This is a genomic window from Nonomuraea sp. NPDC005650 (assembly GCF_040605375.1).
Lineage (GTDB): Bacteria > Actinomycetota > Actinomycetes > Streptosporangiales > Streptosporangiaceae > Nonomuraea.
The window spans coordinates 1-57232 of sequence record NZ_JBEXCR010000041.1; the positions used below are offsets into that span (position 1 = coordinate 1).

General features: G+C 69.0%; 49 protein-coding genes and 3 pseudogenes (1 of these 52 cut by a window edge). 22 read left to right on the forward strand and 30 right to left on the reverse strand.

What is annotated here, in order from left to right; genetic code table 11:
* The coding region (locus ABZS69_RS49605) for a cytochrome P450 (protein WP_355386645.1) at window positions 1–624 on the forward strand (624 nt) is incomplete at its 5' end.
* Window positions 625–761: 137 nt separating this feature from the next.
* Window positions 762–1724 carry a DUF6461 domain-containing protein gene (locus tag ABZS69_RS49610; RefSeq protein WP_355386648.1) on the forward strand — a complete coding sequence of 321 codons (963 nt, stop codon included), beginning with the start codon at window positions 762–764 and terminating at the stop codon, window positions 1722–1724.
* Between the two features lie 12 nt (window positions 1725–1736).
* On the opposite strand, the gene ABZS69_RS49615 is transcribed toward ABZS69_RS49610, so the two are convergent.
* The 12 genes from ABZS69_RS49615 to ABZS69_RS49670 all read right to left on the reverse strand — a co-directional run bounded on the left by ABZS69_RS49615 (window position 1737) and on the right by ABZS69_RS49670 (window position 17406).
* Window positions 1737–2438, reverse strand: a complete 702-nt coding sequence (locus ABZS69_RS49615; RefSeq protein WP_355386651.1) for a polyprenol monophosphomannose synthase — start codon at window positions 2436–2438, stop codon at window positions 1737–1739.
* A gap of 9 nt (window positions 2439–2447) precedes the next feature.
* Window positions 2448–3926 carry a glycosyltransferase family 39 protein gene (locus ABZS69_RS49620; RefSeq protein WP_355386654.1) on the reverse strand — a complete coding sequence of 493 codons (1479 nt, stop codon included), beginning with the start codon at window positions 3924–3926 and terminating at the stop codon, window positions 2448–2450.
* 58 nt (window positions 3927–3984) lie between these two features.
* The gene (locus ABZS69_RS49625; protein WP_355386657.1) at window positions 3985–4662 is read right to left on the reverse strand and encodes a response regulator transcription factor; all 678 of its coding nucleotides are present in this window, start codon (window positions 4660–4662) and stop codon (window positions 3985–3987) included.
* Window positions 4659–5759 (reverse strand): histidine kinase, encoded by a 1101-nt coding sequence (locus ABZS69_RS49630; protein WP_355386660.1) that lies wholly within the window; start codon window positions 5757–5759, stop codon window positions 4659–4661. Before ABZS69_RS49630 ends, ABZS69_RS49625 begins: the two co-directional genes overlap by 4 nt.
* Window positions 5760–5843: 84 nt before the next feature.
* On the reverse strand, window positions 5844–6668 hold the full coding sequence (locus ABZS69_RS49635; RefSeq protein WP_355386663.1) for a carbohydrate ABC transporter permease: 825 nt from the start codon (window positions 6666–6668) through the stop codon (window positions 5844–5846).
* Between the two features lies 1 nt (window position 6669).
* On the reverse strand, window positions 6670–7626 hold the full coding sequence (locus ABZS69_RS49640) for a sugar ABC transporter permease (protein WP_355386666.1): 957 nt from the start codon (window positions 7624–7626) through the stop codon (window positions 6670–6672).
* A 75-nt stretch (window positions 7627–7701) separates the two neighbouring features.
* Window positions 7702–9006: an extracellular solute-binding protein gene (locus ABZS69_RS49645; RefSeq protein WP_355386669.1), complete on the reverse strand. Its 1305-nt coding sequence runs from the start codon at window positions 9004–9006 to the stop codon at window positions 7702–7704.
* Between the two features lie 145 nt (window positions 9007–9151).
* A complete protein-coding gene (locus ABZS69_RS49650; RefSeq protein WP_355386672.1) occupies window positions 9152–10846 on the reverse strand; it encodes a hypothetical protein in 1695 nt (564 codons plus the stop codon).
* Window positions 10847–10857: 11 nt separating this feature from the next.
* Window positions 10858–11622 carry a GntR family transcriptional regulator gene (locus tag ABZS69_RS49655; RefSeq protein WP_355386675.1) on the reverse strand — a complete coding sequence of 255 codons (765 nt, stop codon included), beginning with the start codon at window positions 11620–11622 and terminating at the stop codon, window positions 10858–10860.
* A 159-nt stretch (window positions 11623–11781) separates the two neighbouring features.
* Entirely contained in the window at window positions 11782–16065 is a 4284-nt protein-coding gene (locus ABZS69_RS49660; protein ID WP_355386678.1) for an NEW3 domain-containing protein, read from the reverse strand.
* Between the two features lie 502 nt (window positions 16066–16567).
* Window positions 16568–17017 carry a cupin domain-containing protein gene (locus tag ABZS69_RS49665; protein WP_355386681.1) on the reverse strand — a complete coding sequence of 150 codons (450 nt, stop codon included), beginning with the start codon at window positions 17015–17017 and terminating at the stop codon, window positions 16568–16570.
* Complete coding sequence (locus tag ABZS69_RS49670; protein WP_355386684.1) at window positions 17014–17406, reverse strand: VOC family protein; 393 nt, start codon at window positions 17404–17406, stop codon at window positions 17014–17016. Before ABZS69_RS49670 ends, ABZS69_RS49665 begins: the two co-directional genes overlap by 4 nt.
* A 57-nt stretch (window positions 17407–17463) precedes the next feature.
* Here ABZS69_RS49670 and ABZS69_RS49675 point away from each other — a divergent pair, with 57 nt between their 5' ends.
* From ABZS69_RS49675 to ABZS69_RS49710, 8 genes and pseudogenes are all read left to right on the forward strand, one after another.
* Complete coding sequence (locus tag ABZS69_RS49675; protein WP_355386687.1) at window positions 17464–18087, forward strand: TetR/AcrR family transcriptional regulator; 624 nt, start codon at window positions 17464–17466, stop codon at window positions 18085–18087.
* Window positions 18088–18378: 291 nt separating this feature from the next.
* Complete coding sequence (locus ABZS69_RS49680; RefSeq protein ID WP_355386690.1) at window positions 18379–18948, forward strand: hypothetical protein; 570 nt, start codon at window positions 18379–18381, stop codon at window positions 18946–18948.
* Between the two features lie 364 nt (window positions 18949–19312).
* Window positions 19313–20785, forward strand: a complete 1473-nt coding sequence (locus ABZS69_RS49685; RefSeq protein ID WP_355386693.1) for a serine/threonine-protein kinase — start codon at window positions 19313–19315, stop codon at window positions 20783–20785.
* 426 nt (window positions 20786–21211) lie between these two features.
* Entirely contained in the window at window positions 21212–22387 is a 1176-nt protein-coding gene (locus ABZS69_RS49690) for a hypothetical protein (RefSeq protein ID WP_355386696.1), read from the forward strand.
* A 63-nt stretch (window positions 22388–22450) separates the two neighbouring features.
* Window positions 22451–23299, forward strand: coding sequence for an SGNH/GDSL hydrolase family protein (locus ABZS69_RS49695; protein ID WP_355386699.1), 849 nt, complete (start codon window positions 22451–22453; stop codon window positions 23297–23299).
* A 683-nt stretch (window positions 23300–23982) separates the two neighbouring features.
* Window positions 23983–24354 carry a hypothetical protein gene (locus ABZS69_RS49700; RefSeq protein WP_355386702.1) on the forward strand — a complete coding sequence of 124 codons (372 nt, stop codon included), beginning with the start codon at window positions 23983–23985 and terminating at the stop codon, window positions 24352–24354.
* Between the two features lie 979 nt (window positions 24355–25333).
* Window positions 25334–25738, forward strand: coding sequence for an RNA-binding S4 domain-containing protein (locus ABZS69_RS49705; RefSeq protein ID WP_355386705.1), 405 nt, complete (start codon window positions 25334–25336; stop codon window positions 25736–25738).
* Between the two features lie 147 nt (window positions 25739–25885).
* Window positions 25886–26077, forward strand: a pseudogene (locus tag ABZS69_RS49710) (IS256 family transposase); the annotation flags it as partial.
* A gap of 211 nt (window positions 26078–26288) precedes the next feature.
* On the opposite strand, the gene ABZS69_RS49715 reads toward ABZS69_RS49710, so the two are convergent.
* Together ABZS69_RS49715 and ABZS69_RS49720 are read right to left on the reverse strand one after the other, a co-directional pair.
* Window positions 26289–26516, reverse strand: a complete 228-nt coding sequence (locus ABZS69_RS49715) for a hypothetical protein (protein WP_355386708.1) — start codon at window positions 26514–26516, stop codon at window positions 26289–26291.
* Window positions 26517–26765: 249 nt separating this feature from the next.
* Window positions 26766–27014, reverse strand: a pseudogene (locus ABZS69_RS49720) (DUF6192 family protein); the annotation flags it as partial.
* A gap of 131 nt (window positions 27015–27145) precedes the next feature.
* Here ABZS69_RS49720 and ABZS69_RS49725 point away from each other — a divergent pair.
* The 3 genes from ABZS69_RS49725 to ABZS69_RS49735 all read left to right on the forward strand — a co-directional run bounded on the left by ABZS69_RS49725 (window position 27146) and on the right by ABZS69_RS49735 (window position 29654).
* Window positions 27146–28231: a MerR family transcriptional regulator gene (locus ABZS69_RS49725; RefSeq protein WP_355386711.1), complete on the forward strand. Its 1086-nt coding sequence runs from the start codon at window positions 27146–27148 to the stop codon at window positions 28229–28231.
* A 267-nt stretch (window positions 28232–28498) separates the two neighbouring features.
* Window positions 28499–28906 carry a hypothetical protein gene (locus ABZS69_RS49730; protein WP_355386714.1) on the forward strand — a complete coding sequence of 136 codons (408 nt, stop codon included), beginning with the start codon at window positions 28499–28501 and terminating at the stop codon, window positions 28904–28906.
* A 241-nt stretch (window positions 28907–29147) separates the two neighbouring features.
* Window positions 29148–29654: a transposase gene (locus ABZS69_RS49735; RefSeq protein ID WP_355386717.1), complete on the forward strand. Its 507-nt coding sequence runs from the start codon at window positions 29148–29150 to the stop codon at window positions 29652–29654.
* 97 nt (window positions 29655–29751) lie between these two features.
* Here the strand turns inward: ABZS69_RS49735 and ABZS69_RS49740 are convergent.
* From ABZS69_RS49740 to ABZS69_RS49770, 7 genes and pseudogenes are all read right to left on the reverse strand, one after another.
* A pseudogene (locus ABZS69_RS49740) lies at window positions 29752–29919 on the reverse strand (IS5/IS1182 family transposase); the annotation flags it as partial.
* Window positions 29920–30115: 196 nt separating this feature from the next.
* Complete coding sequence (locus ABZS69_RS49745; protein WP_355386720.1) at window positions 30116–30262, reverse strand: pentapeptide repeat-containing protein; 147 nt, start codon at window positions 30260–30262, stop codon at window positions 30116–30118.
* Window positions 30263–30366: 104 nt separating this feature from the next.
* Window positions 30367–30945 (reverse strand): hypothetical protein, encoded by a 579-nt coding sequence (locus ABZS69_RS49750; RefSeq protein ID WP_355386723.1) that lies wholly within the window; start codon window positions 30943–30945, stop codon window positions 30367–30369.
* An 823-nt stretch (window positions 30946–31768) separates the two neighbouring features.
* A complete protein-coding gene (locus tag ABZS69_RS49755; RefSeq protein ID WP_355386726.1) occupies window positions 31769–32446 on the reverse strand; it encodes a DUF6461 domain-containing protein in 678 nt (225 codons plus the stop codon).
* 338 nt (window positions 32447–32784) lie between these two features.
* Window positions 32785–33696, reverse strand: coding sequence for a hypothetical protein (locus ABZS69_RS49760; protein WP_355386729.1), 912 nt, complete (start codon window positions 33694–33696; stop codon window positions 32785–32787).
* Window positions 33693–34004, reverse strand: a complete 312-nt coding sequence (locus tag ABZS69_RS49765; protein WP_355386907.1) for a PadR family transcriptional regulator — start codon at window positions 34002–34004, stop codon at window positions 33693–33695. The genes ABZS69_RS49760 and ABZS69_RS49765 overlap by 4 nt, the downstream gene beginning before the upstream one ends.
* A gap of 265 nt (window positions 34005–34269) precedes the next feature.
* Window positions 34270–34536, reverse strand: a complete 267-nt coding sequence (locus ABZS69_RS49770; RefSeq protein ID WP_355386732.1) for a hypothetical protein — start codon at window positions 34534–34536, stop codon at window positions 34270–34272.
* 14 nt (window positions 34537–34550) lie between these two features.
* Here ABZS69_RS49770 and ABZS69_RS49775 point away from each other — a divergent pair, with 14 nt between their 5' ends.
* Window positions 34551–34835: a hypothetical protein gene (locus ABZS69_RS49775; protein ID WP_355386735.1), complete on the forward strand. Its 285-nt coding sequence runs from the start codon at window positions 34551–34553 to the stop codon at window positions 34833–34835.
* Window positions 34836–34992: 157 nt separating this feature from the next.
* Here the strand turns inward: ABZS69_RS49775 and ABZS69_RS49780 are convergent, their stop codons facing one another.
* On the reverse strand, window positions 34993–35625 hold the full coding sequence (locus tag ABZS69_RS49780) for a TetR/AcrR family transcriptional regulator C-terminal domain-containing protein (protein WP_355386738.1): 633 nt from the start codon (window positions 35623–35625) through the stop codon (window positions 34993–34995).
* A gap of 80 nt (window positions 35626–35705) precedes the next feature.
* Between ABZS69_RS49780 and ABZS69_RS49785 the strand changes: the two genes are divergently transcribed.
* From ABZS69_RS49785 to ABZS69_RS49815, 7 genes are all read left to right on the forward strand, one after another.
* Complete coding sequence (locus tag ABZS69_RS49785; RefSeq protein ID WP_355386741.1) at window positions 35706–35948, forward strand: hypothetical protein; 243 nt, start codon at window positions 35706–35708, stop codon at window positions 35946–35948.
* On the forward strand, window positions 35945–36904 hold the full coding sequence (locus ABZS69_RS49790) for a zinc-binding alcohol dehydrogenase family protein (RefSeq protein WP_355386744.1): 960 nt from the start codon (window positions 35945–35947) through the stop codon (window positions 36902–36904). The genes ABZS69_RS49785 and ABZS69_RS49790 overlap by 4 nt, the downstream gene beginning before the upstream one ends.
* Before the next feature lie 204 nt (window positions 36905–37108).
* A complete protein-coding gene (locus tag ABZS69_RS49795; protein WP_355386747.1) occupies window positions 37109–37813 on the forward strand; it encodes a cytidylate kinase family protein in 705 nt (234 codons plus the stop codon).
* Window positions 37814–37992: 179 nt separating this feature from the next.
* Window positions 37993–39321, forward strand: coding sequence for an SWIM zinc finger family protein (locus tag ABZS69_RS49800; RefSeq protein ID WP_355386750.1), 1329 nt, complete (start codon window positions 37993–37995; stop codon window positions 39319–39321).
* The gene (locus ABZS69_RS49805) at window positions 39318–42476 is read left to right on the forward strand and encodes a DUF6493 family protein (RefSeq protein ID WP_355386753.1); all 3159 of its coding nucleotides are present in this window, start codon (window positions 39318–39320) and stop codon (window positions 42474–42476) included. Before ABZS69_RS49800 ends, ABZS69_RS49805 begins: the two co-directional genes overlap by 4 nt.
* Window positions 42473–45286, forward strand: a complete 2814-nt coding sequence (locus tag ABZS69_RS49810; protein ID WP_355386756.1) for a hypothetical protein — start codon at window positions 42473–42475, stop codon at window positions 45284–45286. The genes ABZS69_RS49805 and ABZS69_RS49810 overlap by 4 nt, the downstream gene beginning before the upstream one ends.
* Window positions 45287–45687: 401 nt before the next feature.
* The gene (locus ABZS69_RS49815) at window positions 45688–46896 is read left to right on the forward strand and encodes a cytochrome P450 (RefSeq protein ID WP_355386759.1); all 1209 of its coding nucleotides are present in this window, start codon (window positions 45688–45690) and stop codon (window positions 46894–46896) included.
* A gap of 6 nt (window positions 46897–46902) precedes the next feature.
* Here ABZS69_RS49815 and ABZS69_RS49820 read toward each other — a convergent pair whose 3' ends face one another.
* The 6 genes from ABZS69_RS49820 to ABZS69_RS49845 form a co-directional block, all read right to left on the reverse strand.
* A complete protein-coding gene (locus ABZS69_RS49820) occupies window positions 46903–47910 on the reverse strand; it encodes an NAD-dependent epimerase/dehydratase family protein (protein ID WP_355386762.1) in 1008 nt (335 codons plus the stop codon).
* A 123-nt stretch (window positions 47911–48033) separates the two neighbouring features.
* Window positions 48034–50070 (reverse strand): right-handed parallel beta-helix repeat-containing protein, encoded by a 2037-nt coding sequence (locus tag ABZS69_RS49825; RefSeq protein ID WP_355386765.1) that lies wholly within the window; start codon window positions 50068–50070, stop codon window positions 48034–48036.
* 131 nt (window positions 50071–50201) lie between these two features.
* On the reverse strand, window positions 50202–51023 hold the full coding sequence (locus tag ABZS69_RS49830) for a hypothetical protein (protein ID WP_355386768.1): 822 nt from the start codon (window positions 51021–51023) through the stop codon (window positions 50202–50204).
* 121 nt (window positions 51024–51144) lie between these two features.
* Window positions 51145–51927 (reverse strand): hypothetical protein, encoded by a 783-nt coding sequence (locus tag ABZS69_RS49835; protein ID WP_355386771.1) that lies wholly within the window; start codon window positions 51925–51927, stop codon window positions 51145–51147.
* Window positions 51928–52116: 189 nt separating this feature from the next.
* Window positions 52117–52485 (reverse strand): peptidase inhibitor family I36 protein, encoded by a 369-nt coding sequence (locus ABZS69_RS49840; protein WP_355386774.1) that lies wholly within the window; start codon window positions 52483–52485, stop codon window positions 52117–52119.
* A gap of 704 nt (window positions 52486–53189) precedes the next feature.
* A complete protein-coding gene (locus ABZS69_RS49845; RefSeq protein WP_355386777.1) occupies window positions 53190–54674 on the reverse strand; it encodes an MFS transporter in 1485 nt (494 codons plus the stop codon).
* Between the two features lie 35 nt (window positions 54675–54709).
* Here ABZS69_RS49845 and ABZS69_RS49850 point away from each other — a divergent pair, with 35 nt between their 5' ends.
* On the forward strand, window positions 54710–55684 hold the full coding sequence (locus tag ABZS69_RS49850; RefSeq protein WP_355386780.1) for a WYL domain-containing protein: 975 nt from the start codon (window positions 54710–54712) through the stop codon (window positions 55682–55684).
* Between the two features lie 121 nt (window positions 55685–55805).
* On the opposite strand, the gene ABZS69_RS49855 is transcribed toward ABZS69_RS49850, so the two are convergent.
* Window positions 55806–56804: a LacI family DNA-binding transcriptional regulator gene (locus ABZS69_RS49855; RefSeq protein WP_355386783.1), complete on the reverse strand. Its 999-nt coding sequence runs from the start codon at window positions 56802–56804 to the stop codon at window positions 55806–55808.
* A gap of 92 nt (window positions 56805–56896) precedes the next feature.
* On the reverse strand, window positions 56897–57232 hold the 3' portion of the coding sequence (locus ABZS69_RS49860; protein ID WP_355386786.1) for a glycoside hydrolase family 3 C-terminal domain-containing protein. The gene runs 2118 nt beyond the window's last position; the window shows 336 of its 2454 coding nt (coding positions 2119–2454); its start codon lies beyond the right edge, outside the window — the gene reads right to left on this strand; the stop codon is at window positions 56897–56899.

A 57232-nucleotide genomic window follows, 5' to 3' on the forward strand; every position in this document is an offset into this window, starting at 1 on the left:
CAGCAGTACCTCGCGGAGCTGGTGGCCGCCAAGCGCGCCAACCCCACCGACGACGTGCTCAGCGACCTGCTCGACAGCGACCTGACCGACGAGGAGCTGAAGGGGATGGCGCTGATCCTGCTGTCGGCCGGGTTCGACACCACCGCGAACATGCTGGCCCTGGGCACCTTCGCCCTGCTGCAGAACCCGGAGCAGCTGGCGGCGCTGCGCGCCGAGCCCGAGCTCGCCGAGGGCGCCGTGGAGGAGCTGCTGCGGTATCTGACCGTCGCCAAGCAGTTCACGAGGGTCGCGCTGGAGGACGTCGAGCTGGGCGGCCACACCATCAAGGCCGGCTCGACGCTCATCCTGTCGTACGCCACCGCCAACCGCGACCCCGAGCGCTTCACCGACCCCCACGCGCTCGACCTGCGCAGGCAGGAGGGCGGGCACCTGGCCTTCAGCCACGGCATCCACCAGTGCCTGGGCCAGCAGCTGGCCCGCGTCGAGCTGCGCGTCGCGCTCCCCGCGCTGCTCGACCGCTTCCCCACGCTGCGCCTGGCCGTGCCGGCCGACGAGGTCGCCCTGCGCCCGGAGACCGCGGACATCTACGGCGTCAAGAGCCTCCCGGTCACCTGGGACGCCTGACCACGAGCCCATGACGCGGCCGCGGCATACAGGTGCCGTAGCCCTGCCAGGCCCGATGTCCGGCACCCCGAAATTGTCCTTGCCCTCCGTCATGATGGCCCCTGCTCGTGTCCACGCGTGATCCCGAAGGAGCCGTCATGACTGACAACAACGCTGCCGGATGGTCCGATTTCGGGTGGGATTCCTGGACGGACCTCACTCTTGTCCGCGCCAGGCTCGACGCGGGCGCCGACCCGAACCATGGGGTCTACTCCTTCGAGCCGCCGCTGCACGCCGCGGCGGACCGCGGCTCGCCGGAGGTGGTCGCCGAGCTGGCCGGCCGGGTCGACGGCGTCGACGCGGAGTGCGAGGGCCGCACCGCGCTCTGGGAGGCGGTCTTCAACGACCGGCCCGAGAACGCCCGCGCCCTGGTGGCCGCCGGCGCCGACCCGTGGCGGCCGATGATGGGCGGCTGGTCTCCTGGCCGGCTGAGCCTGGCGGGCCCCTGGCCTGGCCTGTTCTTCCCGTTCCCGCCGGGTCACGCCGGCCTGACCGAGGCCGAGACCGCCGCCGTGGCGGAGGCCGAACGCCTGGCCGGCGCGCTGGGAGGCATCGGGTACGACGGCTACAGCCTCGCGTGCGTACGCGGCATCAGCGCCGCCGAGGCGGCGCGGCGCCTGGCCGCCGAGGCCGTCGACGAGGAGGAGCTTGAAGAGATCATGGAAGACCCCTCCGACGACGAGGCCATGCAGATCATCGGCTTCACCGACGTGCCCGGCGGCTGCGTCGTCAGCCAGGAGTGGGGATACATGTCCTCCACTCCCGGCGTCATGAAGGCACTGTCTGCGGGCACGATCGCCTATGGCATGTACGCCAACCCCAAGAGCGGCAACCAAGGCTGCGTCTACCGCGACGGAGAGGTCTTGGACTGGGACACCCACCCGGGCGGCGGCGATGTGTCCTCCACCGACTCCGCCGAGGAGATCCTGCTCAAATACCTGTACGTCGGCAACGCGGAGGCCTACTGCTTCGCCGGCGCGGGTCTACGCCCCACCGACGCCCGCGCGATCACCGAGCCCGACACGCACCTGCGGCTGCCGGAACGGGACTACTGGAGCTGACCACGCTGACCGTCAAGGTGCCAAAGCCCACACGGTCACCCGCCAGAGCGCCTCGAAGAGGACACCCGCGCTCATCTTGCTCGCCCCGCTCGTCCGGTCGACGAACGTGATCGGCACCTCCGTCACCGCGCACCCTTGACGCACGGCTCGCAGCGTGAGATCCACCTGGAAGCAGTACCCCCGCGACTCCACACCTCCGAGGAGGATCTTCTTGAGCGCGGCGGCCCGGTAGACGCGAAAGCCGCCGGTGGCGTCGGCGACGGGAAGCCGGAGCGCGACCCGTACATAACGGTTCGCGAGCCGGGAGAGCAGCTCCCGTTTCCGCGGCCAGTTCGCCACGCTCCCGCCGGGCACCCAGCGGGAGCCGATGACGAGGTCGGCCTGCTCCGCCGCGTTCAGCAGCGCGGGCAGCCGCTCAGGAGGGTGCGAGCCGTCGGCGTCGATCTCCACCAGCAGGTCGTACCCCCGGGCGAGTCCCCAGCGAAAGCCCGCCAGGTACGCGGCGCCCAGCCCTTCCTTGCGTTCCCGATGCAGGACGTGCACGCCGTCGAGCTCGGACGCGAGCCGGTCGGCGATCAGGCCCGTCCCGTCCGGGCTGTTGTCGTCGACGACGAGGACGTGGGCGGCGGGTACGGCGGCGCGGATCCTGCCGACGACGCCTTGGAGGGTGTCTCGTTCGTTGTAGGTCGGCGTGATGACCAGGGCGGTGCTCATGATCGCTCCTCAGCTCGCGTGCCGGAAGTCGGGCCAAGCGGTCGTCCACGGAGCCAGCGGTCCTGAGCAGACGGTGATGGGCAGGCCCTGCTCCTCGTTCGCGACTCCGGTGCCGTGATCGATGACCCCGGCGGAATCGCAGCCGGCGAAGCGCAGCCGCAGCCGCTCCGGCGACAGGCCCACGGCGACCACCGTCCGCGCCGTCTCCGGCGGCCGCCCTTGGTACCAAAGCTCGTTGTGGCCGCTGTAGACGGGAATGGCCGGCGCGAACCGGTCGAGCGCGCCGGCCTCGCCGTAGTTCGCGGTGAGCACGATCGTTCCCGGCGGAAGCGTCCGGTACACCCCGGCCACCTGGGCGGCGAAGCGCGGCCAGCCCACCGACTCCCTGGACACCTCGTTGGGCGAGAAACCGAGCGCCGACAGCGGGAGCAGCGGCAGCGCCACGACGATCCCGATGACCGAGCTGCCGAGCATCCCCCACCACACCGCTCGACGCCGGGCGACCCGGCTCTCCATCCACGCGGCGGCGGGCACGCAGCCGGCCACGAAGGCGAAGATCAGGCTCCCGGCGACATAGTCCGCCCGCCCTCCTGACGCCCAGCCGAGCAGGATCGTCACCAAGGTCGCGACAGCCAGTGGCCGGGTCTCCGGCCGCCCGCGCAGCCAGAGCCACCCGACGACGGCGATCGCGAAGGCTCCCATGCTGAGCAGCGCCACCAGCATGGGAGCGAACATGATCCGATTCACGGGTTCGCTGAGCGTGGCGGCCATGGTGAGCTGAGGCCAGCCGTTGACGGCCTGGTAGAGAAGGTTCGGGGAGGCGATGACAGCCGCCAGGAACGCCCCGGACCAGAACCACCTGTCGCCGAAGACGGCCCGCGGCCCCTTCACCGCCAGGCCGACGGTGATGAGCAGGCCGGTGGCCAGTCCGGTGATCAGCAGAACGATGAGGTGTTTGTTGAACGTGGCGGCTCCCGCGATGGCGCCGGCCGCCAGCCACCATCGTCCGTCGCCGCGCAGCAGGGCACGCAGCACACACAGGATGCAGGCCGTCCAGAACACGAAGTCGGCCGACTGGGTCAGCAGGGTGTGCCCGGCGACCAGGGGGAACATCCCGGTGCCGAGGCCGGCGGCGGCGAGCGTCTGCGCGTTCGCGCGGCCGCCGAGCTCCCGTGTGATCCCTGTACCGATGAGGATCAGCAGTCCCGCGCACAGCGCGGGGACGACCCGCAGCCCGACGATGGTGTCCCCGAACAGCTCCGTGGACAGCCGCGCCAGGAGCGGGGTCAGCGGAGGCTGGTCGAAGTATCCCCAGTCGGGAGACTGGCCGAGCATGCGGAAGTAGAGCTCGTCGCGGTGGTAGCCGTACCACGGGCTCAGCAGCAGCAGGGTGACCACGACGACGCCCGCGATGGGACCGGCGGTCCGCCAGGCGATCGCCGGGAGCGAGGGAGGGGTGATCCGAGGACGGGGGGCTTGAAGAAGCATGCCTCCACGGTTTCCGATGGCCCGCCGCCTGTCGTCTGGCCGGGAGCAGAACGTGGAGTCAGACCCCGGGCATAGGCGGCGGCTCCCCAGGGCGGACCACGCCGTGGTCGAACGCGAAGACGACCGCCGCGGCCCGGTCGCGCACCGCCAGCTTCGTGAAGATCCGGCCGATGTGGGTCTTGATCGTGCCCTCGCCGATCACGAGCTGACGGGCGATCTCGGCGTTGGTGAGCCCTCGGCCGATGAGCTTGAGCACGTCGAGCTCGCGGGAGGTGAGGTCGCCGAGCCGGCGCACCGCGTCGGGGTCGGTCACCGGATCCGCGCGATAACGCCGCAGGACCCGCCCGCAGACAGCGGGGTCCAGCCAGCCGTCGCCGGCCGCCACCGCCCGGACGGCACGCTGGATGTCCTCGGCCGGAGCGTCCTTGAGGCAGAATCCCGACGCGCCGGCCCGCAGCGCCGCCGCGAGAACGTTGTCCTCGCCGAACGTGGTCAGCACCAGGATGCGGGACGCCGGGTCCGCGGCCAGCAAGGCACGAGTGGCCTCGACCCCGTCCATCCGCGGCATGCGAATGTCCATGACCACGGCATCGGGCCGGACGCGCGCGACCTCCGCCAGCGCGGCCTGGCCGTCGGCCGCCTCGCCGACCACGTCGAACCCGTACGGCTGGCGCAGGATCGTGCGCAGTCCTGCCCTGGCGAGTTCCTGGTCGTCGACGAGCACCACCGAGATCATGCCGGCAACTCCGTCCGCACGACCCACCGGTCGTCCTCGACGCCTGCGGTGACATGTCCACCGACCATGCGCACCCTGTCGGCCATCGCGCGAAGTCCCATGCCGCCATTGTGCCGAGGTGGGCTGTCGGGCAATGAATTGGTGACCGTGCCCCACACGGCGCCTTCCTCCGATACGCGCAGCCGTACCTCGACCGAGCTCCGCGGGGCGTGGCGGCTCGCGTTGGCCAGGGCCTCCTGCACCAGCCGGTAGAGCACCATCCCGGTCGTCGGGCTCACCGCCGTCAGCTCACCGTCGACGCTGGACTCGAGTTCCAGACCCGCCGTCCGGTATTCCTCGAAGAGCTCGGGCAGCCGGGGCGCGGTGGGTTGGGGGGCGACGACGGCCGGGTCGGCGCCTTCCTCGGCGAGAACACGGACCACTTTTCGCAGCTCCGCCATGCTCTGCCGGGCCAGGCGCTCGGCCTCGGCGATCCCCGCCGCCGCGTCCTTGGGATCGTGTTCAAGTGCCAGCCGCGCGCCTCCCAGATGCAGCACCGTCACGGCGAGCGTGTGCGCGACGATGTCGTGCAGATCGGCGGCGAGCCGCTGCCGCTCGGCCAGCGCGGCGGCAGCGGTGGCGGTGCTCTCCGCGCGATGCAGCCGTTCGCCCACCTCGATGCGGTACCGCGCCGCCCAGCCGCTCCAGAAGACCAGCGTCACGGCGGCCAGCCAGTTGGGCCACCCGGGGTCCGGCGTGGTGAACGCCGCCACGGCCACCGTGGAGAGCGCGGCGAGCCACATGACAATGCCGGGCCAGAGCCGCAGGGTCAGCGCGACGAACCCGCTGTAGAGCGCCAGGACGAACCAGCCGACGCTGTTGACCGCGAGCCCCGTCAGCGCCGCGATGGCCGCGGGCACCAGGAGAGCGGCCACCTCGGCAAGCCGGCCCGGCGCCGTACGCACGATCACGAGACAGAGAACGACGAGGGCGCCCCCGCCGGCGAACGGCCACACGCAGTCGCAGCCACGCGCGATCGTCTGCGCCCACGACAGCCCGACCAGCAGGATCAGCAGCCCGAAGCCGGCCGGTAACAGCCAGCGGGGAGTCACCACCACCCGCCCATCGTAGGAACGGCCGGTCCCCCGCGCATCCACCCGGAGTGGTACCCGCCATCTGCCCAGGGGCAGAGAAGCGATCTGCTAGTCCTTCAGGCCCGCGCTGAGGTCGGCGTTCATCACGTACTTCTGGAAGATCAGGTAGATCACGACAAGGGGGATCATGGACAGGACCGACGCCCCGAGCAGGACCGACCAGTTGACGTTCTCCGCGCCCACGATGCTCGCGACGCCGATCTGCAGGGTGAACTGCTTCGGGTCGTTGAGGATCACGAGGGGCCAGATGTAGTCGTTCCACCGCCACTGGAACGACATGATGGCGAGGGTCATGATGATCGGCCGGGAGAGCGGGAGCATGATCCGGACGAAGGTCGACAGTTCTCCGCTGCCGTCGATGCGGGCCGCGTCCAGCAGGTCGCGCGGCACGCTCAGGAAGAACTGGCGGAACATGAAGGTGCCCGTCGCCGTGATCACCGAGGGGGCCACGACGCCGCCGAGACTGTTGTAGAGGCCCAGGTCGCGGACGATGAGGAACAGCGGGGAGAGGATGACCTCGCCCGGCAGCATCGTGGTGGCCAGGACGCAGATGGTGAACGCCCGCAGCCACCAGTTGGTGTACTTCGCCAGGGCGTACCCGCAGGTCGCGCTGGTCACGATGGTGATGAGGGTGGCGGACACGGCCACGATGAGGGTGTTGCCGAAGTAGCGGCTGAAGTCGAAGCTCGTCCAGGCCTCGGTGTAGCCGGAGATGGTCGGCTGCTTCGGGAAGATGGTCAGCGGATAGGAGAACAGCTCCCCCGCCGGTTTGAAGGAGCTGAGCAGGAACCACAGGACGGGAATGCCGTACAGGGCGACCATGAACCACAGGGCCGCCGTCGCCCAGACCTTCTTCGGCAGCAGGTTGTCCATCTCAGGAGTCCTTCCGGCGGTTGAGGACCAGCTGCACGATGGCGATGACCATCAGCAGCAGCATGAGCACGAAGGACGCCGCGCTCGCGTAGCCGATCTGGGCGCGGCGGAAGCCGGTCGTGAAGATGTACTGGATGAGCAGGTTGTTCTCGGTGCCCGGACCTCCGGCGTTCACCGCCTGGATGAGCGCGTACTCCTTCATCGAGTGCAGGGTGCTGAGCAGGATCACGATGAACGACGTGGGCGCGATCGAGGGCAGCGTGATGTGGCGGAACTTGGCCCACGAGCCCGCGCCGTCCAGGGACGCGGCCTCGTAGTACGCGGGCGGCACGTTCTTGATGGCCGGGACGAACATCAGCATGTTGATCGCGGTGTTACCCCAGGCTGAGGCGATGATCACGATGACCAGTGACAGGTTCGCGTTGGACTGCCACGGCACCGCCTCGCCACCGAGCGCGATGATGACGTAGTTGACCAGCCCGAAGTTCTCACCGAAGATCCAGCGCCAGATGACACCGGCGATGATCGGAGAGATGAGCCAGGGCACGAAGAAGATCACTCGCGCGACCGGCTTGCCCCGGGTGTACGGGCTGACGATCAGCACGGCCGCACTCAGCGCGGCGACGAACGTCAGCGGGACGACGGCCGCCGTGAAGATCAGAGTACGGATCAGCGCCGCGTAGAACGCGTCGTCGTTCAGCAGCCGCTGGTAGTTGTCCAGGCCCACGAACGGCGCCGAGCCGACACCCGTGTAGCTGGTGAAGGAGTATCCCACGCCGATGACGGCCGGCCAGACGAAGAAGAGCAGGAACAGGGCGAGGTTGGATGAGATGAGCAGCAGGGGCGCCAGGGTGTAGCGGTCATGTCGCCGGGTCCGCCGGCGGGACCACTGCCGCCACGCGGGCCGGGCCGGCGTCTCGTCGGCGCGCCCCGCCGCCTGTGGGACACTCTCCGCCATTGCGCTCTCCTCTTCCTTCCGCGTTCTTCAGCACTCGGCCCGCCGGCGCAGGGAGAGCGCCGGCGGGCCGAACGGTCAGCCGATCTGCTGGTTGAGTCCCGACACGATGTTGTCGACCGTCTTCTTGATGTCCTGCTGACCGTTGATCAGCTTGGCCATCTCGACCTTGGTCGGGTCGTCCTGGATGGACTTGCCGGCCAGCAGGAGCTTCGTCCCGCTCTGGAATCCCGAGGAGGAGATCGGGTCCGCCAGCTCGATCTCCTTGATGTAGAGCTGGAACGCGTCCAGGGCCGCCTTGTTCTTGAACGGGTAGTTCAGCGTGAGACCGGACTCCACCGGCAGGTAGCCGTTGACCTGCGCGAGCTTCGTGTAGTTCGCGGGCTGGAAGAGGTAGTCCACCCACTTCTTGGCGGCCTCGGCCTTGTCGCCGTTGTTGAAGGCGACCACCTTGCCGCCGAGGTTGATGTCGGTGGCGTGGACGGGGCCCGGCGTCGGCGCGCTGGCCCAGTCGAAGCTCGTGATGCTGTCCGCGAAGTCGGCCACCTGCCAGACACCGGAGAAGTACGCGACGACCTGGCCGCTCTTGAACAGGGCGTTCGGGTCGGCTCCCGCGCCCCAGACCGACTTCGGCATGACCTTGTCGTCGTTCAGCGAGGCGAACTTCGACAGCGCCTGCACGGTGGCGTCGTCGGGGGTGGCGTACTTGTTGTCCGGGCCGAGCTGGAAGCCCTTGCCACCGTGACCGTAGATGAAGGGCCTGATGCGCGCGGGGGACTGGTCGTAGACCAGGTCGTACTTGGCGCCCGTGGCGGCGCGGACCTTCTCGGTGGCGGCGAGGAACTCGTCCCAGGTCCAGGTCTGGTTCGGGTCGGCGGGAATCTTGACCTTGGCCTTCTCGAACAGGGACTTGTTGACGAACAGCCCGGCGGCCGTCAGGTCGGAGGGGATGCAGAGGACCTTGCCGTCCTTGACGGTGAGCAGGTCCTTGTTGATCTTGTTGGCCGGGGCGTTCGCCGTCGCGGCGAGGTCCTGGAGCTGGTTGATCCAGATGGTGTCGAGTGAGGGCACGCTGGCCGTGTCGGGCAGGGAGTTGGCCTGCGCCGCCTGGCGCAGCTTGTCCTGGTAGCCGTCGTAGGGGACGTTGACGATCTCGACCGTGACGCCCTCCTTGGCCTGGAACTCCTTGGCCAGGTCGTGGTAGCCCTGCGCCTGGGCCGTGCTCGCCGAGAGCCAGAAGGTGATGCTCTTGGCGCCGGAGTCCCCGCCCGAGCTCCCGTCGGAGCTCGAACCGCACGCGGTGAGGGCGATCGCCGCGGCGACGGTCACCGGCAGCCAGCGCCAGCGGGTGAGTCGTCTCCGGTGTGTCGCAGAAGTCGTCATGGCGTCTCCTCGAACGTCGTCTGCCTGTGGCGTGGGACGGTAACGGGAAAGCGTTTGCCTGGTCAATAGTCAGGACAAAAGCTCTTAAGATCTCCTGACATATGCACAACAGGAGAAAGTGCCTATAAGGCTGTGAACTGCGGTTTTATCCGGAGTGATGGGTGGCCGCGAGACGCAAACGCAACCTTCCGGGAACCCGTCCGGCGACGTACAGCCGCTCCCCCGACACCGCGTCGGTGCCCCCGAGGAACCGGTACTCCTCGCCGGGCTCGTAGCCGGGAACCGAATGGGAGGCGGCTGTCGACCTGTCGGGCACCGTGACCGTGATCGAGTCGTCGCCGACGCGATAGACCGCGGGCTCGCCCGGGTCGAGCTGCCAGGCGTGCTCGCTCAGGGGCATGGCGCCCGCCATCCGCCCGCCGGGCCGGAAGGCCAGCTCCAGCGCCCAGTCCACGGCCGGGCCCGCCAGGTCGACGGTCAGCTCGGCCCCGGTGTCCGTGATGGCCACGCGGACGGCGGTGGTCAGCGTGACCTCGTCCCGCGCGCGCCGGCCGAAGTCCATCGCCGCGCTGAACCTGCCGTCGTCCACCAGCCCGTAGTGGCCGCGCGCGTCGCGGTCCTGGTCCGTCATCGGCTGGTAGTAGGAGGCCGACACGGATTCGGCGAGCGTCGCGGACGTGCTCCCCCGATCGCGCTCGGCCAGCAACCGGTCGGCGCGGAACGGTCCAAGGCCGAAGAAGACCCGCGAGAGCCGCACGTCCCCCAGGACGGCCGCCCCGGCGAACAGGCGCAGGAACGTCGGGGAGTTCGCCAGCCCGGAACGCACGCGTCTGTGGCGCGGATAGTCGGAGCCGCCGAAGACCACGGTCGTCGTCGCGGGGCGATGGTCGACGAGCAGCCCCGCGGCGCCGAAGACGCGTTGCCGCGGTCTTCGGGGCGGGACGGGTTCGGGCAGCTCCCGCCCGATGCCGGGGTCGAGGATCAGCTCCGTGGCCGCGCGCGCCGGTGAGACGATCCCTTGGGACAGCGCGAGCCCGGCCGCCCAGGCGAGGTCGCCCCGGGCGCGCAGCAGCGCGATCCGGCGCAGCGGGAGCAGGTACGGCGCCAGGGGCAGCGGCTGCCGCTGGTCCTGGCGGCGCGACAGCACCGTCTCGACCGTCCCGTCCGGCAGGAGCAGATCGAGCGTGGCGTCCAGGTTCCGTTCGACGGCGTCGACCAGGTCGGGGCGGTCGAACACCTCGGCGATGGCCAGCAGTGACGGGTTCGACACGTACGCGGCGTAGTTGGCGCTGCGTTCGGAGTAGAGCCCGTCGTCGTCGATGTCGACTCCCTCGGCCAGCCATTGGCCGACCCGTTCCGCCAGCGTCCGGTCGGGCGCGAGCCGGTGCAGCCTGGCCAGGGCGGCCGAGATCTCCCAGCGGTGGTTGGGGGTGTGCACCCCGCCCCGCGCCAGGGCCGGGGTGACCGCCGCCAGCAGGTCGTCGAGCAGGTCCGCCAGCCCGTGCCCGGCGGCGCCGGGAGGGTCGCGCCGCAGCAGCCACAGGGCGTCGGCGAGATCGTTGACGCTGAAGGCGGAGTCCGGCGGGGAGTCGACGTTGTCGCCGCCGGTGAACAACCCGCCTGGGCCCTGCAGCTCGCGCAGCCGGGCGGCGAGCCGGGCCGCGTGATCGAGCGGCAGGCCGTCCCGCCCGTATGCGACGAGGGCCAGGATCCGCTCGGCCAGTTGGCGATGTTGCAGGTGAGCCCCGCCGTCGCCCTCGTCGAGTATCGCCTTGACCTGCCCGGAGAGGGCAGTCTGGACCGCCGCGGTGAACGCGGCGTCAATATTTCTGTCGTTCATCTCTTCATCGATCAGCCCATGAGCAGGTTCATCTGGAAGCTGTAGCGGGCCGCGGCGTAGATGTGCGTGCCGTACTCCACGGGCGTGCCGCTGTCGTCGTAGGCGACGCGCTCCATGGTCAGGACGGCGGCGCCCCGGCTCTCCCCGAGCAGCCGCGCCTCCGCCGCCGTGGCGTTGCGGGCGCCGACCGTCTGGGTCGCCGCGTGCAGCCGGATGCCGGCCGCCCGGATCAGCTCGTAGAGCCCCTGCCTCTCCAGCACGTCGGTCCTGACTTCCAGCAGTAAGGCGGGCAGGTAGTTGCGCATTTTGGCGAGTGGCTGGTCGCGGGCCGTCCGGAGCCGCACCAGCGCGATCACCGGCGTCCCCTCGGCCAGCCTGAGGGCTTCCGCGACGGCCGCGGAGGCCGGCTCGACGGTGTTGGACAGCACGGTCGTGGCCGGCTCCTGGCCGCTGCCCTTGAGGTCGTCGTACAGGCTGCTCAGCTCCAGCGGCCGCCGGACCTGGGACTGGACGACCCGGGTGCCCACCCCCCGTCGCCGCACGATCAGGCCCTTGTCGACGAGGAACTCCATCGCCTTGCGCATGGTGGGGCGCGACACCGCGAGCTGGTCGGCCAGGTCGATCTCGCTGTCGAGCTGGGTGCCCGGCGGCAGCACGCCGCCCGCGATGGCCGCCTCCAACTGCTGCGCCACCTGGAAGTAGAGCGGGACGGCGCTGGCCCTGTCGAGGTTGACGAGGGCGGCGAGCGACTCCGGCGGGGGGACTTGGGAGGGCATGATTGTCATTATGACAGGACTAGCTTACAAATAGACGCATTACGATGCCTCTCTCCGTCGTACGTGACGCCGACCACCTTGAGCAACCTGCGGCGGTGGTCAGCGGCACCCATCCAAACGCCCTGGAAAGAGCTGCGTCAAGACTTTGTCCTGACTTTCTCACCTATATTGTCCTGACAAAGATCGCACGTCGATGGGGAGCGTCCGGGTGTAGTGGACCCGGCCGAAGGCGCTGACCTTCACCGCCGCCCACCAGTGCGCCCCCGGCCGGGCGTCGCCCGGTGCCCGTACGGTGAAGTGCAGCGGGACGCGGCCACCGGCGGGAACGGCGAAGCCCTGCGTCCACGGGCCGGACAGCACCTCCCCGGCCCCGGCGCCCCACGTGCCGAACGGGCTGAGCAGTTGCGCCTCTCCGCGTACCTCGGTGCGCGCGTCGTTGACGAGCTCGACGCCGAGCGTCGCCCGCCCGCCCGGCACGACCTCCAGCCCGGCCGGGCCCAGCGTCACGGTGAGCGGCTCGCGGGGCTCCGGGTCGCCGACGGTCACGGTGACCACGTCCTCCAGGGTCTGGCCCAGTTCGTCGCGGATGCGGGCGGCGACGAAGTAGGTCCCGGCTCCGGCGTCGGCGGGTGGCCGCAGGACCGTCTCGAACTCGGCGTGTTCCCCCGCCGCCAGGTCGTACTTCAGTGAACCGGTCACCGCCCAGCCGTCCGGCGCGTCCAGCTCCACCAGGCCGGCGGCGGACCGGGCCGAGCAGGCGACGGTGATCCGTACGGTCTGCTCGTCGCCCGGGCCCACCCGCAGCGCCACCGGATGCGCGTGGACCGCGACCGGCAGGTAACCGGCCGGGGCCGGGCCCTTGTTGTGCAGCCAGTACCGGGTGAAGACCGGCTGGGCGGGTTCGACGTGGGCGGCCGCGTGACCCGGTGCCAGGGCCGCCCGCGCGCCCAGCGTGACGATCTCGGCCGGCCGCAGCGGGATCACCGCGTCGCCGGGCCGCTCACCGGCCCCTTCAAGCACCGCGTCGCCGAGCCGTTCCCCGGCCCCGTCAAGCACGGCGTCGCCGAGCCGCTCCCCCGCCCCTTCAAGCACCGTGGCGACCTCGACGTCGGTCAGGCCGCCATGCAGGCGTACGCGCGCCACCGCCGGCGACCCGGCCGACTCGTAGAGCCGCACGGTGACACCGGCCGCAAGGTCGAGGTCGCCGGAGAGCCCCGACGCCATCGGGTTCCCGCGCGGCTTCAACGCGGTCAGCACGACACTGGCCGGCTCGACCCCGCCGAGGCTCGTCCGGGCGGCCAGCGGACCCCGCGACGCGGCCACCTCACGCGCGAGCACCGCGTGGTTGACCTCCTGCCCGGCCTGTACGAATCCGGCGGCGCGCCAGTCACCGGCCCCGGCCACCAGGCTGTACTCGAAGGTGTGCGTCCAGTGCTGAAGGGAGAAGCCGCTGCCGTCGGGGGCTGTCCTGGCCGGGCCGTCGATCCAGACGCCGCTCGGCCATGCCCCGCAGGAGCGCATCAGCGAGACGTAGCAGGTGCCGTCGGACTCGGCCACGAAACCGGGCGTGCCACGGTTGACCACGGCGACCGAGTAGTCGTCGACCGGCTCCGCGGTGCCGGGCAGTCCGGCGGGGACGGGCACGTCGATCACCGAGTCGGCGAGGTCGTCGATGACACCCTCGACGGCGGGCCCGGCCACGATGAGCACGGGCAGATCGCGTACGCCGCGCAGGTCGGCGCCCGGAACCCAGGCCTCGCGCCGGGTGCGGCCGGCGGGCACGAACACGCGCCCGTGCCGGGCCAGTGCCTCCCGGCAGCCCTCCGGCGCTGCGTCGAGGACCTGCTCGGCGAAGGCGTTCGCGGTCCCGTCGCCGAGCACGATCCGTACGTCGGGCAGGTTGGAGTCGCCGTCGAGCGCGCCGTAGCGCGGGCCGTCCGGCCGGGTGAGCGTGGCGGTGACGCCGCAGGCGACCAGCCGGTCGAGCAGGCCCCGGACCCGGTCACCGTCCCCGGACGCCACCACCTCGGCGACCCCGATCGCGTGGTTCTCGCGGCGGCCGTCCGCGAACGACAGGGCGATCCGCGCCGTGGCCGACAGGCCCGCCCAGGTGTGCGCGGGGTTGTCCAGCGTGTACAGGTGCTCTGCCGCGTCGGAGTTCGGGAAGCCGAACGACCGGCCGATCGCGGCGAAGCCGACCTCGCTGACCGGCAGCGCGCCGGGCAGGTCGAGGTCGAACCGCGCCCTCAGCAGGTGGTCGCGGCCGATCGAGCCGTCCACGTGGGTGCGGAAGTCGATCCGGCCGACCCCGTCCCACAGGGTCGTCTCCTGGGTGACCCGCAGGTCGGCGAGGCGGGTGACGGCCACGATGCGGCGACCGACCGGAGACCTCCGTACGTGTACGGTCGTGGCCTGTTCCCGGGTGCCGACGCCGGGCCCCTTCGGGAGCAGGTGCCACGGGCCCTCGTGCCAGACCGGATGCTCCTCGTACTCGTCCTGCAGGTAGAGCTCGCCGCCGAGGCCGCCGGGCCGCAGCAGTTCCCGGCCGGTGCGCCGGTCGAGGACGCGGCTGAGCGCGCCGCCCCGGGCGGGGTCGGCTTCGATCAGGAACGTCTCGTTCTCGATCGCGGCGCGTCCGGGCTCCTCGGCCCACCCGGCGGGCAGATCGGGCGCCGGGGCCAGGTGGTAGACGCGGAAGCCCAGCGACGGCACGTCACGGGCGACGAACGTCAGGCTCAGCTCCGCCACAGAGCCGTCCGGGTGGCGCAGCACCCCCTCGGCCACCGCCGGGACGGGCTCGCCCAGGTCGTCGCGCAGCTCCGCGCCGGTCGTCCCCGGTTCGGGGAAGGCGACCCGCACGGTCGTGACGCCGTCGCGGTCCCAGGACAGCGTGTTGACGGCGAGGATCGCCCGGCCCGCGCCCCCGGTGTCGGCATCGGTGGAGGCATGGGCGGCGAGGCCCGCGATGGCGCCGTCCCGGGCCGCCGCGCCCAGCTCGTACGCCTCCCGCCAGCCCGCGAGCAGGTCCAGGTACACCTGGTCGGACTCGGTGCCGGTGATCGCGTCGTGGTGGGCGCCGTACGCCAGCAGCCGCCACGCCTTGTCCAGCGCCTCGCTGGGGTAGCGCTCGCCCAGCAGCGCGGCCAGGGTGGCGAGCCGCTCGGCGTCGAGCACGGCGACCTCGGCGGCCCGCTGCGCCTGCTTGGTGTCGATGTACGAGACGTCCTTGCCGGTGTAGACCGGGTTCATGTCCCGGGTCTGCGGGGTGATCCCGCGCCGCGGGGTCGCGGCGCGTACCGCGGCGAAGAACTCGCGGGGCAGGCCGACCCTGAACCGGGGCCACACGTAGCGGGCGGCCCATTCGCGGTGCACCTCGGTGCACCATCGCGACGGCAGGTTGTGGTCGTGCCCGACGGGCAGCAGGACGTTGGGGGTGGCCGCGACCTTCTTCAGCTCGCTGAACTGCAGGTACGCCTCGGCCATCGCCTCTTCGAGCGTCGCCTTGCGCTCCACGTCCCAGCCGGCGACGTAGTGGTTGGACATGTAGCTGGTGAGCAGCCCGCGCCCGGACGGCGAGACCCACTCGAACTCGCTGGCGAACTGCATGCGGGTGATGTCGCCGGTGTGCCGCTTGGCGCCGACCATGTGGAACGGCCCGCGCGCCCACGAGGCGGAGTCCAGCCCCGCGTCGGCCATCAGCCCGGGGAAGGCCGGGTCGTGGCCGAAGACGTCGAGCATCCAGGCGGTACGCGGGTCGCCGCCGAGCACGTCCCGCTGATAGCCGATGCCGTAGACCGCGTTGCGGATGGTCGACTCGGGGTGCGTCAGGTTGGTGTTGGGCTCGTTGTAGGTTCCGCCGACGAGTTCGACCCGTCCCTCGGCCAGGAAGCGCCGCACTTGCTCCCGCTCCCCCGGAAAGACGTCCCAGAACGGCTTGAGGTAGTCGATCTCGGCCAGGACGAACTTGTAGTCGTCGTCGTGCCTGGCCGCGTCGAGGTGCGCGCGTACCAGGTCGAAGGCGGTACGGACGAACGGCGGCCGCAGCTTGCCGACCCACGGCAGGTCGGGCAACTGGTGCCACACCTCGGTGAACCCGGCCTGGGTGTTCCACCAGACCGGGTCGTAGTGGAAGTGCGAGACCATCCACATCGTCCAGCCGGTGGCCGCCGCCTCGACGCTCCCGTCGAGAGTGCGGCGTTCGCCCGCGCCCTCCGCGACGGCGGTGACCCGCTGGACGGAGCCCTCCGGCCCGGTGATGAGCACCCCCACCTCGGCCTCCCCGTCACCGGTGACCGTCACGGGCTCGGGCGTGGTGACGGCAGGGCCCTCCACCCACACCCGTACCGGGCCCGGCACCTCGGTCAGGGTCACCCTGACGACCTGGCGTGGCGCGGACTCCGAGCCTATGAACAGATCAGTGCCCTGCAACGACGCGATTCGCATCTTCACTCCAGATCTCTGACCCGGGGTGGCGTCATCCGGCCTGTCGTGGATCCCGGGCTCGGGAAAGCGCTTTCGCGGATCATATAGAGCCCTGGTTCGACCCTGCTACCCGGTATGCCCAGATTCGCGCAGATCCGCGGGCGGCTGGGCGTCACTGTAGCCGCGCGCCTGGAGCGTGAACAGGCGCGCGTACCGGCCGCCGGCCGCGATCAGCTCGTCGTGGCTGCCCTGCTTGGCCGCGTCCCACCCGAGGCGCCCGCACCAAGCAGGGCGAGGGGCTTGGCGCCCGCGGGAGCCGTGAGGTCCACACTCACGCCCGCGACCTCCACGGGCACGGCGGTGAACCCGGTCGCCAGGTCGGCTCCGGCCGTGAGGGTGATTTCGGCCGTTGTCGGGCACGTCCACGGTGCCGCTCGCCGGAGGTGACCGTGATTCCGGCCGGTGGCTTGGCGGGCCAGGTCAGCGTGCCGCCCTTGCCGACCGCTCGGGCCGGTGCCGCATGTCAGGAGGTCGCGTCCGGCGGTGGGCCGATGATCTGGTAGCCGTGGCGGGCGGCCACCTCGGCCAACACGGCAGGGTCGACGTCACAGGCGGCGATGTCGGCGGCGAAGTGCTCGAAGCCGGCCGGCCAGGTCAGTTGGAGCAGTCGCAGTGGAGAGTCCTGGCGGTTGGCGAAGGCGTGCGGCAGGTGGCGAGGCAGCAGGACGAAGTCCCCGGCTCCGGCCTGCCAGGTCCGGTCGCCGCAGTACAGCTGGGCGGTTCCCGACAGCACGTAGAACGCCTCGTCGTCGTGCTGGTGCACATGCCAGGGAGTGGCGAAATTCGGCGGGCACTCCTGCTCGATCAGGGTCAGGGCCTTGCCGGTGTCCGATTCCCCCACCTTCACGGTCATCGTGGTGCCGAGGAACAGCTGAGTGGCACCGGCGCCGGCCGGCAGGTGGAGCGCGCTCATGACCGCCCCTGCCGGGTGTAGAGCCGGATCTCGATGCCGTCGGGGTCGGTGATGCCGCCGATCAGCCAGCCGACGCTGCCTTCGGCGATGTCGGAGTGATCCACGCCGAGCGCGTCCAGGTGATCGGACCAGGCGTGGAGCGCTTGCAGGGTCGGCACGGCCAACGCGACCGGATCGAACCCGCTCAACCCGGCGACCCGCCCGGGTTCCTCCCGCAGCGCGATCATGAGCGTCTGGCCCGCATCGGTCAGCGCCACGCCGCGCAGCACGCCGTCCTCGACGAACTCGATCGCCACCTCGAATCCGAGCACGCGCCGGTACCACTCCAGGCTCTTGTGCACGCTGGAGACGGGGAGCTTGACGTGATGGAACCCAGCTAAGAGCACCATGATTCACCTCTTGTAGTGCCACTCTAAGGTCATACTCTAAAGTGGTACTCTAAATCGATGGAAGACGTCAAGAGCCCGAAGCGGCGCTCGGCACAGACCAGAAGCCGGATCGTGAACGCCGCCCAAGGGCTGTTCGTCGGGCGGGGCTACGCCGGAACGACCTTCCAGCTGGTCGCCGACTCGGCCGAAGTGTCGGTGCAGACGGTGTACTTCCATTACGGCACCAAGAGCCAGTTGCTCAAGCACGTGGTCGACGTCGCCTCCGCCGGAGACGACGAGCCCGTGCCGCTCCTCCAGCGACCCTGGTTCGCCGCGTTGCAGGCGGCTCAGGACCCGAGGGAGGTCGTACAAGGATGGGTACGCCAGAGCGGGGTCATCCTCGACCGGGTCGCGCCCGTTCTCGCGGTGGTCCGCGACGCGGCGGCCGGCGACGCCGACATGGCCGCCCAGTGGGCCGCCAACAGCGAGCAGCGGCACACCGCCCATGGGTCGGTCGTCGCCGTCCTGGCCCGTCTGCAGGCCCTGCGGCCCGACCTGACCGAGCGCCGAGCCACCGACATCACCGTCGGGATCTTGTCGCCAGATCTGTTTCTGGTGATGAGGCGCGAATGCGGCTGGACCACGGCGCAGTGGGAGGACTGGGCCGCCGATCAGCTCTCCCACGGCCTGCTGTCCCGCTGACGATCAGAGTGCGCCGGGCCCACGCAGCTTGAGGTGAGCAGCGCCCGGCGAAGGCGGCGACCTCGGCGCTCGGCGCTGGTAGGCGGGGCGGTGGCCGCCGATTGAGGCATTTGCCGGATACGCCGTCACTCGCGACCGGGAATGCCGTGGGACCTGGGCTTTTGCAGCGGATTCCTTGGCCAATCAATGGATGAACGGCCGCCCATTACGGGATCCTTGAGCAGGCGAGAACGCCGCAGCCCGCCATACCGGCTGCCCCCCGAAGCGATCAACGAGTGCGATGGCGGATCCGTGGAACAGCTGGAATACCGAAGGCTCATCAAGGTTCTGGAGCAGGTGGCCGGGGCCCGGCAGGGGCAGCTCTATCCGGTGCTGGCCGAGGCTGTGGCCGTCCATCTCGGGTGGATCGACGCGTTCGTGGCCGAGAACCCCGCGTATCTGGCGCCGGGAAGCGATGGCGAGGAGCAGTACCTCACCATGTTCCGGCCGGACTTCGTGGAGGAATACGTCGAGCGCTGGCGCTTGACCAATCCGTTCGCCTCGCACGGCGGGATCGCCTGCCTGACCCGCCACGGCGTGGCGACCCTCGGACGGCTCCGCCTGCGCGCGACCGAGCCTGAGCGGGATTTCGCCGACACGTTCCTGCGCCGTCACGGCATCGACGACATGCTGAAGATCGTCGTCAGGTCCCCGGCCACGGGCGCGGTCAGCACGCTGGGGGTGCCGTTCGACGGTGATCGGCGCGCCATCGAGCCGGGCGACCTGCTCATGGCGGCCACGCTGGGCCCGTTGCTGAGCCCGTACTTCGACGCGAACCTCCTACCGGCACCTCACCCGCATCCTCGAGAAGACGGGATGTGACAGCCTGGCCGAGCTGACCGCCCGCTGGAAACGCCGCCCGATCCCATCACCTGCCGCCGGCGATCTCTCGTACGAGCAGCTCACGTACCTCGCAGTACGCCTTGCGCGCCTCAGTCCGACGACCGGTGTGGTATCCCATGGAAGACCGTGCCCGACGTCGCGCATGCTACGGTTTGCCCTTCCCACCTCGGGCTTCGCCGCATGCCGAGCGGCATCCACGGGCCCGGCGTCGGCTCGTACGGCCGGCCCATGCGACACCCTCATCTCTGGAGGAACAGCCAGTGGCGAAACTCGCGCCCGCCGGGGCCGGCTCGCGGACGGCTCACTTATGCGACGATGACGCGTCCAGCCGCATGGCGATGGCATGACGACGATGCTGGCAGGCCGCTATTCGCTGATGTCGCAGCTCGGCCAGGGCGGCATGGGCACGGTGTGGCTGGCCGTCGACGAACTGCTGCGTCAGCAGGTCGCCGTCAAGGAGGTGCGGCTGCCCCCCGATCTGGACGAGGCGTCCCGGGCCGAGCTGACCGAGCGGACCCTGCGTGAGGCCCGGGCCGCGGCGCGGCTGCGTTCGCATCCGTCGATCGTCACGGTGCACGACGTCGTCATGGACAGCGGCCGGCCGTGGATCGTGATGGAGCTGGTCAACGGCCGTTCCCTCGACCGGATCGTACGCGAGGACGGGCCGCTGCCACCCGCCCAGACCGCCTGGATCGGGCGGCACATGCTCGACGCGCTGGCCGCCGCGCACGCGATGGGGGTCCTGCATCGCGACGTCAAGCCGGGCAATGTCCTGCTCACCCAGGACGGGCGGGTGCTGCTGACCGACTTCGGCATCGCCACCGTGGCGGGGGACGCCGCGCTGACCCAGACCGGCCTGCTGAACGGCTCGCCCGGTTACATCGCGCCGGAGCGGTTGCGTGGCGAGGCCGACGGCCCGGAGGCCGACCTGTGGTCGCTGGGAGCCACCCTGTACATGGCGGTGGAGGGCAGAGCCGCCTACACCGGCCCCAACGCGGCGGCCGTGATGGCGGCCGTGCTGCTGCGCGAGCCCACGCCCCCGCAGCGGGCCGGCTCGCTCACGCCCGTTCTCGCCGCGCTGCTGGAGAAGGATCCCCAGCGGCGCTGCGGTCCCGCGCAGGCGGCGGCGTGGTTGCAGGCGGTGGCCCAGGGCGACGTCCCCGCGAACACCCGCCCCATGACCGGGCGACCCGCACCCGCGTGGCGCCGGTTCGCCGTCGTGGGCGGCGCGCTCGCTCTCGCGCTCTCCCTGACGACGGGTGCGGTGCTCTGGGGGATGACCCGTCCCGGAGCCGGTACGAGCGCCGAGCCGACCCGCGGCACGACACCGCCGACGAAGCCCGTGTCGTCCTCACCGGCCGGGAAACCGCTCTTCGGCACCGGCAACCTGCACTCCTGCCGGGTGCTGACCCCCCTTCAGGTCCGCACGCTGCTCGGCGGCACGCTCCAGAGCGACCACAAGGACCGGAAGATCTGCCAGTACTTCGGCGCCAACAGTTCCTACGCGACCGTCTCGCTCTACCCGGTCCCCACCCTCCAGGGGGCCAAGGCCAACTTCGTCGGCATCAAGCAGAGCTTTCAGGATCTACGGGACGAGCATCCGGACATCAAGTTCACCCGGACTCCGGTGGTCGGGGAGGAGTCGTTCGCGTCCGTCTACCGGGCGAACGGCACGTACGTCGCCCAAATGGTGTTCCGCATGTCCAACGTCACCGCCACGCTCAGCTACAGCGGCCCGCGGTCCGGAACGAAGGCCATCGGACGTGCGGCCGCATCTGTGGCCGCGGCGATGGAGGCGGCCCGCCCGGCACGCTGAACCTGAAATTTTCATCGGATACGACCCGCGCGAGCGGGTGATCCGGCGGCCTTGACCACCGTCCCTTACCCCGCCGCGCAAACAAACCATGCCGGTACGGGAACCACGTTCGACCAAGGCAATGCGTCGAGCCTGGATGAAATTCCACTCCACCAGCCCTTCGATGAGGCGATGTCCGGCAAGAAGACCCTCGCGATCGACAGAGGCAGGAAAGCTGACACCCTAATTGACAAGCCTCGGCGGCGTCATATTTGCTCTGTGGAATCACCGCTATCCCTCAATGGCACAGACGAAGGGATGAATCCGTCGGATGTTAGCGCTAACAACCTCGACTGACATCTCGAGTGATGCGAAACCGCCGGCAGGGGGCGGGAGCGACCGTGCGGCACCGATCGGCGGCATCTGGGCGCCCCCAAGGAGAGTCTCATGACAGCAGTCACCACCACGACGCCCCGCCGAACCACCCGAATCGTCGCCGCGCTCGCCGTCCTGATGGCCGGCGCCGGGGTCGGTGTCATGCTCGGCCTGCCTCGGGCGTTCGCCGCCGTTTGCGGAGAGGGCACCTTCCAGTCCCAAGTGACGGTCAGCGGTAGCACCTGGACCGCCCGCAACAGCGCCGGCAGCAGCGTCTACACCGGCACCGACTTCCGGGCGGCGGTCCAGGCCGGCATCGGCAGCCTCACGGCCGGGCGCACCTCGATCGAGCGGGTCGTCGTGCGCGGCAACGGCACGATGAGCGCCGGCACCCGGATCTCGCTGCCGAGCTACACCTCCCTGTCGGTCTGCGGCACGATCAACGTGACCGGCTCCGGCTCCGGCGACTACGCGCCGATCTACTCCCGCGGCACCACGAACATCGAGGTCCCGTACCTCAACGTCACCGGCACCCCGATCTACGGCATCTTCCTGCGCAACGTCACGAACGTCTGGCTCGGCCAGATCGACATGCGGCTCGGCGCGGGCCTCGGCGTGCGCATCGACAACCGCGGCGACACCAGTCAGTGGACCCGCAACGTACGGGTCGACAACGTGTACGTACAAGGAGCCAGTTCGCACGCGATGGAGACGTACGGCGTCGACGGTCTCACCGTCGGCACCGTGACGGCACGCAACGTCGGCGAGTCCGGCCTGCTGCTCAACCAGACCATCAACGCGACGGTCGGCACCGTCGACGCCGACAACGCCGGCGCCGGCACCGGGTACGCGGCCTTCCGCATGGCCAACCGCAACGGCCGGGTCGGCAGCGCCTACCCGAACAACATCCGGGTGGGCACCGTCAAGGCACGCGGCGGCGGCCGGGGCATCTTCTGTGTCTCGGAGAGCGGCGGCGCCACCATCGATCGGGTCGACATCGCCAACACCGGCAACAACTCGGTCCTGGTGGAGAACTGCTACAACGTCGTCATCGCCGGAGTGTCGGGCACGATCAGCGGCGGCGGCGAGGTCCGCATCGCGGCCCGTACGGAGTTCGCTCCGTCGTCGGACATCAGGTTCCAGAACCTGACGGTCACCAACACCGCCATCAGGTGGAGCCCCTGCACCGGCAGCAACAACACGATCAGCAACGTGACCCGCGTCAACTCGACGCTGTCCTGGTGCTGACCCAGCCGCGCCCGCAGTCCGCCGTCTGCTGCGGCTTTCGCCATCGAGGTGACGGGAGAAACCATGCGTAAGGTCCTCTTATCGATCGTCTCCGCCCTGATGACATCCCTGTCGCTGGTCGCCCCGAGCCCCGCCTCGGCCACCGTGACCGGCGCAACCGGCTGCAACGCCAGGGTCGCCAACGCGGCCGCAACCGCCGCCATGGCGACGACCACCGTCTGGATGGCCGGCGACTCGACCATGGCCAACCCCAGTTCCACCTGCCCCGTGGGCTGGGCCACCGAATTCGGCTCGTTGTTCCACAGCAACATCGAGGTCAACAACCTCGCCGTCGCCGGGCGCAGCATCCAGACCTGGCTCTACGAGGGCAACGTGACCTCCACCATCGGTTCGAACGGCGAGTGCGTCCTCAGCTCCACCACCTACTCGTCCCGATGGCAGCAGATGCTCACCGGCATGAAGGCCGGTGACTACCTGTTCATCCAGTTCGGCATCAACGACGGCTCGACGACCTGCCCGCGCCACGTCGGCACCGCCCGCTACCAGGCGCTGATGACGATGATGGCGCAGGCGGCGCTGGCCCGCGGCGCCCACCCGATCCTGCTCACCGCCGTCGCGGCCATCACCTGCTCGGGCAGCACCGCGGTCAAGAACCGCGGCTTCGTCTCCCAGACCACCGCCGCCGGCGCGGCCACCGGCTCACCGGTCATCGACCTGCAGACCCTCAGCGTCGACTACTACAACTCCCTGGGCCTGTGCCCCAACAACGGCGACTACACCTCCGGACCGGTCGGACAGTTCTTCTGCAACGACCACACCCACTTCGAGGCGTACGGCGCCCGCCGGATCGCCCGGCTGGTCACCGGCGCCCTGCGAACACAGAACATCCCGCTCGCCGGATCCCTGCTGTAACACCTGCCGCGCCCAACACATGGGCGATGTCCACGGCCCTTGCCGCCAACATAGGTCGGCTTGATCTCCTTCGACCGGCGCAGCGCTTACGTCAACCGCCCAACGGCAAAGCCACGCGTGGATCACTGGGGGCGTGGCGCCCGGCCACGCCCCCATGACAGATCACGAGAGGAAGCCGGCGCACGGGCCGTTGAGGATCCTGTCCTTCTGGGCCTGGCTGAAGGTGCAGTTCGGGCACCTGTACAGGGATGCCGCCATTCTCGCACTGCGTCACCAGATCACCACCCTCGAACGACAACTCGACGATGACACCGAGGTGAGATTCACCCGCAGGGACCGAGCCTCTCTCGCCGCATTCTCTGAAGGCGCCTCTGCTTTCGGAGGCGGACCAGAGCCAGGCACGGCGGCAGGGCTCGCTATGATCGGGCCCCGGCGGCAAGGGCCGCAGTGGGCAAGCCCACGATGCGGCTACCGACGCTGCCAAGGTATTCGCAACCCACTGAACCCTGAGAGAGTATGCGGCTGGGCGAAAGAACCTGCGCGTGCAGCGACCGGCGGGGGAACCCGATGGTCCTCATCATATACCGGGGCCTTACCTGAAATACTAGGTAGGCAAGGAAAGCGTCCGGATCTCCCACCATAGGCCAATAACTACATATTCTACTCGCGCTAGGAAAAACTTCATGGAGTGGCTGTCCGAGGCGGAAGAGTGTCTTCTGCTCAACACTAGAGAAATGTCGCCACTGTGGGCCCTGCTTGCCGACTGGACCAAGTCCGAAGACGAGTCAAAATGGGACGAGGCCAGGCCGATACTCCTCGAAATGATTAAAGATTGGGAGCATAGGCGAATAATTGAAGTCCACATCGGCCCGCAATGGCCAGCCCACTTTGAGGGCGTGCGGGTTGAGGGCGAAGACCTGCTGCTACTGCTACACAACCCTCAATCTTGGCATTATAACGAAGGCACTGAGGACGTTATCAGTCTCCTGCCAGGGCCGATGGAATATCTCGTCTCTGCGCCTCCCGAAGAACGGCACGAAGGGTTCCTTAAGTAGGTGATCTCTTGAACAGGGAGTCTCTCAAAAAACTCTTGGATACAGCCGGAATAAACCCCAACGCATACCGGATCGACGGACGTGACGGCGAGGAACAGTTCTGCATGCAGGAGATGCCACCCGGCTGGGTCGTTTACTACGCCGAACGTGGCATGAGAAGAGACGAGCGCATGTTCGCTAGTAAGTCTGCAGCTTGCGCTTACCTACTTGATCTACTTCTAGCCGACCCCACCTCAAGATATGAGCCCAAGAAACCCTAGGCTCCTCGACCGCGCCTATCGCCTGCGGTGAACACGTGAGAAGCACGGCCCTCCAAGACTTAAAGAAGGAACGAACATGCAATAGCCCTATCGGATCCGGAGTCCGAGTTGGAGCTCCTGCAAGTAACATTCACGCCTACCTGCCTGAGGAGCCGGGATGGCATCTCCCATAAGCGCAAAGGACGGCCGTGATCCAGAGCGGATCTCGGTCAGCATAGAAATTCAGGCTTATGATTCGACCCGGGGCGTCGGCTCATGGAATGACGAGGGAGCCCAAATTCGGATAGAGAGCTGGACAACGCCGGAGCCAACCATGGTTCTTTCGGGTAATCCCGCAGGGTTGACCTCACTGGCCCGGCACCTGCTAACTCTCGTTCAGGACCAGGTCCCCGATGGAAGACACTTCGATTTCGATACCTACTCAGGGTGGCTGGCAGACGATTCGATTGCCCTACGCCTAGAGGTTGAAGAACCCTAGTGCGCTCGCACGGTTGGGCTCTGCGGCTTGATTGCAGCAAACCACAGTGCCCAACACCACCGGACTCCAGTCCCGCTGCGGTCTCGACGACCCCGCGAACACATTGGCACGCCCGTTGAGTGGACGCACATGAAGAGCGGGGACATCTTGCGCTTCTCTCGCCGGAGTATCGCCTTGCCCAGGCCAGGCAGCAGTCACATTATGGGCGGCAGCGCCTTGGCGTTCTCAGTACAGTGACAGGGTGGCAGGTGAGCAGCTGAGTGCGCGGGTGGACAGTTGGATCTGGTCGGTGCGGCTGACCAGGACTCGTTCGATCGCGTCCGACGCCTGCCGGGGCGGTCACGTCCGGGTCAACGGGGTGCGGGTCAAGCCCGCGCACGTCGTCCGGGTCGGTGACGAGGTCCGGCTGCGGCACGAGGGGCGCGAACGCATCGTGGTCGTCTCCCGGGTCATCACCAAGCGCGTCGGCGCCGCCGTGGCCGCCGAGTGCTACGTCGACAAGAGCCCTCCGCCTCCTCCGCGCGAGGAGGTCGTGACGGTGGCCGTTCGGGCTCGTGGCGCGGGTCGCCCCACCAAACGCGAACGCCGCAACATCGACAAGCTGCTCGGACGCCCGGCGATGGAGGGGCAGCGCCGCCCGGAGTGACCGAGCATGCCCGCATCGAACTGGATGCGCGGTTCTCGAGTAGTGCGTGAGACCTGTGGATCGGCCAGGAGGGGTGCACCTTCCCGGTGATCGTCTTGAGGTCTCACGCATGGCCGACGCGCCAACGTCGGTCGGGAAGGTGCACCCATGCCCACCGTGGCCCCCGACCCGTCCGATCAAGATGTTGTCACGTCGGCCGGGTCGCCTGTGGCGGCGTCGTTGATCGACGAGATCGTCCGGGAGGGCGCGCGCCGGATGTTGGCCGAGGTCGATGCCTACCTCGCTCAGTTCGCCGACCAGCGTGACGAGCGCGGTCGTCGTCTGGTGGTGCGTAACGGTTCGCGCCAGCCTGCGAGGAGCACGGCTCGCTGAAACTACAGCATGCCGTGGAGGAAGTGATTTCGACCTGGCTGCGCGCGAGTTCCCCACACCAACCGGACTTCGAGCTCACCGTGACACGAGGAACAACGGTGACGGCTCAGTGCCCAGGATGGACCTAGCTGGAATCTGCATGCCTGGCGATGGGCATGCGGTTGGGAGTACTGACCGGTCAGGACGCCGCCCAGAAGTACCAGCCCTGGTCATCAAAGCAGGGATGGGTCTGTGTCCCACCTGCCTGCACACCGTTCCTCCAGTATTCGCAAATTCCCTGAGTGGAGTAGGGGCCGTACCAGTGACCTGCCGTCTCCTTGGCCTGTGCGGGACTGACGGAGAGCAGTAGAGCCGCGAGGCCGCCGATCGTGGTAATGGCAATTCTTCCGGTGACGTTTCGCTTCATTTCTCCGCTTCCTTTCGTCGTTTCTTCGTCATACGGCCGGCCATGTCAAGCGCGGAACCGGTACTTGCCCAGCAGAGAAGCGACCGCCAATTCGGTTCCACGCGATTGAAGGCAGACGCATGTCTGGAGGTGCCGACAATTTCGTCACCCGTGTGTCATTCACGCTAATGTCCAAGAAAGGCTTGGCGCCAGGTAACCAGCAGGACATTCATAGGACATTTCGCCGCTGACGGGAGCAGTTCGTGAGAGTCAGACGCGCCTGCTCCCCGCAGACGTTGGCCACCAAGCCTCTGGAGGGCATGGCAACCGGGCCAGGCTCACATCCCCCGATTCGATGGCCCCCTCCAGCCAGTCAGCGGTCGCCCGGACGCGCGCCACCGCGGCGCGCTCGTCTTCGGTGAACAGGCCGGGTAGTACCCGGCCCACCGAGGCCACGAACAGGGAGCACGCCCCGACGAGGTCGAGGAAGCCGCGGCTGCGCTCGATGCGGGGCAGGGCGGACGTACGCTGCCGTACTCACCGACGTTGCTGCCGCTCCCCCCTCTCCGACTACACCACCCTCGCGATTTGACCTTGCCCAAAGGGCAAGGCGCAGGATCGTTCCTGACGAAATGATGAGGAGCGCGAACATGGAGTTGCTGACCATCGGGACGTTCGCGCGGGCGTCCCGCCTGTCACCCAAGGCGCTGCGGCTCTATGACGAGCTGGGGCTGCTGATGCCTGCGCGCGTCGATCCCGTGACCGGCTACCGGCTCTATGACCCGGCGCAGCTCGAACGAGCGCGCCTGGTCGCATGGCTGCGCCGCCTCGGCATGCCACTGGCGCGCATCCGGGAGGTGTGCGAGCTGGAGCCCGAGGCGGCTGCCCAGCGGGTCCGCGCCTTCTGGGCCGAGGTCGAGGCCGACACCGCCTCCCGACGTGACCTGGCCACGTTCCTCATCGACCACCTGTCACGAAAGGACACCACGATGCCCAGCACCAGCATGACAATCCGCTACGCCGCCCTGTCCGACACCGGCCTGGTCCGCGAGAGCAACCAGGACACCGCCTATGCGGGCTCCCACCTGCTCGCCGTGGCAGACGGCTTCGGCAGCAGCGGAGCCCCAGCCAGCGCCGCCGCCGTCGACGCGCTGAAGCCCCTCGAAATCGGCGAGGCCCTTCCCGCCGGGGATCTCCTCAACGTGCTCGAGGACGCCATCGAGCAGGCCAACCGGGCCGTCCACGCTGCCGCTGGTTCTGAGACGTCCGGCACCACCCTCACCGCGATGCTGTGGACCGGCTCCCAGCTCGCTCTCGTCCACATCGGGGACTCCCGTGCCTACCTTCTGCGCGGCGCCGAGTTCTTCCAGATCACCACCGATCACACCATCGTCCAGTCCATGGTCGACCAGGGCCGCCTCACCCCCGAGGAGGCGACCACCCATCCCCAACGGTCGCTGCTCCTGCGAGCCCTGTCGGGCGCGGGCCAGGCCGCACCCGACATCCGCCTCCACGACGCCCGTCCGGGCGACCGCTACCTACTGTGCTCCGACGGCCTGTCCGCCGTCGTGCCGCCCGGCGACCTGCGCCGGGTGCTGGCCGAGGCCACCACCCCGGAGGAGGCGGTGCGTGAACTCGTCGCGCTCGCCAACCGCACCGGCGGCCCCGACAACGTCAGCTGCATCGTCGCAGACGTCAGTAGCGAAGGCCGTGACCATACAGGCAGCGGCCAGTGACGGTCACTGTCGGGCTGCTGACGCCAAAGTTTCATGAACCAGCGCCCGTCAGTGAACGCACCCGCTTCGAACCCGCCCGCAATTCGCCCACCTCAACACCGAAGGCGTCGTGGACCTGAGTCGTCGTCGGCGGTCGTACCTCGCTCCACATCAACCCAGGACGCTACCGCTGCCGCGGGCGGCCGGTCGACGTCTTTTGCAGCACCAGCTCGACACTGCCGACCTGGCCCTCCGCTCGGGTCGCTGCGACCGGAGCGGAGGGTCGAGATGCTCGCCGGGCCCCTGCCCGGCATCTACGACCCCACCGGACCGGGGAAACTGCTGTTCGCGTTCTTTGCGGCGATGGCGGAGACCCGAGCGAGAGAACATCCGGGGGTCGACGCTGGAGGGGCTCACACCGCCTCCCGCAAAGGCAGGAACGGCGGCCGGCCACCCGTCATCACCGCCGACATGCTGCACACCGTGCTGCGGCGCCGGGCGCTCGAGGAGTCCATCGAGCAGATCCAGCCCAATCTGATCATCCCCACCGCTAAGCGCAAGGGACGGAATCCGTCCGTGGCCGGCATCTACCGGACGCTCGCCGAACACACCAAGCGCGAGGCGTACCCCGAAGCTGTCAAGCATGCATACACCGACTTCGCCGTCCTCCAGGCAGGCCAACTCCCCGCTCAGTGACGCCATACCGTCATCGTCGATCACCTCTTGGGGCTACGGGACCAACAGCTCTCACTCGTGGGTGCCGTTCGCTACCGCTAATTTCCGTTCCGATACTCCAAAAGTAAGTACAACCCCGGTCCCGGCCGGTGCAGATGGTCGTCGCGCTCCTGACGACGGCGGGGATCCTGGTGGCGGAGCGGTGCACGTACGAGCTGATCGAGGTTCCCGGGCAGCGGCTCAGGTTATCTTCGGTCATCAGATGGGCAAGTTGTGTGAGGTCGCCGGGATCAACACCACCACCGCAGCCGAGTTCATCGGGGAGATCGGCATCGACATGAGCCGCTTTCCGGCCTCGGCTCATCTGGTCTCCTGGGCCAAGTTCTGCCCCAAGACGCACGAGTCGGCGGGCAAGAAGAAGGCCAAGGGCCGCGGCCAGGGCAACCCGTGGTCTCGGCGGCATCCTCGGGCGTATCGTCTTCGGCTTCTTCCGGACCCAGATCTTCCTGCGGACCAGGCACCGCCGGCTGGCCCGACGGATGGCGCCACAGAAAGCCGTTGTCGCCTCCGGCAACGCCGTGCTTACGGTATCTGGCACCTGCTGTCCGACCCCGAGGCCCACTTCCGCGACCTTGGCCCCGGCTGTTACGACTCCCGCATCAACAAGGACCGCAAGCTCCGCAACCTGGCCCGGCACTTGCAGGCGCTCACCGGCCAGACCATCCTCGTGCGGGACGGGAAGGTGACAGTCGAACCAGAAGTCGCCTGATACCTATACCGCTTGAGGCCGACCCTGACCAGCCACACGACGGCGGGGTCCGCTGCCGCCTGCCCACTGATCTCTATTTTCGGGTCAGATCGGTGGCCACCGCCTCAGCGGCCTGCCGGTCGGTGAGATTGTCCCCCCGCTGCAACACCGTGACCAACGCCAGCCGTCCCGGTGACCAGCCCGGCCGGCCCTCCCTGCCGAAGGCGCCCGCGAACGCCTCATCAGCGAACACCTCGCCCAACTCATCACGCACCCGCACCGGTAACGGCACCTGCCGCCTGCCTCGGTAGATCGCCCGGATCGCCGCCGCGACCTCAGGCGCCGGCTCCGGCTACGGCATCGGCTGCATCGACACGGCTACCTCTATCCATCCCGCAGCCAAGACGAAGGCAACGGCTGCTCCCACGGGCGTGATCAAGGACAGAAGCCATCAGATCATGAACCAGTTGGCATCGCGCGAGTTAACCAGCAGGGTCCTTCAGGAGATTCGCTGAGCTCAGGCTGGAGAATGCCATGTCCGCCCCTGGCAGCGACGCGCCCTGGATTTGCACTCCGGTCAGGCTGCTCGCCAAACCGTCGGCGTAGGAGTTCTCCGGTGCGCTCGGCACGGGTCGTCCCGCCCGTCACCTGATGACGAACGGGCCCGCCCCGAAACGACACCTACCAGCACGTCAATCCGAGGCGGCGACGTTGGCGCGTGCCTCGGCGCGGGCTACGTGACCATTGGCAATGTTGAGTGAGGAGCGTCCATGAGCTCGTCGCTCAGGCGCACGCCGCTTTCCAACTCGACCACGGTCAGACATGCCGCAGTGATATCTATTTCGGCCTCCGCCACGTCGCTGTCGTACCCCGCCGCCAGCAGCTCCCTGTAACCGTTCATCGGGCCGAGGCGCTCCGACCGTTCGTGGAAGGGTATGTCGATCGGTCCTGGATGGTCCAGGTCTCCCTCGAGATTTCCATATCGAACATACATGCTGGTGTTGCCCTCGATGTCGACGGACACGTACCAGTGCCGGAATCCTGGGCCGGACAACCGGTTACTCACCTCTTGGCGTTCCTCTCCTGGATTGGTCCAGTCGAGAGTGACGATGCCTTGATCGACTCGGTAGAGATGAAGGCTGCCGGGACTGTGCTGGTCCTCGTCGCCTATCAGTGTGAGCGGATCGCATCCCAGACGGTGCACCGCGTCCTCGATCGAGAGCGCGCCGGAGTCGGGAAGAGTGACCGTGTAAGCGAAGGTGTCAAGGTCCTCCAGCAGGTCGCGGTAACGAGCGACGATCTCATCGAACATCAGACGATCATCCTTTATGACGGGACATGGATGCCCCCCAGGGGAGTTGCTTCGGGCTCCTGGGGGGCATCAGAGATGTTTAGTTCTGGTTAGCGTGTGGATTCCGCCCTGGCACGTGTGCCTCTACCCACCACAAGTCGTAGGTTTTTCCCGCTTATTGCCGTCTACGGCGAGAATGCGTTGGGTGCCGTAGACGGTGCCGAGTCGTACCCCGTCGTCCGCCCAGGCCGACGTGGCGATAGCGACGGTGTAGCTCCAGGAGATCCCGTCGCTGAGCAGGTCGCCGGGAAGCAGGGGACTTCCGGAGCACCCTGGGGACGGCCGCGCGGACCTGCGCCCCGGTGATGGGGCGTAGCCGGTCGGCGACGACGACGGCGGGGGTGGCCGGGCGGGCGCTCGGCCCGGCGGAGCGGGCCGTGGGAGGGAGATCGGCGGCGCAGGCGGTCAGCGTGGCTACGAGCAGGAGGGCCAGGAGGGCCAGGAGGGTTCGCATCACCGCTACTTCAGGACTCCGGGCAGCGAGGATCGAGCTGCCCGCCAGCCGGAAGGAGCGACGCGGTCGCTCTTGTGCATGCGGGGTCTCCTGGGCACTCGCGAATGGTTGACGCGGGCAACCGTATCCAGGGGCGGTCTATCGCGGGTATGTCGCACGCTCGGCGAAGGGCGGGATGCTCCTGGTGCCCGCCCAGGGCGAGGACCAGCCTGGCAGGGGTTGCAGAGCTCCAACGCCGCCGGGCAGCACGGACGGTCACCATCGAGCTCCACGAAGCCGGCAACTCGCGGCAGAGAGACCGCTACCCCGGAAGGTGCGCCGGTCGCCGTATCAGAGTGTCTCGCGCTGAAGGTTTTCCTGCGGCAGGTCGGCGATCGCGCCCACCAGGAGTGGTCCGTTCAGCAGGTCGGCGGTGAACGTCACGCCGGTCAAGCGGGCCGCCATCGCGAACATCCGCGCGAGGCCGTGTTCGGACAGGTCGTCGTACTGCTGGTCCCACTCCTCGTCCGAGCTCGCTTCCAGGGGCAGGCCGAACTCGCGCATGAGGCCGGCGAGCCGGTCGGTGTCGGCACCGGAGCGATGCTCGGGAGCGGTCGGGTCGAAAGCGGTGATTACGATGCCGTCTGCGGCGTAGTGGAAGTAGTCGCAGGCGTAGTCATGTCGTAAGACGGACACCACATCGGTGCCGGCCGACAGCCGCGACAGCGTCGGGTCGTCCGTCCCCGACCAGCCGCACGGCTCCACCGCCGCGCACCCATCGCCGGTTGCGACCACTCCGACATAACCACCTCCGTCACCGCCGCCGGTCACCATGGTGAAGTCGGAGACCGCGAGATCCAGCTCGGCGAAGCTCATCTCCGTGCTCGTGCGGGCGCCGAACCGTCGCAGCACCTCGGCCGGGTCGAGCCCGCGCAGCAAGGTCACGCAGTAGATCTCGCCGAGTAGGTTGCCCCGATCGCCGTACGGCGGTTGCAGCCAGCGGAACGGCCTCAGCACATCGATTGCCATGTCGCGATCTTGGCAGGCCCTACCGACAGAGTCAGGCCCACTTCACCCTCCGTGCGCACCTGCTGTTCGAGAGCCGACCTGTTGCCGCAGGAATCACGGAACTCGCGGTAGTTGAATAGGTGACTCCATCAGTACCAAGGGCCCTCACAGCAGTCGGCGGATTCCAGGGGTTGTTGCAACACGGCTGAAGCTCAGCGAGACGCTCGGCCGGGGTGGTCCAGCCGAGCGTTTGTGTGGGTGGCCGTTGAGTTCGGCGGCTGATGCCGCCAGCTGAGGAGCGGGCCTTCGCGTTTGCGGCGCGCACGCAGAATTCGTGTTGTCGCGTTCGCTCGGGTGAATCAGACCCTCTGCCTGCTCCGTCGGGCCGCGACGAACGACGCCAGCGTGAGCAGGCTGAGCAGGCCCCAGTAGGCGAAGGTCCTTGTGCCGTACCGGTCCAGGGTTTCGCCGATGAACGTCAGGCTGGGCAGCAAATAGAGGGCGGCGGCCAGCGCCCACCTGCCGTCTCTGATCACCACAGTGGCCCAGAGCACGGCTGCGAGTCCCAGCACTTTGACACCCGCCAGGAAGATCTGCCAGGTCAGCGTCAGCGTGAATGCGGGAACGACGTACCCCAGCGTGTATGCGGGGACGATCAACTCCGCCGCCCAGAAAAGCGCCGGGATGAGGAGCCACGCCCACGATCGGGCCGGGAGCCTGTTTCCCGGCCGCACCGCGAGGATGGCCAGGGCCATGAAAATTATCCAGTACGGCAGCAGCTGCCCAATGAACAGATGAGGCGGGCCGAATTCGATCGCCCCATAACCGAGGCTGCCTGTCAGCAGCGAGCGGCTGGTCTCGAGTGCGGCGATCAGCGCGAGGGGCAGTGCCGGCCATACCCATCCACGGATGATCGCCACCATCAGCACGATCGCGCCGAGCATCCAGACGGGCTCGGCGAGGAAGATGCGCCAGCCCTCCCGCGCGACTCCGATATCCGTGGCGAACGTGGTCGTGGCCACGGCGAGTGCGCCCAACTGGAGCCCGTCCGCCCACCAGGGCGTCGCCGGGGGTCTGGCGTATCTCGCGCGAGCGGCGAAGCCACCGGTGACAAGGGCGATCACCTCCCTGAACGGAGGGCGGCGCGCCTCCGGATCGGACGCCTCCATCAGGGTGCTGACGAGTTCCTCGCCGCGCGAGTCGCGATATGCCCTCGGGTAGGCCCTGAGCAGAGAGCGGCAACGCCGTTCCAGAACGTTCTCGGTGCTCATGCCCCCATCACCACGATCTGGCTCGTGACGACCCTGGCGGCCTGCTGAAGCCGTACGGCCTCCTGGCGGGCGGCGGTCACGCCGTCGTCCGTGATCCGGTAATAGCGTCGTGGCCGGCCGTCGACGACCTCTTCCCCGTCCAGCACCACGAGGCCCGCCTCGACCAGCCGGTCGAGCGCGCCGTACAGGGTGCCGACGGCGAGCCTCACCCGTCCGCCCGACTGCTCACCCGCACGTTTGATGATCCCGTAGCCGTGCAGGGGGGCTTGTAAGAGTGCGGCGAGGATGAAGTACGTCGCCTCTGTCATTTTGATCACGGAGTGCACTATATATCGGGTCCCGATATATGGGTGGCGTTTCCGGCCGATCGCCCGCCTGGCCAGCCGTCGATCTGCCTTCGGGCGTGCTGATGGCGGCGAGTCTCGTCTCGGGTACCTCCGGCCGCGCGCAGTCGAAAGGCCCGCCGCCAGGTGGCACTTTCCAGGGGCGTCGCAACTCGATGGCTCTGGTTGCCGGCGGTGAGAAGCACAGCGAGGTCGGTTCAATTACGGTGGTACGCCATGGGCTCGGCGCTCACGTCCGTGTCTTCGCTGGGTCCTGTTCGTCGTGGTCGCGCAGCATGCGCAGGACTGTGGCGGGTGAGGGGCGCCGACTCTTCTTCTTGCCCTGGGTGATGACCAGGCGGGCGGCGATCTCGCGCAGGTGCAGAGCCATGGACAGCAGGGCGGGGTTGGTGACGGTGGCCTTGCCGTTCTTGCGGGCGTACTCGTGGCCTTCCAGGGTGCGGTCGCGGATGTACTCGCGTTCCATCCCCGACAGGGCAGTCAGCACGGTGAACACACGCCGGACAGATCATGGCTGCCTTGCAGCTCGCCGGTGAGGAAGTCCAGGGCGACGCCCGCAGTTGTTCGGCGAACTCAGCCAGGGCCGCCGCGGCCGAGCCGTTTGTGCTCGTGGACGACCAGGGTGACGGCGATGCGCGTATCTCGCGGGCCGGGTCCACGGCCCGCTCGAGTTCGGGCCGCCTCGGGGCGCGGGTGGAGATCTTCTCGGAGCCCGGCTTGCGCAGCGCCCGGGCCGGCACGTTGAGCGCCTTGGCCAGGGCGAGCACGAGCCGGAAGCGGGCGGTGTGGTGCTGAGCGGCGACCTTGCCCTTGCCGGTGCGGCAGGGGGAGCCGGCCGGGGTCGCTCTTTCACAGGCGAGGGCCTATGAAACAGCGACGATGTCGGCTTGCCGCGTTGAGCGACTCGGGGTGCTCGCGCCAGGGTTCACTCGCCTGCGGAGCGGCTGACCAGTCAGGGCGTGGGGCCGGGCTGCGCGGCAGGACCATGGATGATCTGTTCCAGGCAGTCGCGGAACAGATCGTCGACGGTGCGGCCAGCCTGGAAGTACTCTGTCACGCCGGCCATCACGGTGGGGTACGCCGTGGCATAGGCGGCCATGTCGAAGCCGTCCAGGGCGTCCGCGTCGGGGCGGCCGGCCTGTTCCTCCAGGACGTAGCCGACCGTGAAGCGCAACGCCGTCAACACGATCAGGCGAGCCTGCCGCAGGGGAATGCCCCGCCCGACCAGTGTGCTCATCGCCAGTTCGGAGATGGCGGCCATCTTGAGGGACAGCTGGGAGGCCGCGATGATCCGGGCTCCGTCCGGGTGGGCCAGCAGCGCGCGGCGCAGCCGCGCGGCCAGGCCGATCAGCCAGTCCTGCCAGCGCTCCTCCGGCGCGGGCGACGCCAGCTCGGGGAACTGCTGCTCAAGAATCGCCTCGGCGATCGCGGTGACCAGCGCCGCCTTGTTCGGGATGTGCCAGTAAAGGGTCGGCGACTGTACGCCGAGCCGGGCGGCCAGTTTGCGCGTGGTCACGCCGTCGAGACCCTCGGCGTCCAGTAGCGCGACGGCCTCGGTGACGATCCGCTGCTTGTCCAAAGCCAATTCCGGCACCTCCCTTCCGAGTCTATCAGTGATAGAGTTCTCTATCACTGATAGAGACTCACGTGCCAGAGGAGGCAACGATGAGACATCAGCACTCGCTCCGCGACCTGCTGCACTGGGGGACCCATCGCATACCGGGGGTTCCCGCGCACATCGAGCAGCCGGCCGGCCACCAGGGCCAGGCCCGCCACGGCCATGGGTGGCGGCGCTCGCACCACCGTTCGCACCACCACGGGTTCAACCACTCTCCGGCCCGTCCGCCTCGCGTCCTGGCAGGGTGGCAGACGCGGGTCGCCCGCTTGTTCGGGCAGGAGCTGGGATGAAGGCGGCGGTGCTCCACGAGGTCGGCGGCATCCCGCGCTATGAGGACTTCCCCGATCCGGTGGCCGGCGACGGCGAGGTGATCATCGATGTCAAGGCGGTCGCCGTCGAGAACGTCGACAAGGCGATCGCGGCCGGTACGCACTACGCCAGCGAGAAGTACATCGGCCGGCTTCCGATGATCCCCGTCTTCGACGGCATCGGCGCCCTCCCGGACGGCACGCTCGTCGGGTTCGGCAACATCCGCCTGCCCTACGGCGCGCTCGCCGAGAAGGCCGTGGTGCCCCAGGGCTCCTACATGCCGATCCCCGACGGCATCGACCCGGCCGTGGTAGCGGTGATGGCCTCGGCCGTCACCGCGATGTCGATGAAGACGGCCGCGGGGTTCGTTCCCGGGGAGACGGTGCTGGTGCAGGGCGCCACCGGGGTCGCCGGGCGGCTCGCGGTCAAGGTGGCCCGGCTGCTGGGCGTCGGCCGGATCGTGGCCACCGGCCGCGACGACGACCAGTTGCGCGAGGTGCGGGCCATCGGGGCCGACACGGTGATCAACACCGCGGTCTCCGACGAGGCGCTGGCGCAGGCGTATCTCGACGCCAGGGGGGACGGCTACGACGTCGTCGTGGACTACCTGTGGGGCAGGCCCAGCGAGATCCTGCTGCGCGCCCTGGTGCCGCGGTCGTTCGCGTTCGGCAAGCCGACCCGGGTGGTCCAGATCGGCGAGTCGGTCGGCACCGAGGTCGCCATCGCCGGGTCGAGCCTGCGCACCTCCGGCGTGGAGATCTACGGCGCGGCCAAGGGCCTCGACCCGCAGACCATGGACGAGGTGTACCAGCAGGTCGTGACGTGGACGCGGTCCGGCGAGCTCACCTTCGACGTGGAGAAGGTCCCGCTGAGCGACATCGAGACCGCCTGGCAGCGAACCGACCTCAAAGGCAGGCGACTCGTCGTGATGCCATGACCGGCCCGCGCCCACGACCCACCAGTGATGATCACCGGTCAGCGGTTCCGTCGCCGTCCCACCCACGACGGCGACGGAACCGTCTCCGAGCGGCGGTGCCCAGCCGCTTCGAACGAGGCGTCCTCGTCGAACACGAGCCGGCGACCGCAGCCTGACGTGCGGTGCTAAAACGCTAAAAACAGAGACACCGTGAGAGAGGCAGCAATGGAGCAAGGCACCCGCGGCGAGCTCATCAGTCGGCTGGCCGAGGCGATCAGGTCCGTCACGATCGCGCACCCGCTGCGGGTCGCCATCGACGGGCCGCCCGCCGCCGGCAAGACCACGCTGGCCGACGAGCTCGCCGTCGTCCTGCGCGCGCAGGACCGCGACGTCATCCGCGCGACCATCGACGACTTCCTCTTCCCCCGTGCACAACGCTACCGACGCGGCCAGTACTCGGCCGAAGGCTGCTACTTCGACGCCCACGACCACGCCGCGCTGTGCCGGGTCCTGCTCGATCCGCTGGGCCCAGGCGGAGACCGAAGGTTCCAACACGCGGTCTACGACAGAGACACCGACACCCCGTCGTCCCCGCCGGCCACGACCGCCCCCGCAGACGCCGTGCTGCTCTTCGACGGCGTCTTCCTCCTGCGCCCAGAACTCATCGACCGGTGGGACCTGCGCATCTTCGTTTCCGTCCCCTTCGAGCAGACGGTAGATCGCGCCCGGTACCGAGGCACAGCACTGGCCGAATCCACTGCCGACACCGCCGAAATCGAACGGTCCTGGCGCAACCGCTATATCCCCTCCCAACAGCTCTACTTCGCCATAGCCCGCCCAACCGACCACGCCGACATCATCGTGTACAACGATCAGCTCCAACGGCCGACCTGGGAAGTCCGACCACACTCATCGATACACAGGATTTGACAATTGCTCGCGGTTCTCCCGCGCCCACCTCATTCAACGCCGGAACCCAGCTTCGTCACGCAAAGAGCACGATAAATCACCCAGTTCGTCCGGCAAGGGGGGTGAATGTTCGCAGGTTCTTTCATCTCCTCGACAGCTGCCGCGCCGGTTTGTCGGTGGGGCGATCTATTGTCCCGGCCATGACTTCAGCGACGCAGGCGTACACGTACGCCGCGCCCTCCTCCCTCGTCGACGGTCGTCTCGGATTGGCGACCTCCGGCGGCCGGGCCCTGTCCGGCCCGGCCGTGGCCCCCCGGTTCTTCAGCGGCGTGGTGACCCAGGCGGCCCCCGCCGCGGCGGGGCTGCTCGGCGTCGCCGATGTGGCGCTGGCCCGCTACCACCAGCCGCAGGCGCGGCCCGGCTGGGTTCGGGACCCGGTGGTGACGTGCAACGGAGACCGGTTGCGGTTCGAATCGTTCTCGGCCTGTGGCGGCGTTTATGCCCGGCTCGATCTGCTGAACGGCGCGCTCGACGGCGAGGTGTTCGACCGGGGCACCACCAACGTCGACGTGAACGCGCCGCTCCGGGAGGCGCTGGCGCGGATCGGCGCGCGTGACCCGTTGCACCTGGGGGTGGGCCTCGACGAGCTGGTCGTGACCACGATGGACGGCGCGGTGGTGGAGAAGAAGGTGCCGCTGCCCGAGCGCTGGTTGCGCGGGTTCGCCGAGGTGCAGGTCATCGCCTCGGGCATGGACCAGCGCGGTGAGCTGACCGGCATGGCGGCGGTGCGGTTCCTGCGCGGGCTGCCCAGGAAGGGCACGGTGTGGGTGGCGCAGGCGGGGCGTGAGCTGAAGGTGTCCGACCGTCAGGTTCCGGGCTCGGTCCGGCTCGCCGGCCCCAACCGGCTCGGCACCCTCCTGCCGCTGCTTCGCTTCGCGAAGTCCCTCCGGGTGTACGGTCCGGCCGACGCCGCCTCCAGCGCCTGGGAGCTGGAGCTTCCGGGCCTGCGCTACACGCTCACGCTCTCGCCCGAGCGCTGGCGTGGCTTCTCCGGCGAGGGCGCGGTGCTCGACGACCTGGCCACCGACGAGGCCGAGAACGACGCCGATGTGGTGGGCATGCTGCTCAACTTCGAGCCCGAGGTCGAGATCGGCCTGCTGGCCGACCGAGCGGGCATCCCCGCCGACCGGGTGCGGGCCGCGCTGACGCAGCTCGGCGTCGCCGGCCGGGTCGGCTACGACCTGTCGGAGGCCGCCCACTTCCACCGTGAGCTGCCCTATGACAAGGACAACGTGATCCTGCTCAACCCGCGGCTGGCCAAGGCGCGCAAGCTCGTCGACGCAGGCGCCGTACGCCTCGAAGGCGAGTCGGCCACCGTCCGCACCTCGGGCGGCGCGCGCCGGGTCTCGCTGGCCGACGGGTCCTGCACCTGCGAGTGGTGGTGGGACCATCGCGGCTCCCGTGGGCCGTGCAAACACGTGCTGGCCGCCCGGATCGTCGCCCAAGCCGCCGTGGAGGTCTCGCGATGACCCTCTGGACGGAGATCTGCGATCTGGTCACTCGCAACCAGGTCACCCGCCTGGGCGACCGGCTGGTCACGCTCACCGAGGAGGAACGCGCCGAGCTGGGCGGGCGGTTGCCCGGCCTCGTCAAGGAGCTGCGCCACGCCCGCACCGAGCAGCTGCGCGCCGAGCATCCCGACGACTTCGAGGAGCTGGCCTCCTGGGAGGCCGGCGACCTGCTCGACGAACTGGCCGGCGCGCTGCTGCTGACCGGTGTCGGCGTCATCACCGGCCCGGCGGCCGCCGTGACGTGGATGACCGGCCGCGACGTCAACCGCCGCTGGGCCGAGGACCCCGATGTCGCCCAGGTGTGCCGGGTGGCGGCCACCCGCCCCTTGGAGTGGCGTCGTGATGTCGCGGTCCGGCTGGCCCAGCGGGTGCGCCGTCCCGCCGACCGCATCGCGCCGCTGGCTGTGGCGCTGCTGCGCGAGTCCGGCGCCGTGCCGCCCGACCACGACCCGCTGGTGGCCGCCTGGCTGGCCGCGCCGAGCGTGGCCGGTGATCCGCTGACCCCCGTACTGCTGCCTCGTGTCTTCGCCGCCGACGGCGCGGGCCGCACCCTCCGTGACGAACGGCTGGAGCCGCGGCCAACCCGCTGGCTGGCCGCCGCCGCCCGAGGGCTGCCCAGGGAGCAGGTGCTCGACGGTTGCGTGAGCCGTTTCCTGCGCGGCGGCGAGGCGCAGGACCTGCGTTTCTTCGTCCGGCTGCACACGCTCCTCGACCCCACGCCCGCGGAGTCCGCTCCCCGCCTGCGTGACTACCTGCGGTTGTTGCCGTCGGCTCCGGGTACGGTCGCCGAGCTGGCCGCGGGGCAGGTGCGCGGGGCGATGCCGCTCGACCACGCCGACCTGGTCGAGGCGGTCGAAGCGCTCACCTTCCGGGACGAGGCCAAGCTCGCCGCCACGGGCCTGCGCTGGCTCGACCAGGCGATCCGGGCCACGCCCGAGGCGGCCTCCGATTTCGTGACCGCGCTGACCACGGCGTACGCACACAAGTCCTTCGACGTGCGCAACCGCGCGGTCGAGCTGACCCGGAAATACGCCGACCTGTTCGCCGATCATGCCGAGGCGATCCTCGACGGCGTCCGCCACCTCCCCGCCGACCTGGGCGCGAAGCTGGCCGAGCGGTTCGGCGGGGAGGTGGCGGTCGAGGAGCTGCTGGAGCGGAAGGAGTTCCCGCCGCTGCCCGAGCTGCCGGAGGCACGGCGGTTCCCCGAGCCGTCGATCTCTCCTGACGACCACGATCGCTGGATCGGTCAGGAGCGTTGGCTGGCGGCCTTCGTCGCCGGGGTCGCCGACGACCGGGCGAAACTGCGCCGCGAGCTCAAGCCGCACGTCGAGCAGGACCTGGGCCACTGGCGGTCCAGGAACGTGCTCCTCGACCCCGACGACTGGCAGTCGGCGCTGTCCGCCGAGTTCGTCACCCCTGGCAGCGTGCCGGAGCCACCGCCGACCGGACCGAAGAAGTTCTGGGACAGCGCGAACTACTCCGTGCAAGTACGCGCCCTCGCCCGTGGAGAGGAGCCCGACGCGGAGCCGTCGCCCCGGCGGATCACGGTGGGCGGCGCCTACCGGCCTGGCCGCTACCTCGACGACGACACCCCGTTGCGTGCCTTCTTCATCACCTGGACCAGCGACGACGGCCCGGACGGGGCAGTGGCCCACGAAGGCGGCCGGCAGGTCCCCTTCGTCAGGGGCCGGATCCACCTGAACGGCTCCCCCACCGGCGACGACAGGCTGCCGGATCGACTCCATCCGGTGCGGACGAGGCCCGGCGTCTTGTACGACGACTCCGTGGAGGCCATGCCGTCCTTCATCCTCGACTCCGCCTACGAGCACATGGCCGAGCTCGGCGTGGACCCCGCCCGGATCGCGGCGATGCAGTCGGGTGGCCAGGTGCCCCGGCCGCACCCGGGCGAGCCGCTCGTGCAGGTGACCGTCATCTTCGTCCCGCCCCGGCTGCGTTCCTACCTGCCCGAGGAGCTGCCCGAGCACGACGAGTGGCGGCGGCGCAACCAGCTGCCCCATCCCAATCGCGTCTCCCCGCCCCACGACTTCCTGCTGCACCGCTACGCCGAACTCGCCGAGGCCCTCCGCGACGGCACCCTGCCGCCGGTGCTGCTGGCCACGCCGACCTGGATGAGCGGCCACCTCGACCCCGACGTGCTGATCGACCGGCTGGAGACCTGCGCCGCCGCCGGCGTGGAGCCGCCCCCGGCCGACCTGGCGCAGGCGCTGCTGCGGTTGCCCCGGGGCTGCCACCGAGCCGCGGCCGACCGGGCCGCCAAGATCGACTTGGCGGCGGCGCGCTCGGCCGCCCGCTGGCTCGCCGGTGACGGCATGGCCGACCCCGAGTGCGGCCACGTGTGGCGCCACATGGTCGACGCGTCCATGGTCGAGTTCGGCGACGGCGAACCGGAACACTTCACCGAGGTCAGGCTGCAGCCCGTGCTGCGGGTGACGGCCCCGACGGGCCATCGGCTGATCGACGAGGTGCTGCTGCGCCAGCCGTTCGACTGGACGAACGACGAGTTCGGCGGCACGCTCAGGGCGTGGCCCGCCATGCTGCCCTCACACCGCGAGGTCGTGGCCGTCAACCTCCTGCCCTTCCTGCTGCGCAGCCACTGGGGCGCGGGGCTGGTTCCTGCGGACGTCACTGGCCTGGAGATCGCCCAGGGCCCGATAGGCGAGTCCACGGCGGTGATCCTCGCCTTCCTCCTGGCCGACAGCGTGCCCAGCATGATCCCGCTGGTTCTGAGCATGGCCGCCAGGGGCGAGCTGCCCGCCGAGGCGATCGGCCGCCAGCTCGCGCTGGTGCTGCGCCGCACCTGGTACGAGACCCGGCCCGCCATCGTGGCCCTGACCGAGCTGGCCGACGCCGGCGGCCACCACGAGGTGTGGCGCATCCTGCGCGCCCTGCTGCCCGGGATGCTGCCGGGCCAGGGGCAGCGCATCACCGTGACACACGCCGAACTCGTCGCCTTCGCCGCCGACGTGGCGCGCTGGACCGGCGCGCGCGGGGAGATCCCGGTCGTCGGCGAGTTCGCGCAGAGTCGCCGGACGATCCGCCTCGTCCACGAGTGCAAGCGCCTCCACGCCCAGCTCACCGGAGCCACGTCATGACCTTTGACGACATCCATACCGAGATCAGGAATCTCGTGCTCAACCATGACGCCGAGGGTCTGTCGTTGCGGTTGCCGAAGCTCACCGACGCCGAGCGGGCCACCGTCGCCGCCGAGTTGCCGGACCTGCTCGCCGAGCTCCGCGAGAGCCCGCTGCCGGCCGTCGGCTGGGACGCCTTCGACCAGGTCACCGGCCCGTTCGAGGAGCTGATGATGGTGGGCGCGGCGACCATTCCCGGCCCGGCCGGGGCGGCCACCTGGCTGATGAAGCGCGACCTCAATCCCCGCTGGTCCGGCGCGCCGAGCCCGCACCGGCTGGTGAAGGCCGTCTCCGGTCGCCCGGTGGCCTGGCGTGCCAAGCTGGCGGTACGGCTCGCGCGCCGCATCCGCCGTCCCGACGACCGGATCGTACCGCTGGCCTTGGAACTGCTGCGCGACGGCGAGGCCACCCCACCCGACCACGAGCCGCTGGTGGCGGCCTGGTTGTCGGCGGTGGGCGTGGCCAATGACCCGCTGACGCCCCACCTGCTTCCGAAGATCTTCGAGGCGGCCGGCGCGGGCCGGGCGCTGGTCAACGAGACGCTCACCCCGAAGCCGTCCCGCCGCCTGGCCCTGGCCGCCCGCACGCTGCCGCGCGAGCAGATCATCGCCGGCTGCGTGAGCCGTTTCCTGCTCGGCGGCGATGCGCAGGACCTGCGTTTCTTCGTCCGGCTGCACACGCTCGTGGCGCCCACGCCGGAGGAGTCGGCCGGGCGGCTGCGCGACTACCTGCGGCTGCTGCCCACCGCACCGGGCCCGGTCGCCGAGCTGGCCTGGCAGCAGGTTCGCCGGGCGCGGCTCGACCCGGCGGACGTCGCCGAGGCCATCGAGGCGATGACCTTCCGCCAAGAGGCCAAGCTCGCCGTGAAGGGCCTGACCTGGCTCGACCGCGACCTCGGCCGCCACCCGGAACGGGTGGCCGACCACGTCACCGCGCTGACCAACGCGTACGCGCACGCCTCTCACGAGGTGCGCGACCGCGCGGTCGCCCTCACCCTCAAGCACGCCGACCACCTCACCGACCCCGCCCCGATCCTGGAGGCGGCCGAACTGCTGCCCCCGGCCTCGGCCCGGCAGCTCTTCGAGCGCTTCGTCGAAGGCTGGGCCGGCGACTTCACCCCCGGCCGCCTGCCCGAGGTCACCGTCCCCGGCCCGTTCCCCACCTCCGGCCTGGAGAGCGGCCCGCCGGAGGAGATCGGCTGGATCGACGTCGAGGCGTGGCTGGCGGCGGTCACACGGGAAGCACATACGAACCCGGACTCCCTGAAGGAAACGCTGGCCCAGCGGTTCGGCGAACACCTGCGACCGGTGCTCTACGACGCGCCGACGTGGCAGTCCCCGCGTGACTGGTGCACGGCGCTGGCCAGGGAACTCGTCAACCCCGGCGAAGATCCGGGGCCGCCCATGTCCCGTCCGCACCCGTCGTACCGGAAGACGATCTCCGAGGACCAGCGGGCCGACGCGGAGCAGGCCTTCCCCGGCCTGTCCGGCGAGCTCGGGCAGGCCCTGTACGACGGCATGGTGAACGTCGCGGCCGCGGCCTTCCAGCTGTTCCCCGGCCTGCGCACGATCGTCCCGCTCCACGAGCTGCCCGACTACGTGCGGGAGGGGATCCTGTGGACGGACGACGTGCAGACCGACCTCTACGACCCGAAGGCGCGACCTGCGCCCGCCCCCTGGAACCGCCTCCCCCACCTGCGGGAGTGCGCGCGCCCGCACGCCTTCCTCCTGTCCCGCCTCGACGAACTCCTGCGCGCGGCGAAGGCCGGAGCCCTGCCCCCGGTCCTGCTGGCCACCCCCACCCGCGCCGACGGCCACCTCGACTCCGAGACCTTGCTCAACCGCCTGGCCGTGTACGCGGACTCCGGCCGCGAACCGCTCCCGCTGGACATGGCACAGGCCCTGTTACGCCTCCCGCCCGATCCCGCCCCCGACCTGGCCGAACGCGCGAAGGGTCTCGGCTCGGCGGCCGCTACGGAGGTGGCCCGCCGGTTCGAGCGCGGCGCTCCCCCGGCCCCGGAGGTGGAGCTGACCTGGACCCTCGACCTCGGCTCCCGCGTCGGGCCCTACGACGACCAGGTCCTCGACCAGCGCGGCATCGCCCACGTGAGCTGGCAACCCGCGGAGCCCACCGGGCTCGCCCACCTCGACGCCCTGCTGACCGCGCCCGAGACGCGCCCGTTCCGGCGTGCGTCACGTCACTTCTGGCCTGGCATGACGCCCCACCACCGGGAGCTCGCGGCGGCTCATCTGGCGATCGGCCTGATCGACCGTTTCGACCCGCCCGACATCGCGATCGACGACCTCCGCGGTCTGGCCCTGGCCGAAGGCGCGTCCGGCCCGGCGACGGCGCTGGTCCTGGCCTACTTCCTCACCGTGGAGGGCGACGACGTGGTGCCCCCGCTGCTTCAGCTGGCGGCCAAGGACGCGCTCCCCGCCGCCGAGACGGGCCGCCTGCTGGGCCTGCTCGGCCGCCGCACCCGCTACGGGGCCGACCCCGCGCTGCCCTCACTGGAACTGGCCGCCAAGCAGGGCGCGCACGCCGAGGTCTGGACGATCTTGCGCCACTTCCTGGCCGTCTTCCTCCCGAGAGAGGGCGAACGGGCCCAGCGGCTGCACACCGATGCCGTCGTACTGGCCGCCGACCTCGCCACCTGGGCCGGCGCGCGGGGCGAGATCCCCGAGGTGGCCGCCCACGCGCAGAAACGCGGTTCGACCTCGCTGACCCGGGCCTGCCGGAGCCTCCACCAGTTCCTGACCCGGGAGGCCTGATCGGCTCAGGGGGCGGCGGTATGTGCCCTTGCGCGTCGTTGATCACTAACAAAGGGGATTATGCATGACAAAACCGGAAAATGCCATCACTAGCAATTTTTGAACCACCCGATTTAGCATCGGCACTACCTGAACAGTTGCCGGCTTGCGGTCGGCAATCCAATGATTCCTCCAGCAAAGGCATGTATGGCACAGGTCGCGGTAGTCGGTGGTGGACCGGTTGGGCTTATGCCCGATTTGGTGCCGAAACAAGCACCCCGCGGGTTCCTCGGTGGGCGCCGGTACCGCAGTCACATAGGCGATGGTCCCGGCGGAGACCGCGGCACGGCGCGGGTACGCGGAGCCGGGCCAAGGTGTCGGCTCGTCGCCGGCGTGGCGTCCGGCTCAAACGGGGAAGCGCGATGAGCACATCCGAGCAGGACGTACCCGCGACGCCGACCTTCCCGATGGAGCGGACCTGCCCGTTCGCACCGCCGGACGAGTATCAGCGGATGCGTGCCACCGCGCCGGTCGTCCGAGCCGCCCTGCCCAACGGCGCACCGGTCTGGGCGGTCACCCGCTACGCCGAGGCGCGGCGGATCCTCAGTGACCCGAGGATCAGCTCGAACACCGGACGCCCTGAACGGCCTCGCGGCCCCGACGACGATCGCCCCGACGACGGCTTCTTCGTCGACATGGATCCGCCGGAACACAGCCGGTTCCGGCGGTTGCTGATCTCAGAGCTCGGCGCCCGTCCTATGGACGCCATGCGGCCGGCCCTCCAGCGAATCGCCGATACAGCGATCGACGAGTTACTGGAGGCCGGGGCGCCCGCCGACCTCGTCGATTTGTACGCGCGCCGGGTTCCGTCGCGAGTCCTCTGCGAGTTGTTCGGCATCCCGGCCGGCGACCACGAGTTCTTCGAGTCACGGCTGCGGATGCTGTCGGTAACGAGTATGGATCCGAGCGTGGCGGCCGAGGCGTCCAGGGACGTTCGCGGTTATTTGCGCGAACTCATCCGCAGCGCAGAGCGTGAACCGCACAAGGGAATGATCCGGCGGCTGGCCGCCAGGCACCTGCCCACCGGCGAGCTGACCATGGACGAGCTGATCAACATCGGTTTTCTCCTGCTGCTCGCGGGTTACGACTCGCCTGCGAACACGATCTCCCTGGGCGTACTCACGCTGCTGCGGCACCCAGCGCAGCTTGCCGCGTTGCGTGCCGACTCGAGCCTGCTGCCGGGTGCGATCGAGGAGTTGCTGCGCTTCCACTCGGTGCAGGACTGGGTGAGCTTCGACCGGATTGCGACCGAAGACATGGAGATCGGCTCTGCGCGGATCCGCGCCGGTGATCGCCTGACGGTGCTGGCCGCATCCGCCAACCGTGATGTGCGGGCGTTCGAGGACCCCGACGAGTTCGACATCCGCCGGTCCGCCCACCACCACGTTGCTTTCGGCTACGGGATACACCAGTGCATCGGCCGCAACCTCGCCCGCGCCGAGCTGCAGATCGCCTACGGCACGCTGCTGACCCGGATACCGACGCTGCGCCTGGCGGTCGGGTTCGAGGAGTTGTCCTTCGCCGACGATGCCCCGTTCTTCGGGCTGCACGCGATGCCCGTTGCCTGGTAGTGCCGCCTACGCGCCGGCGACATAGGCGTCCTCGGCCGCGTAGGGGAACCAGACGTCGGGGCCGTGGCGAACGATGAGATCAGGGAAGACGTCCTGCCAGCCTCCGCCGCCCGCTTCGGCCTCGGATACAGCGCGGGCGGCCCATTCGATGTCCTGGCGCAGCGCGTCGTCGTAGGAGACGGCAGGGCGGTATCCGAGCTCAGCCCGGGCCCTGTCCAGACTGAACACGATCGGCTCCGGCACATTCCACGGATTGAAACCCAGGCCGTCCGGACGCGACGGGCCCGCGAAGGTGACGATCTCTGCCTCGTGGCCCATGACAGCGAAGATCCTGGCGCCGATCTCGGCGACGGTCAGCGGGTCATCGGCGACGTTGAGGACCCGGGCCGCCGGGTGCTGCGCGCACAGATAAATCAGCTCGGCGACGTTCGCGACCGCCGTGGTGGGGAACCGGCTCCGCCCGTCCTGGGCGAGCACGACGTACGGCCGCTTGTCCAGCGCCCGCTTGATGAACGACCAGTGATCCAGCGATTTGCCGTACGGGCCGTGCAGCACGCCCGTCCGCAGAATGCTGACCGGCAGGCCGGGCGTCGCCAGCAGGCAGCGCTCCAACTCCGCCTTCCCCGCCGGATAGTGGTGGGCGTCGCGCTCGACCGTCGGCCACGACTCCGGGATCGGCACCGGCAGTCCGGGAGCCTTGTAGACCGCTCCCGACGAGATGACCGCCAGCGAGCCGACGCGGCCGGCCAACTGGGCGAGCTGCGCACCGTGGTAGGGGATGAACGCCACCGTGTCCACGACCAGATCGTGGCCGTCGAGGGCATTGAGCAGCGCCTCGGTGTCGGCCCGATCGACCTGGACCGACACCACCCCGTCCAGTTCCACGGCGTCCGGACGGAGCCTGCGCTGCCCAAGGGTCACCGCATACCCGGCCGCGGCGAGCCGGGCGGCCGTGGCCCGGCCGATCTGTCCCGTGCCTCCGATGATGAAGGCTCTTCGGTCGTGGCCCGTCATCAGCCGATCTTAACCCGCCACGGCCGAAACCCCAGATCCCTTACGACAGGCGCACCAACACGGCCGCCGCAACCGCGCACGGCCGGGACCTCAGCGCGGGCCGGGACGTCAACGTTGAGGCCGTTACTGCTGGTCGGCCAGCACGACGTCGTCGAGATGGAGCGAGTTACCGACGCCGCCGCCGGCGCTCCTCACCTCCAGCGTGACGGTGGCGGTCGCCGAGGGCGCGGTGAGTTGCGCGGTGAACTCCTGCCAGTCCGTGCTCAGGCCGCCGAGCGGGACCTGGTCGGTCTGCAGAAGCTGCTGGTCGGCGTCGAGCCACAGCACGCTGAGAGTCGCGGCGGAAATCCCGGGAGCGCCCTGCCTGGCCCACACGCTGAGCCGCTTGGCACCCGGGATGGCCGTGAATCCGGGCCAATTGCCGAGGTGCACACCCCATCCTCCGCCCTCGGTGACATCGATCTGCAATCCGTAGGCTCCGGCATGGGCCGCGCCGGCGGCTCTTTGCACGGAGCTGCTGTACCAGGCGGTCCATTGGCCGACCGAACCTTCGAGCGTCGCGGTGTCGACGTCGAGGGCATTGGGCACGGGAGGCGGTTCCGTCACGCCATTGAGGGTGCTGCCCGCGTCTTGGTTATAGGGGGCGGAGCGCCAGGCGTTCCATGAGATCGTCTCGCCCCATCCCTTGGCGAACTTCCAATCGCCGACGTAGGTGTTGTCGTGGAAGCTGTTGCCGCCGGTCAGCATGACACTTTGCTGGATCTCCGCGACCGTGTAGGGCATCCAAGGCAGGTTGTTCTCGCCCTGGGCGTACAGGGCCTGCGCACCGCAGTAGGTTCCGGCGCAGGGCACGTTCGACTTGTCGAACCGGAACTCGTTGTCGAACACCTTGACGTTGCGCGAGTGCCAGCGGCAGTCGCTGCGGTAAGGCTCGCTCGCGATGGATGTGTAGCAGGGGTGGGTGGCGTTGGTGGGGTCGAGATAGTCGTAGTCGTAAGGCGGCGGAATCACCGTGGGAGCGACGAACGGCGTGCAGTAGGTCTTGCTGGTGTTCCCGTTGGAGTTGCAGAAGCGATTGGTGTTCTCGAAGATCGAGATGCCGGAGAAGTTGTCCTCGAAGTAGTTGTCGTTGATGTTGAGATCTGTGCTGCCGCTTGTGTCGCTCGCGAGCCGGGCGTCACCGCCTGATTCCGAGATGTAGATCGCCGGCGCCGGTGAGCCCAGGTTCTCGTTGCCGCTGACCCAGGCGTTTCGCTTGAAGACGTTGCGGCTGATGGTGGCGTTGTAGCTGATCTCGTACCAGAGGCCGATGCTCTCGTTGTGCTCGATCCAGTTGCGGTCGAACAGGAAGTCGATGTTGTTGGTGTCGGCCCAGAGGCCGACGCTCAGGTTGTCGTGTACGTAGTTCTCCGTGACGGTGGCTCCCTCGACATCCCAGAACTTCACGCCGCCGGTGCAGCCGCACCCTTCGATCTCGGCCTCCCAGTCGTCCTGGTTGTTGCCGACGATCTCGTTGTTGTGCACGACGATGTCCTTGATCGCCGAGTCGCCCTCGACCTGCGGCTTGTACATGCTGATGCCGTACTGGCCGTTGTCCTTCAGGCAGCTGTGGCGGATCGTGTTGGTGTCTCCGAGGAACACCGCCGCGCCATCGTTGTGGTGCGCGTAGAGGTACTCCATCACCCAGCCGCTACTCGCGTCGTGGTTGATGACGCCTTCGTTGTTGTTGTCCTTGCCGCGACCGAAGTTGCGGACCTCGAGGTAGGCGATGCGCACATTGGAGGCGGCGCCGGAGAAGGCGTAAAGATTGGTGTTCATGCCGTCCAGGACGGCGCCCGGAGCTCCTATATAGACGCTGTTGCTACCAGGGGTTATCTGGCTGAATACGCCATCGCCCAGAGTATGCGTGCCCGGGGCGAACCAGTAGGTCTTGCCGACCTGGTCGAAGTCGAAGCCCTTGTTGTCGCCCGCCGGGACCACTATGGCGCCTGACGGCGCGCTGGACGGTCCGCCATTCCACGGAGCACTGTCGCAGACTTGTAAGGAGGCCGGTAATTCGGTGTACCAGCCGCCAGGTGCGAGCTCTGCCGGGGCGGCGGCGCCGGCGGGCTGCCCGACCAGAAGATTGGCGATGGTGACCACGGCGAGTAACGCGCCCACGACAACAGAGTGTCGCATGGATTCTCCCGTCCTACCGGTGACGTTGTTGCCAGCGAACAGTAGCGTCGAAGATCGCCCGCGGGTAGGCGATCGGCGCCCGGTCGATGGCGGCGCGGCCCGTTTCCACGCCGTCAGCCTGGAAGGCGCAGCTTGCAGATCTTCTCGGCACACAACTCGGTGGTCGTCTCGCGAGGGTCGGGGGCCTTGATCGACACCTTGCTGCCCCATCGGCTGTAGCGGGTGTCGACATGCAGAGTCCTGCCGGCCAGCTCGCCCAGAGCTCCGCGAGCCGGCCCGTGGGGGCTGTCGGCGGCCGTGTACGTGCTCTGCACTCTGCTGACCAGGCCCGCCGAGGTCAGAGTGAGGGTGTAGGACAGCTTTGTGCCAGCCTCAAAGCCGCCGCGGGCGGAGTGGCTCATCCAGGTGGAGACCTTCTCGAGTTCCTTGAAGGTGATCGTGCCGGTCAGGACATTCCCGCTCAGCTGCCCATTCTTCACCAGGGCGGCCAGGGTCGCAGGCTCTGTCGGATTGACAGCCTGCTCGTCGTCGCCGAGCAACTCCCGGTGCCAGAGATGCAGCTGATGCCTGTCCTCCCACCAGACCTTGCCCTTCGGCAGCAGGGTCCCGACGAGGCCACCGGATCGGTAGGCGGTGCCGCCGATGTCATGGTTGAAGCCGATGATGCGCTCGCGACCGTGTTCGCCCCCGGTGGTGGTGACGTCGAGCGCCTTGACCCCGCCCTTCTCGCCGATTTCGAAGACTCCCGTGCGTCGGCGTTCCGCCCGTTCATCGGTGCCGTCCAGGATGGTGGCCGTCTCGGTGAATTGCACCCCTTGCCCGGAAGCCAGGATGGCCTTGAGCGCCCGGACGGGGTCCTTGGCGGTGGCCTGCACGGGAGCGCCGGCCACCAGCAAGACACCACAAGCCGCCACTGCTGTGATCATCTGTCTCATGGCGGCGATCCTGCCGTAGTCGGATCACGCCTGGAACACTTACGCGAGCTGATCGGCACCAGCCGCTGCTGGACCGAGAGCCGTCCGAGGGCGAGCGACGACGAGCTTAAGAACAACAAGATCAGCCGCGGGAGAGGACCCAGCGGACGGCTTTGAGCTGCCGCTCCTTGTTGGTCTTTAGCGTCCGAAAATATTCCGCGTGAGCAAGAATGGTGTCTTGCTGGATGCGTTTCTCCGTCGCAGCCCAGATGGAAGCGAGATCGCCCTTCTTTTTGCACCACACGTCTGTCTCCGCCGCCGTGATTTCCCGACGGGAGGGCTGCTGATTGTTCGTCCACCGATCATCGGTGATAGCCGCGAGCGGGTCCGGGTAATGAAACCCATTATTCTTCATGCACGCGCTCCAGGCGCGGAAGACCCGCACGACCTCTCCGTCACGCAGGGATTCCTCGAAGGTCTGCCTGACAAGCGTGTTGAACAGGGATTCGTTGATTTCCTGAGCGTCCTTCAAAAGATGTGCCTGGGCTTTGTCCGAGCATCCGTCCGCATCCCTGGCGGGATCGCCGTAAGCGGCACGCCGCGCTGCAGGCGACAGTTCCGTCAACCGGTCGTTCCGTTCCGCGTTGTACCGAGCCACCGATGGCCGGTCCAAGGGGGCGTGGTAGCCGAAGAGCCGGGCGATCTGCGGCTCGATGACGCCGTAACGGCGACGGTTCTGCGGCTCGATATCAGCCTCCGCCGGAAGGGGCAGAAGTTTCCACTCCACCCCCTGGCCGCGCATGCAGTCACGGATGAGCAGATCTTGCGCGGCCTCGATCGTCATGATCTCGGCAGGAGAGAAGTTGTACGCGTCGAACGGGACAGCGAGCTTCCGCGCTTCTTCCCCCGGAAGCGGAACGTGCATGATAGAGGCCGTCCTCGCCCTGCTGTCAGCAGGGGGACCTGCCGTCGCCGCCGAGCAACCACTGGCAACGACCACGAGAATGAGAACAGCGCTCTTCAGCCGAACGGACACGTTGACCTCCCATGAAACATGGGCGGAGCGTGACAGCGATGCCTCCGGATGCAGAGTCCGCCCCTTCCGGCGCGACGACTATCTGATCGAACTCAGCTTGTTGTCGAAGCCGTTGTTGGTGAAGTCCTTATCCTTGCTCTTGGGCTTGGCGATGTAGCCCACCGGGCCGGCGCAATTCTTGCGGTCGTACAGCCTTACGCGGCGATTTGTTCCATTTATCATCGAGCTCGCCATGTTGTCCCTGCTGCTCTTGACAGTCCGACAGGAGCCGTCCGGAAAGAACATCACCCAACGCCCGCCCCAGAAGTTGAAGTTGTCATGCTCGTAGATGCAGAAACTAGCGCAGTCGGGCGCGGCCGAGCTGGCATGAGCGGTCGCGCTGGAGCCGATCAGGCTTGTGGCGCTGAGCAGTAGCGCGGTAATGGCGAAGGTGGTCTTACGCTTCACTTGTCTCGCTCCTATCGATTTGAGTTTCCCCTGGCACTTGCCTCTGCGATTCTCACCACCGACTGCACTGATTTACAGGTGGGGCTACGCCTGGTGGGCGCGCCCAGGGATTTGGCGGCAGCACTCCCAGGCGTCGGGTCCCAGAGACAGGTCTCCGGCACCAAGGGCAACGATACATCATTCTAGAGCACGCGATCTATTATTGCGCTTCAGTGATCGTGAGCTGGACCACCTCGATCGCGTCGGCCCCGATGCCCCCAGGGTTCCCCCTTTCCGGCTTCGCAGCCTGCGGCCGCCGCCCGGCACGGCCGCTTCGATTTCCGGTTGTCCGGCAACCCTGCGGGTGGGGAGGGCAGCACGGTGGATCCGGTCATCGCCGAGCAGTTCGGCCCCGTCCACCCGCTCGCGGCGCACCTGGACGACTCCTCACCGACCTGGCCCACGCCAGCGCCGCCGCCTCAACGTCCTGGGCCCGCCCCGGCCGAAGGCCTGCGAGATCCCCGACAGCGGCGAGTGAGGAGGAGGTGTAGACCCCAGGGCCGCAGCTGCGGCGGGTGTACCCAGTGGCAAGATCCTCAACGGCAGACGAGAGTCGGCGTGGTCGTGAGACTTGTGCCTGGTCCCGTCCTGCCGGCCTCCGGGCATGGCTGCTGCTTGCCTGTAGTGCCAGGCCGGGGCGATACGCTCGCCCCGGCATGGCTGGTCTACTCGGCGTGCTCGACCGCGGCTTTCGGGAGTGCGAGCATCACGAGCGCCGTGATCAGGTAGAGCGCGGCGGAGACGATCAGGACGATGCCGAACGCGTGACCGTAGTTGGGCAGCGCCGGTGCTCCGGCGGCTGAACCGGTGACGGCGGTGAAGAAGATCGTGCCGAGAACGGCGATGCCGACGGCGCCGCCGATCTGGTTGACGGTGGAGAGGACCCCGCCTGCGGCGCCTGCGTTGCGTCCGGGGACGCCCGCGAGGACGACGTTGACGAGAATGGGTGCGGCGAGACCGAGCCCGAGGCCACCGATGAAGAGTGCGAGGGCGAGGAGCCAGTATCCGGGATCGTTGCCGTCCTTGACGATGAGCCACAGGACGAGCTGAGATGCGGCGATGGTGAGCGAGCCGGTGATCAGGAGCGTTCTGCCCGCTTTGGCGGCGAGGGCGACGCCGAGGCCGGAGGTGATGATCGAGCCGAGCGCGTACGGGAGGATCACCAGGCCGGTCTCCCACGCGGTTCGGCCGGTTCCGTTCTGGAGGTAGACCGAGAGGGCGAGGAAGTACGACCCGATGCCGCCGAAGAAGAGCACCGAAGCGCTCAGGCCGACTGCGAAGGCGCGGATTCTCAGCAGGGCCGGGTCAAAGACAGGTTCGATTCCGCGTACGGTGAGGCGGCGCTCGTGGGCGAGGAAGATCGCGAGCACGGTGATTCCGGCGGCGAGGAGGGCATAGCCGGCCCAGGTCCATCCCCACGCCTCGGTCTGGATGATCGGCAGCAGCAGGAGAAGGATGCCCGTGGCCGCGAGGAGCGCGCCCGGGAGGTCCAGCCGCGCGGTCGAGGCGGAGCGGGACTCCGGCAGGACCTTCGCGCCGCTGATGAGCGCCAGGATCGAGACGGGCACGTTGATCCAGAAGATCGTGCGCCAGCCCAGGTCGAACAGGTTGGCGTCGACGAGCAGCCCACCCAGCAGCGGGCCGGCGACCGAGGCGAGGCCCTGGACGGCTCCGTAGGCGCCGAAAGCCTTGGCCCGCTCGCCCGGAGCGAATGATGCCCGGATGATCCCGAACACCTGCGGGACCATGATCCCGGCAGTCAGTCCCTGCCCGGCCCGCATGCCGATGAGCATCCCCGGATCGACGGCCAGCGCGCACAGCGCCGAGGTGACCATGAACCCGGCCAGCCCGATCATGAACAGCCGCTTGCGGCCGTACTGATCACCGAGCCGTCCACCGGTGATCAGGCCCGCGCCCAGGGCGAGCGTGTAGGCGGCGATCGTCCATTGAATCTGAGCGTCGCCGGCACCCAGGTCTTGGGCTATCGCCGGTGCCGCGACGGTGACGATCGTCGCGTCGAGAAGGTCCATGAAGGAACCGAAAAGCACCACCAATAGCGCCGTGGTCGCGCCGGCTGTCGGGGTGCGGGTGCCCACTCGAGGGCTCGGTGAATCGGTCATGCCGGCCACCATCGTCGGCATAGTTGCCATCGGGTGACCGCTATCGGGGAGAGAATCGGAGAATCATGGCTGCCACCTCCGCGCGGACGCTCAAGCTGCTGTCGATCTTCGGGATCGGCGCGACCCTGACCGCCGAGGAGCTCGCCACCCGACTCGGAGCGTCGGTGAGAACCGTACGCCGCGATATCGATACGCTCCGGGACCTCGGGTACGAGATCGAGGCCGTCCGCGGAGCAGGCGGAGGATATCGGCTCGGTCGCGCCACCCGCTTGCCACCGGTCGTGTTCGACGAAGACCAGGCCGTGGCCACGGCCGTCGCGCTCCAGACCGTGCCGACGATCCTCTCCGGCATCCACGAGAACGCGGCCCGCGCTCTCGCCACTCTGCACCAGGCGATGCCCGCGCGCAGCCGCCTGCACGCCGAAGCGTTCACCGTCTCCTCAGCCCGCAACTACTGGGAGTTCCCCGCGCCACCGATCGACGCCGAGATCATCCGCGCCGTTGGCAGCGCGATCAACCGGCAGCACCTCGTCCGCGTGGACTACACCGGCGAACCCGGGAGGCTCACGCTGGAACCGCACGACCTCGTGGTCTGGGCCGCCCGCTGGTACCTGGTCGCCTTCGACCCGGACGCGGACCGATGGCGCGCGATGCGCGTGGACCGCATCGAACCACACATGCCCACGCACACCCCCTTCGACCGACGTGACATCCCGCACGGCGATCCCGTCGCCTTCGTCATGACCACACACGACCGCGGAGACGCCGCTGCCGAATGGCCATGCCGCGGCTCAGCCATCCTCTCCCTGCCCGCCTCCACCGTCGCCCGGTTCGCTCCCGGCGGATCAACAGTCGAGTACGACACCGAAACCACTTGCCGGCTCACACTCGGCGCATGGTCATGGCCGGGACTGGCAGGGCTGCTCCTCACCTTCGACGCCGACATCACGGACATCGAACCGGCCGAACTCAGGCATGCCCTGCACTCCCTGCGCACCCGAATCGGCAAGGGACTCGGACTCGACCGCCCTCACCGGTGACCCGCACATCTGGCGTCCGCGTTCCCAATCAGCCCGCTGACCACCACGCCGCTTGACCGAAGCTCAGGACGCGTACGCTCACAGGTGCTCTGCACGTTCCGCCTCGCGGCCACGGCGGAGATCAGGCGGACTGGCGGACGACGAGGGCCGGGTCGAAGATCACCGAGGTCGGCGGAAGGCCCGGCTCCTCGATACGGGCCAGGAGCAGGCGGGCCATCTCGGCGGCCATGTCCTCCACCGGGTGGCGGACCGTGGTGAGCGACGGACGGCAGGCGGTGGCCACGCTGCTGTCGTCGAAGCCCACGACCGCGACGTCCTCGGGAACCCGGCGGCCGTGCTGCCGCAGCGCGGGCAGGGCCCCCTGGGCCATGAGGTCGTTGCCCACGAACAGGCCGTCGAGGTCGGGATGTTCGGCCAGGAGCCGTTCCATGGCCGCCTCCCCGCTGCCGTAGGTGAAGCCGCCCTCGGCGCAGGGGATGTAGGAGTGGCCGTGCGCCGCCATGGCGTCGCGGAAGCCGGCCAGGCGCTCCTGGCTCGCGGGCACGTCGAGCGGGCCGGAGATCGTGGCGATCCGCCGCCGTCCCAGTGCCCACAGATGGTCGGCGGCGAGCTTCGCCCCGGCCCGGTGGTCGACGTCGACGTAGCTGATGGGGATGGGCCGGGCCGGTTTGGCGAACAGCACCGTCGGCACCCGCGCCTCGACGAGGAGCGCGGGAAGGGGGTCCGCGGCGTGGGTGGACACCAGCACGGCCCCGTCGGCATTGCCCTGCCGAAGGTAGGTGACGACCTGGTCGCGACTCTGGTCGGTCTCGGCGAACATCAGGGTGGGATGCACGCCGCGCGTGCTCAGGAAGCTCACGATGCCGGCCACCACGCGTCCGAAGAACGGGTCGGTGAAGACGGTGAAGAGCTGCCCGTCGTCGCCCTCCCCCGCGCCGGAGACGACCAGCCCGATCGCGCCGGTCCTCCTTGTCATCAGGGACCGCGCCGCCGAGTTGGGCACGTATCCGATGGCGCTGATGGCGTGGCGCACCTTCTCCTGGATCGCGGGGTCGACGTTGCGGATGCCGTTGATCACCCTGGAGACGGTGGCGCGCGAGACCCCCGCCACGCGCGCCACGTCTTCCAGGGTAGGGAGGGGTTGCGATGCCGGGAGACGAGGGCTCATGTGGGCCTTTATAGCAGAGAGAGGGAGAGCGCTCTCCAAGGCGTTCACCGGGATATGGCGGCGGACAACGGAAGGTCGGCCGACGAGCGGCCGGCCAGAACGGTGAAGCCGCCGGGCTCGGTGCGCCAGGCGCCCTGCTCGACGTCCCAGTGCTGGAAGGCACGGGCCGGGAGACGCACGTCCACCTCGACGCTCTCGCCGGGCCGCGCCCCGGCTGCGGCGTGGCCCGCCAGCCAGCGCGGCGGGCGGGCGAGGGACGTCTCCGGTCGTGCCAGGTAGACCTGGACGACCTCGCGCCCCGGCCGCTCGCCGATGTTGCGCACCCGTACGCGGACCGTCACCGGCAGGCCCGGGGCGGCCTCGGCGGGCACCGACAGCTT

Excerpts from the sequence above, each read along its gene's own strand:
- ABZS69_RS49610 (WP_355386648.1), top strand. The coding sequence starts at position 762 with ATGACTGACAACAACGCTGCCGGATGGTCCGATTTCGGGTGGGATTCC.
- ABZS69_RS49615 (WP_355386651.1), bottom strand. The coding sequence starts at position 2,438 with ATGAGCACCGCCCTGGTCATCACGCCGACCTACAACGAACGAGACACC.
- ABZS69_RS49620 (WP_355386654.1), bottom strand. The coding sequence starts at position 3,926 with ATGCTTCTTCAAGCCCCCCGTCCTCGGATCACCCCTCCCTCGCTCCCG.
- ABZS69_RS49625 (WP_355386657.1), bottom strand. The coding sequence starts at position 4,662 with ATGATCTCGGTGGTGCTCGTCGACGACCAGGAACTCGCCAGGGCAGGA.
- ABZS69_RS49635 (WP_355386663.1), bottom strand. The coding sequence starts at position 6,668 with ATGGACAACCTGCTGCCGAAGAAGGTCTGGGCGACGGCGGCCCTGTGG.
- ABZS69_RS49640 (WP_355386666.1), bottom strand. The coding sequence starts at position 7,626 with ATGGCGGAGAGTGTCCCACAGGCGGCGGGGCGCGCCGACGAGACGCCG.
- ABZS69_RS49645 (WP_355386669.1), bottom strand. The coding sequence starts at position 9,006 with ATGACGACTTCTGCGACACACCGGAGACGACTCACCCGCTGGCGCTGG.
- ABZS69_RS49650 (WP_355386672.1), bottom strand. The coding sequence starts at position 10,846 with ATGAACGACAGAAATATTGACGCCGCGTTCACCGCGGCGGTCCAGACT.
- ABZS69_RS49655 (WP_355386675.1), bottom strand. The coding sequence starts at position 11,622 with ATGCCCTCCCAAGTCCCCCCGCCGGAGTCGCTCGCCGCCCTCGTCAAC.
- ABZS69_RS49660 (WP_355386678.1), bottom strand. The coding sequence starts at position 16,065 with ATGCGAATCGCGTCGTTGCAGGGCACTGATCTGTTCATAGGCTCGGAG.
- ABZS69_RS49665 (WP_355386681.1), bottom strand. The coding sequence starts at position 17,017 with ATGAGCGCGCTCCACCTGCCGGCCGGCGCCGGTGCCACTCAGCTGTTC.
- ABZS69_RS49670 (WP_355386684.1), bottom strand. The coding sequence starts at position 17,406 with ATGGTGCTCTTAGCTGGGTTCCATCACGTCAAGCTCCCCGTCTCCAGC.
- ABZS69_RS49675 (WP_355386687.1), top strand. The coding sequence starts at position 17,464 with ATGGAAGACGTCAAGAGCCCGAAGCGGCGCTCGGCACAGACCAGAAGC.
- ABZS69_RS49685 (WP_355386693.1), top strand. The coding sequence starts at position 19,313 with ATGACGACGATGCTGGCAGGCCGCTATTCGCTGATGTCGCAGCTCGGC.
- ABZS69_RS49690 (WP_355386696.1), top strand. The coding sequence starts at position 21,212 with ATGACAGCAGTCACCACCACGACGCCCCGCCGAACCACCCGAATCGTC.
- ABZS69_RS49695 (WP_355386699.1), top strand. The coding sequence starts at position 22,451 with ATGCGTAAGGTCCTCTTATCGATCGTCTCCGCCCTGATGACATCCCTG.
- ABZS69_RS49700 (WP_355386702.1), top strand. The coding sequence starts at position 23,983 with ATGGAGTGGCTGTCCGAGGCGGAAGAGTGTCTTCTGCTCAACACTAGA.
- ABZS69_RS49715 (WP_355386708.1), bottom strand. The coding sequence starts at position 26,516 with ATGAAGCGAAACGTCACCGGAAGAATTGCCATTACCACGATCGGCGGC.
- ABZS69_RS49725 (WP_355386711.1), top strand. The coding sequence starts at position 27,146 with ATGGAGTTGCTGACCATCGGGACGTTCGCGCGGGCGTCCCGCCTGTCA.
- ABZS69_RS49730 (WP_355386714.1), top strand. The coding sequence starts at position 28,499 with ATGCTCGCCGGGCCCCTGCCCGGCATCTACGACCCCACCGGACCGGGG.
- ABZS69_RS49735 (WP_355386717.1), top strand. The coding sequence starts at position 29,148 with ATGGGCAAGTTGTGTGAGGTCGCCGGGATCAACACCACCACCGCAGCC.
- ABZS69_RS49750 (WP_355386723.1), bottom strand. The coding sequence starts at position 30,945 with ATGTTCGATGAGATCGTCGCTCGTTACCGCGACCTGCTGGAGGACCTT.
- ABZS69_RS49755 (WP_355386726.1), bottom strand. The coding sequence starts at position 32,446 with ATGGCAATCGATGTGCTGAGGCCGTTCCGCTGGCTGCAACCGCCGTAC.
- ABZS69_RS49760 (WP_355386729.1), bottom strand. The coding sequence starts at position 33,696 with ATGAGCACCGAGAACGTTCTGGAACGGCGTTGCCGCTCTCTGCTCAGG.
- ABZS69_RS49765 (WP_355386907.1), bottom strand. The coding sequence starts at position 34,004 with ATGACAGAGGCGACGTACTTCATCCTCGCCGCACTCTTACAAGCCCCC.
- ABZS69_RS49775 (WP_355386735.1), top strand. The coding sequence starts at position 34,551 with ATGGCTGCCTTGCAGCTCGCCGGTGAGGAAGTCCAGGGCGACGCCCGC.
- ABZS69_RS49785 (WP_355386741.1), top strand. The coding sequence starts at position 35,706 with ATGAGACATCAGCACTCGCTCCGCGACCTGCTGCACTGGGGGACCCAT.
- ABZS69_RS49790 (WP_355386744.1), top strand. The coding sequence starts at position 35,945 with ATGAAGGCGGCGGTGCTCCACGAGGTCGGCGGCATCCCGCGCTATGAG.
- ABZS69_RS49795 (WP_355386747.1), top strand. The coding sequence starts at position 37,109 with ATGGAGCAAGGCACCCGCGGCGAGCTCATCAGTCGGCTGGCCGAGGCG.
- ABZS69_RS49800 (WP_355386750.1), top strand. The coding sequence starts at position 37,993 with ATGACTTCAGCGACGCAGGCGTACACGTACGCCGCGCCCTCCTCCCTC.
- ABZS69_RS49805 (WP_355386753.1), top strand. The coding sequence starts at position 39,318 with ATGACCCTCTGGACGGAGATCTGCGATCTGGTCACTCGCAACCAGGTC.
- ABZS69_RS49810 (WP_355386756.1), top strand. The coding sequence starts at position 42,473 with ATGACCTTTGACGACATCCATACCGAGATCAGGAATCTCGTGCTCAAC.
- ABZS69_RS49815 (WP_355386759.1), top strand. The coding sequence starts at position 45,688 with ATGAGCACATCCGAGCAGGACGTACCCGCGACGCCGACCTTCCCGATG.
- ABZS69_RS49820 (WP_355386762.1), bottom strand. The coding sequence starts at position 47,910 with ATGACGGGCCACGACCGAAGAGCCTTCATCATCGGAGGCACGGGACAG.
- ABZS69_RS49830 (WP_355386768.1), bottom strand. The coding sequence starts at position 51,023 with ATGAGACAGATGATCACAGCAGTGGCGGCTTGTGGTGTCTTGCTGGTG.
- ABZS69_RS49835 (WP_355386771.1), bottom strand. The coding sequence starts at position 51,927 with ATGCACGTTCCGCTTCCGGGGGAAGAAGCGCGGAAGCTCGCTGTCCCG.
- ABZS69_RS49845 (WP_355386777.1), bottom strand. The coding sequence starts at position 54,674 with ATGGCAACTATGCCGACGATGGTGGCCGGCATGACCGATTCACCGAGC.
- ABZS69_RS49850 (WP_355386780.1), top strand. The coding sequence starts at position 54,710 with ATGGCTGCCACCTCCGCGCGGACGCTCAAGCTGCTGTCGATCTTCGGG.